Annotated in this window: 52 protein-coding genes and 1 pseudogene; 27 read left to right on the forward strand and 26 right to left on the reverse strand. The window is 68.1% G+C overall.

Annotated features, from left to right (window positions below; genetic code table 11):
• Window positions 1–314, forward strand: a pseudogene (locus V3B25_RS06215) (ferredoxin--NADP reductase); the annotation flags it as partial.
• 150 nt (window positions 315–464) lie between these two features.
• Here V3B25_RS06215 and V3B25_RS06220 read toward each other — a convergent pair.
• From V3B25_RS06220 to V3B25_RS06230, 3 genes are all read right to left on the reverse strand, one after another.
• Complete coding sequence (locus V3B25_RS06220; RefSeq protein ID WP_329810322.1) at window positions 465–1,640, reverse strand: lytic polysaccharide monooxygenase; 1,176 nt, start codon at window positions 1,638–1,640, stop codon at window positions 465–467.
• A gap of 178 nt (window positions 1,641–1,818) precedes the next feature.
• Window positions 1,819–2,991, reverse strand: coding sequence for a lytic polysaccharide monooxygenase (locus V3B25_RS06225; RefSeq protein ID WP_329810323.1), 1,173 nt, complete (start codon window positions 2,989–2,991; stop codon window positions 1,819–1,821).
• A 233-nt stretch (window positions 2,992–3,224) separates the two neighbouring features.
• Window positions 3,225–3,710 (reverse strand): DUF1203 domain-containing protein, encoded by a 486-nt coding sequence (locus V3B25_RS06230; RefSeq protein WP_329810324.1) that lies wholly within the window; start codon window positions 3,708–3,710, stop codon window positions 3,225–3,227.
• Between the two features lie 153 nt (window positions 3,711–3,863).
• On the opposite strand from V3B25_RS06230, the gene V3B25_RS06235 reads away from it, so the two are divergent.
• The 4 genes from V3B25_RS06235 (at window position 3,864) to V3B25_RS06250 (ending at window position 8,585) form a co-directional block, all read left to right on the forward strand.
• On the forward strand, window positions 3,864–5,066 hold the full coding sequence (locus V3B25_RS06235; RefSeq protein ID WP_049424145.1) for a GGDEF domain-containing protein: 1,203 nt from the start codon (window positions 3,864–3,866) through the stop codon (window positions 5,064–5,066).
• Window positions 5,067–5,134: 68 nt separating this feature from the next.
• A complete protein-coding gene (locus tag V3B25_RS06240; protein WP_164080909.1) occupies window positions 5,135–6,661 on the forward strand; it encodes an alpha/beta fold hydrolase in 1,527 nt (508 codons plus the stop codon).
• A complete protein-coding gene (locus V3B25_RS06245) occupies window positions 6,658–7,404 on the forward strand; it encodes an ATP-binding cassette domain-containing protein (RefSeq protein WP_012512433.1) in 747 nt (248 codons plus the stop codon). Before V3B25_RS06240 ends, V3B25_RS06245 begins: the two co-directional genes overlap by 4 nt.
• The gene (locus V3B25_RS06250) at window positions 7,401–8,585 is read left to right on the forward strand and encodes an ABC transporter permease (RefSeq protein ID WP_049424141.1); all 1,185 of its coding nucleotides are present in this window, start codon (window positions 7,401–7,403) and stop codon (window positions 8,583–8,585) included. The genes V3B25_RS06245 and V3B25_RS06250 overlap by 4 nt, the downstream gene beginning before the upstream one ends.
• A gap of 71 nt (window positions 8,586–8,656) precedes the next feature.
• Here V3B25_RS06250 and V3B25_RS06255 read toward each other — a convergent pair whose 3' ends face one another.
• Together V3B25_RS06255 and V3B25_RS06260 are read right to left on the reverse strand one after the other, a co-directional pair.
• Entirely contained in the window at window positions 8,657–9,082 is a 426-nt protein-coding gene (locus V3B25_RS06255) for a hypothetical protein (protein WP_049424139.1), read from the reverse strand.
• A gap of 67 nt (window positions 9,083–9,149) precedes the next feature.
• Window positions 9,150–9,935, reverse strand: a complete 786-nt coding sequence (locus V3B25_RS06260) for a helix-turn-helix transcriptional regulator (protein ID WP_049424137.1) — start codon at window positions 9,933–9,935, stop codon at window positions 9,150–9,152.
• A gap of 77 nt (window positions 9,936–10,012) precedes the next feature.
• Between V3B25_RS06260 and V3B25_RS06265 the strand changes: the two genes are divergently transcribed.
• Window positions 10,013–10,267 (forward strand): hypothetical protein, encoded by a 255-nt coding sequence (locus V3B25_RS06265; RefSeq protein ID WP_049424135.1) that lies wholly within the window; start codon window positions 10,013–10,015, stop codon window positions 10,265–10,267.
• An 84-nt stretch (window positions 10,268–10,351) separates the two neighbouring features.
• Here the strand turns inward: V3B25_RS06265 and V3B25_RS06270 are convergent, their stop codons facing one another.
• On the reverse strand, window positions 10,352–11,353 hold the full coding sequence (locus V3B25_RS06270) for an energy transducer TonB (RefSeq protein ID WP_049424132.1): 1,002 nt from the start codon (window positions 11,351–11,353) through the stop codon (window positions 10,352–10,354).
• A gap of 201 nt (window positions 11,354–11,554) precedes the next feature.
• Window positions 11,555–12,184 carry a TIGR00645 family protein gene (locus V3B25_RS06275; RefSeq protein WP_032129129.1) on the reverse strand — a complete coding sequence of 210 codons (630 nt, stop codon included), beginning with the start codon at window positions 12,182–12,184 and terminating at the stop codon, window positions 11,555–11,557.
• A gap of 110 nt (window positions 12,185–12,294) precedes the next feature.
• Here V3B25_RS06275 and V3B25_RS06280 point away from each other — a divergent pair, with 110 nt between their 5' ends.
• From V3B25_RS06280 to V3B25_RS06295, 4 genes are all read left to right on the forward strand, one after another.
• Window positions 12,295–12,984, forward strand: coding sequence for a glutathione binding-like protein (locus V3B25_RS06280; RefSeq protein ID WP_049424130.1), 690 nt, complete (start codon window positions 12,295–12,297; stop codon window positions 12,982–12,984).
• A gap of 144 nt (window positions 12,985–13,128) precedes the next feature.
• Complete coding sequence (locus V3B25_RS06285) at window positions 13,129–15,354, forward strand: S9 family peptidase (RefSeq protein WP_032129127.1); 2,226 nt, start codon at window positions 13,129–13,131, stop codon at window positions 15,352–15,354.
• A gap of 25 nt (window positions 15,355–15,379) precedes the next feature.
• Window positions 15,380–15,895, forward strand: coding sequence for a cytochrome c oxidase assembly factor Coa1 family protein (locus tag V3B25_RS06290; RefSeq protein ID WP_329810325.1), 516 nt, complete (start codon window positions 15,380–15,382; stop codon window positions 15,893–15,895).
• 67 nt (window positions 15,896–15,962) lie between these two features.
• Window positions 15,963–17,762: a DUF885 domain-containing protein gene (locus tag V3B25_RS06295; protein WP_201117615.1), complete on the forward strand. Its 1,800-nt coding sequence runs from the start codon at window positions 15,963–15,965 to the stop codon at window positions 17,760–17,762.
• Between the two features lie 189 nt (window positions 17,763–17,951).
• Here V3B25_RS06295 and V3B25_RS06300 read toward each other — a convergent pair whose 3' ends face one another.
• Window positions 17,952–18,416, reverse strand: coding sequence for a hypothetical protein (locus tag V3B25_RS06300; RefSeq protein ID WP_014038879.1), 465 nt, complete (start codon window positions 18,414–18,416; stop codon window positions 17,952–17,954).
• A gap of 184 nt (window positions 18,417–18,600) precedes the next feature.
• On the opposite strand from V3B25_RS06300, the gene V3B25_RS06305 reads away from it, so the two are divergent.
• The 4 genes from V3B25_RS06305 to V3B25_RS06320 all read left to right on the forward strand — a co-directional run bounded on the left by V3B25_RS06305 (window position 18,601) and on the right by V3B25_RS06320 (window position 21,200).
• The gene (locus V3B25_RS06305) at window positions 18,601–18,849 is read left to right on the forward strand and encodes a hypothetical protein (protein WP_006475755.1); all 249 of its coding nucleotides are present in this window, start codon (window positions 18,601–18,603) and stop codon (window positions 18,847–18,849) included.
• A gap of 122 nt (window positions 18,850–18,971) precedes the next feature.
• On the forward strand, window positions 18,972–19,889 hold the full coding sequence (locus tag V3B25_RS06310) for a bestrophin family ion channel (RefSeq protein ID WP_049424123.1): 918 nt from the start codon (window positions 18,972–18,974) through the stop codon (window positions 19,887–19,889).
• A 19-nt stretch (window positions 19,890–19,908) separates the two neighbouring features.
• Window positions 19,909–20,898, forward strand: coding sequence for a porphobilinogen synthase (hemB, locus tag V3B25_RS06315; RefSeq protein ID WP_032129123.1), 990 nt, complete (start codon window positions 19,909–19,911; stop codon window positions 20,896–20,898).
• Window positions 20,899–20,930: 32 nt separating this feature from the next.
• Complete coding sequence (locus tag V3B25_RS06320; protein WP_049424121.1) at window positions 20,931–21,200, forward strand: SHOCT domain-containing protein; 270 nt, start codon at window positions 20,931–20,933, stop codon at window positions 21,198–21,200.
• 150 nt (window positions 21,201–21,350) lie between these two features.
• On the opposite strand, the gene V3B25_RS06325 is transcribed toward V3B25_RS06320, so the two are convergent.
• Window positions 21,351–22,223 carry a PD40 domain-containing protein gene (locus tag V3B25_RS06325; RefSeq protein WP_201117611.1) on the reverse strand — a complete coding sequence of 291 codons (873 nt, stop codon included), beginning with the start codon at window positions 22,221–22,223 and terminating at the stop codon, window positions 21,351–21,353.
• A gap of 48 nt (window positions 22,224–22,271) precedes the next feature.
• Here V3B25_RS06325 and aroE point away from each other — a divergent pair, with 48 nt between their 5' ends.
• The 3 genes from aroE to dinG all read left to right on the forward strand — a co-directional run bounded on the left by aroE (window position 22,272) and on the right by dinG (window position 25,732).
• Window positions 22,272–23,117 carry a shikimate dehydrogenase gene (aroE, locus tag V3B25_RS06330; protein WP_201117609.1) on the forward strand — a complete coding sequence of 282 codons (846 nt, stop codon included), beginning with the start codon at window positions 22,272–22,274 and terminating at the stop codon, window positions 23,115–23,117.
• Window positions 23,118–23,120: 3 nt separating this feature from the next.
• Window positions 23,121–23,474, forward strand: coding sequence for a hypothetical protein (locus V3B25_RS06335; protein ID WP_154353515.1), 354 nt, complete (start codon window positions 23,121–23,123; stop codon window positions 23,472–23,474).
• Between the two features lie 182 nt (window positions 23,475–23,656).
• Window positions 23,657–25,732, forward strand: coding sequence for an ATP-dependent DNA helicase DinG (gene dinG, locus V3B25_RS06340; RefSeq protein WP_329810375.1), 2,076 nt, complete (start codon window positions 23,657–23,659; stop codon window positions 25,730–25,732).
• A gap of 57 nt (window positions 25,733–25,789) precedes the next feature.
• On the opposite strand, the gene V3B25_RS06345 is transcribed toward dinG, so the two are convergent.
• Both V3B25_RS06345 and ilvD read right to left on the reverse strand, forming a co-directional pair.
• Window positions 25,790–26,401 carry a hypothetical protein gene (locus tag V3B25_RS06345; protein ID WP_329810326.1) on the reverse strand — a complete coding sequence of 204 codons (612 nt, stop codon included), beginning with the start codon at window positions 26,399–26,401 and terminating at the stop codon, window positions 25,790–25,792.
• Between the two features lie 138 nt (window positions 26,402–26,539).
• The gene (ilvD, locus tag V3B25_RS06350; RefSeq protein WP_329810327.1) at window positions 26,540–28,378 is read right to left on the reverse strand and encodes a dihydroxy-acid dehydratase; all 1,839 of its coding nucleotides are present in this window, start codon (window positions 28,376–28,378) and stop codon (window positions 26,540–26,542) included.
• Window positions 28,379–28,838: 460 nt separating this feature from the next.
• On the opposite strand from ilvD, the gene V3B25_RS06355 reads away from it, so the two are divergent.
• Both V3B25_RS06355 and V3B25_RS06360 read left to right on the forward strand, forming a co-directional pair.
• Window positions 28,839–29,411: a DUF1190 domain-containing protein gene (locus V3B25_RS06355; protein WP_014038869.1), complete on the forward strand. Its 573-nt coding sequence runs from the start codon at window positions 28,839–28,841 to the stop codon at window positions 29,409–29,411.
• Window positions 29,412–29,418: 7 nt separating this feature from the next.
• The gene (locus V3B25_RS06360; RefSeq protein ID WP_329810328.1) at window positions 29,419–30,597 is read left to right on the forward strand and encodes a glutathionylspermidine synthase family protein; all 1,179 of its coding nucleotides are present in this window, start codon (window positions 29,419–29,421) and stop codon (window positions 30,595–30,597) included.
• A gap of 207 nt (window positions 30,598–30,804) precedes the next feature.
• Here V3B25_RS06360 and V3B25_RS06365 read toward each other — a convergent pair whose 3' ends face one another.
• The 9 genes from V3B25_RS06365 to V3B25_RS06405 form a co-directional block, all read right to left on the reverse strand.
• Window positions 30,805–32,103, reverse strand: coding sequence for a DUF58 domain-containing protein (locus V3B25_RS06365; RefSeq protein ID WP_049461683.1), 1,299 nt, complete (start codon window positions 32,101–32,103; stop codon window positions 30,805–30,807).
• Entirely contained in the window at window positions 32,100–33,086 is a 987-nt protein-coding gene (locus V3B25_RS06370; RefSeq protein ID WP_005411535.1) for a MoxR family ATPase, read from the reverse strand. Before V3B25_RS06370 ends, V3B25_RS06365 begins: the two co-directional genes overlap by 4 nt.
• On the reverse strand, window positions 33,083–34,267 hold the full coding sequence (locus V3B25_RS06375; protein ID WP_201117603.1) for a DUF4350 domain-containing protein: 1,185 nt from the start codon (window positions 34,265–34,267) through the stop codon (window positions 33,083–33,085). Before V3B25_RS06375 ends, V3B25_RS06370 begins: the two co-directional genes overlap by 4 nt.
• Entirely contained in the window at window positions 34,264–35,880 is a 1,617-nt protein-coding gene (locus tag V3B25_RS06380) for a DUF4129 domain-containing protein (protein ID WP_329810329.1), read from the reverse strand. The genes V3B25_RS06375 and V3B25_RS06380 overlap by 4 nt, the downstream gene beginning before the upstream one ends.
• A complete protein-coding gene (locus V3B25_RS06385) occupies window positions 35,870–36,862 on the reverse strand; it encodes a stage II sporulation protein M (RefSeq protein WP_329810330.1) in 993 nt (330 codons plus the stop codon). Before V3B25_RS06385 ends, V3B25_RS06380 begins: the two co-directional genes overlap by 11 nt.
• Window positions 36,859–37,548: an RDD family protein gene (locus V3B25_RS06390; RefSeq protein WP_049400866.1), complete on the reverse strand. Its 690-nt coding sequence runs from the start codon at window positions 37,546–37,548 to the stop codon at window positions 36,859–36,861. Before V3B25_RS06390 ends, V3B25_RS06385 begins: the two co-directional genes overlap by 4 nt.
• Before the next feature lie 123 nt (window positions 37,549–37,671).
• Window positions 37,672–38,202 carry a gamma carbonic anhydrase family protein gene (locus V3B25_RS06395; protein WP_032129113.1) on the reverse strand — a complete coding sequence of 177 codons (531 nt, stop codon included), beginning with the start codon at window positions 38,200–38,202 and terminating at the stop codon, window positions 37,672–37,674.
• A gap of 253 nt (window positions 38,203–38,455) precedes the next feature.
• The gene (gene mnmG / locus V3B25_RS06400) at window positions 38,456–40,345 is read right to left on the reverse strand and encodes a tRNA uridine-5-carboxymethylaminomethyl(34) synthesis enzyme MnmG (protein WP_329810331.1); all 1,890 of its coding nucleotides are present in this window, start codon (window positions 40,343–40,345) and stop codon (window positions 38,456–38,458) included.
• Between the two features lie 550 nt (window positions 40,346–40,895).
• Window positions 40,896–41,381 (reverse strand): hypothetical protein, encoded by a 486-nt coding sequence (locus tag V3B25_RS06405; RefSeq protein ID WP_019337023.1) that lies wholly within the window; start codon window positions 41,379–41,381, stop codon window positions 40,896–40,898.
• A gap of 159 nt (window positions 41,382–41,540) precedes the next feature.
• Between V3B25_RS06405 and V3B25_RS06410 the strand changes: the two genes are divergently transcribed.
• Both V3B25_RS06410 and V3B25_RS06415 read left to right on the forward strand, forming a co-directional pair.
• A complete protein-coding gene (locus V3B25_RS06410) occupies window positions 41,541–42,503 on the forward strand; it encodes a pyridoxal-phosphate dependent enzyme (protein ID WP_049400864.1) in 963 nt (320 codons plus the stop codon).
• A complete protein-coding gene (locus V3B25_RS06415) occupies window positions 42,488–43,132 on the forward strand; it encodes a YdcF family protein (protein ID WP_032127185.1) in 645 nt (214 codons plus the stop codon). The genes V3B25_RS06410 and V3B25_RS06415 overlap by 16 nt, the downstream gene beginning before the upstream one ends.
• Before the next feature lie 153 nt (window positions 43,133–43,285).
• Here the strand turns inward: V3B25_RS06415 and bioC are convergent, their stop codons facing one another.
• The 5 genes from bioC to bioB form a co-directional block, all read right to left on the reverse strand.
• Complete coding sequence (gene bioC, locus V3B25_RS06420) at window positions 43,286–44,170, reverse strand: malonyl-ACP O-methyltransferase BioC (protein WP_164080493.1); 885 nt, start codon at window positions 44,168–44,170, stop codon at window positions 43,286–43,288.
• A 12-nt stretch (window positions 44,171–44,182) separates the two neighbouring features.
• Entirely contained in the window at window positions 44,183–44,962 is a 780-nt protein-coding gene (locus V3B25_RS06425; protein WP_197615679.1) for an SDR family oxidoreductase, read from the reverse strand.
• 29 nt (window positions 44,963–44,991) lie between these two features.
• Window positions 44,992–45,771: a pimeloyl-ACP methyl ester esterase BioH gene (bioH, locus tag V3B25_RS06430; RefSeq protein WP_329810332.1), complete on the reverse strand. Its 780-nt coding sequence runs from the start codon at window positions 45,769–45,771 to the stop codon at window positions 44,992–44,994.
• Window positions 45,772–45,789: 18 nt separating this feature from the next.
• On the reverse strand, window positions 45,790–47,013 hold the full coding sequence (bioF, locus tag V3B25_RS06435; RefSeq protein WP_100474476.1) for an 8-amino-7-oxononanoate synthase: 1,224 nt from the start codon (window positions 47,011–47,013) through the stop codon (window positions 45,790–45,792).
• A gap of 67 nt (window positions 47,014–47,080) precedes the next feature.
• Entirely contained in the window at window positions 47,081–48,124 is a 1,044-nt protein-coding gene (gene bioB / locus V3B25_RS06440) for a biotin synthase BioB (protein ID WP_329810333.1), read from the reverse strand.
• A 160-nt stretch (window positions 48,125–48,284) separates the two neighbouring features.
• On the opposite strand from bioB, the gene V3B25_RS06445 reads away from it, so the two are divergent.
• The 6 genes from V3B25_RS06445 (at window position 48,285) to V3B25_RS06470 (ending at window position 52,965) form a co-directional block, all read left to right on the forward strand.
• Entirely contained in the window at window positions 48,285–48,854 is a 570-nt protein-coding gene (locus V3B25_RS06445; protein WP_329810334.1) for a DUF3658 domain-containing protein, read from the forward strand.
• 238 nt (window positions 48,855–49,092) lie between these two features.
• Window positions 49,093–50,436 (forward strand): chloride channel protein, encoded by a 1,344-nt coding sequence (locus V3B25_RS06450; RefSeq protein ID WP_329810335.1) that lies wholly within the window; start codon window positions 49,093–49,095, stop codon window positions 50,434–50,436.
• A complete protein-coding gene (locus V3B25_RS06455) occupies window positions 50,433–51,095 on the forward strand; it encodes a hypothetical protein (protein ID WP_329810336.1) in 663 nt (220 codons plus the stop codon). Before V3B25_RS06450 ends, V3B25_RS06455 begins: the two co-directional genes overlap by 4 nt.
• 97 nt (window positions 51,096–51,192) lie before the next feature.
• Window positions 51,193–51,888, forward strand: a complete 696-nt coding sequence (locus V3B25_RS06460) for a ComF family protein (RefSeq protein ID WP_032127079.1) — start codon at window positions 51,193–51,195, stop codon at window positions 51,886–51,888.
• A gap of 58 nt (window positions 51,889–51,946) precedes the next feature.
• Window positions 51,947–52,498, forward strand: coding sequence for an HdeD family acid-resistance protein (locus V3B25_RS06465; protein WP_329810337.1), 552 nt, complete (start codon window positions 51,947–51,949; stop codon window positions 52,496–52,498).
• Window positions 52,495–52,965, forward strand: a complete 471-nt coding sequence (locus tag V3B25_RS06470) for a hypothetical protein (RefSeq protein ID WP_049422588.1) — start codon at window positions 52,495–52,497, stop codon at window positions 52,963–52,965. Before V3B25_RS06465 ends, V3B25_RS06470 begins: the two co-directional genes overlap by 4 nt.
• Window positions 52,966–53,016: 51 nt before the next feature.
• Here the strand turns inward: V3B25_RS06470 and V3B25_RS06475 are convergent, their stop codons facing one another.
• Complete coding sequence (locus V3B25_RS06475) at window positions 53,017–54,795, reverse strand: MFS transporter (protein ID WP_049422599.1); 1,779 nt, start codon at window positions 54,793–54,795, stop codon at window positions 53,017–53,019.
• Window positions 54,796–54,912 lie beyond the last annotated feature (117 nt).

The following is a 54,912-nucleotide window of genomic DNA, read 5'->3' on the forward strand; positions in this document are numbered from 1 at the left end:
AGATCGTGCTGCTGCAGGGCGCGCGCAGCCCGGGCGAGCTGCTGTATAGCGAAGATTTCTACAGCTTCGCCGAAAAACACCCGAACTTCCGCTATGTTCCATGCCTGTCGCGCGAACTGCCGGCTGATCCGCAACTGGACGTGCAGCACGGCTACGTCCAGCAGGCGCTGGCCGGCTTCACCCCGGACCCGGCCACCGACATTGCCTACCTGTGCGGCAACCCGGACATGGTCGACGCCTGTGCCGAACTGCTGAAGGCCGCTGGCCTGGGCAACCCGCAGATCCGCCGCGAGAAGTACGTCAGCAGCAAGTAAGTCCGGGTAGCGCCGGCCGCGGGCCGGCAACCGCGTGGACCCTGGTAGTGCCGGCCGCTGGCCGGCAACCGCGTGGACCCTGGTAGTGCCGGCCGCTGGCCGGCAACCCCATGAAACGGAGGCGGCATCACGCCGCCCCGGTGTCCAGCCTCAGTACGCGATCCAGGCGTCGCGCCACGCATAGCCGGTGCCCGGACGATAGGCATCGGCGTTGATGTTGCACCAGGCGCCTTCCGGGAACGGGCGGCAGGCGTACAGCTTGCCGTCGGTGCCCTTCACCACGGTCTCGCCCGGCTTGTAGCTGCCGAGGCCGGCCGGGTACACGAAGTCGAAGTCGCCGCCCGGCGGATCGACCGGATCGATCGGGCCCGGACCCGGCACCTGGGTTTCCAGCTGGAAGCGGTTGCCCGGCTTCAGGTACACGCGGTTGTCGGTAGCCGAGGCGACCGGTGTGATCACGCCGTTCTTCATCACGCCCACGCGGGCGTGCTGTGCGCTGGCGTTGACCTTGCGGGCCAGGGCCAGCGGCCACTGCGTCGGGCTGGTCTGGCCGGTCGCCAGCTTGGTTTCCAGACGCTCCAGGTCATTGCCGTTGGCGTTGAACACGCGCAGGGTCACGGTGCTGTCCACCTCCAGCGCGCCATTGGCGGTTACTGCACCGGCATCCTGCCACTGCGGCGGCGGAACCACGCCACCGCCACCTTCGAAGCGCACGTCCATGCAGGTATAGAACGCTTCCTGCGAATCCGAGCGCTGCCAGGTGTTGTAGATGATGTGCTGGCCACTGCGCTTGGGCAGCGGGCAGTCCAGCTTGTAGACGCCGCCTTCGGACAGCGGCACGTTGCCCAGGGTGCAGAATTCCTGCAGGTCGGCCCAGCGCAGCGGGCTGCCCGGCTGCCAGCCATCGCGGGTGACATAGAACTTCCACTCGCGGGTGGCGTGCGGCGCCGGTGCCCGGAATTCGAAGGTGTAGCGGCCGCGCGAATCGGCGCGGACCGGGGTGGTCGGCCAGTCGCTGCGGTTCAGGTCGAGCCCGCGGTACTTGGGGATGCTGGCGCTGCACAGCTCGCCGTCACGCACCAGATCGCGGTGGTTGCCATTGGCGTTGCCGTGGGCGATCGCGCTCCAGTCATAGAACGGCTGCGCGCCACCGATGGCCTTGGCCGCGGCACAGGCCGGGTTGGTCGGGTTCTCCGGATTGCCCTCGTGGCACTGCTTCACGCGGCTGAGCGGCTTGGTCATGGTGCCGTGTGCGAAGGCGCTGCCGGACAGGGCCAGGCCGGCAACGACGGACAGAGCGAGGACTGCCCGGTGGGACAGGTGCATGCAGGAACTCCTTTGCGAAGTGTGGGAAACCTCGCGCAGTCTTCACATGCAGGGCCGTCGGCAACATCGGACAAGTTTGAAATCGATGGCGGCTGTGTTCGATCTGCAACACGGTGCTCACTGTGCAGCCATCCGGGCGAAAGGCGGTGCACTGTGCACCGCCTCCCGCATCACTGCCTCAGTACGCGATCCACGCATCGCGCCATGCTGCACCCACGCCCGGCCGGTAGGCTTCGGCGTTGACGTTGCACCATGCACCTTCCGGGAACGGGCGGCAGGCATAAAGCTTGCCGTCGCCGCCCTTCACCACGGTCTGGCCCGGCACGTAGCTGCCGATACCGGCGGGATACACGTGGTCAAAATCACCGCCCGGTGATGGCGTGCCGGGGTCGGGCACCTGGGTATCGAGCTGGAAGCGGTTGCCATCCTTCAGGTACACGCGGTTGGCGGTGGCCGAGGCCGTCGGTGTGATCACGCCATTGCTGAGCACGCCCACGCTTGCGTGCTGGGCGCTGGTATTGACCTTGCGGGCCAGCGCCAACGGCCACTGCGCGGCCGCAGTCTGGCCACTGGCCAGGGTCGCTTCCACGCGTTCGACGTCATTGCCGTTGGCGTTGAACACGCGCAACGCCAGGGTGGTGCCGACCGGCAGCTCGCCGCGCGCGGTGACCGGGCCGGCATCCTGCCACTGCGCTGCGGGCGGAGTGCTGCCACCGCCTCCTTCAAAGCGCACGTCCATGCAGGTGTAGAACGCTTCGGTCGAATCCGAGCGCTGCCAGGTGTTGTAGATCACATGCTGGCCGCTGCGCTGTGGCAGCGTGCACTGCAGCTTGTAGGTGCCATCGGCCGACAGCGGCGTGTTGCCCAGCGTGCAGAACTCCTGCAGATCGGCCCAACGCAGCGGGCTGCCCGGTTGCCAGCCGTCGCGGGTGACGAAGAAGCGCCAGTCACGCGTGGCGTGCGGCGCGGTTGCCTTGAACACGAAGGTGAACTTGCCGTTGGCGTCTGGCTGGATCGGTGTGGTCTGCCAGTCGCTGCGGTTTACATCCAGCCCACGGAAGGTCGGGTTGTTGCCGCTGCACAGCTTGCCGTCGGGCACCACGGCCTGGTGGTTGCCGTTGGCATTGGCCTGGTTGATGCCATTCCAGTCGTAGAACGCCTGCGAACCGCCTACCGCTTTCGCGGCGGCGCAGGCCGGGTTGGTCGGGTTCTCCGGATTGCCCTGGAAACAGGCATAAACGCGGCTGACCGGCGTGGTCATGGTGCCGTGGGCGAATGCGTTGCCGGCCAGGCACAGGCCCGCAGCGGCGAACGAGGTGGCCAGCAACAGCGGTGTGGATCGGAATGACATGGCGCTTCCTTGTGGTCGTCGAAAGAGAACGGTGACCGCAGGAGCTGCGCTGCACGGCGGGCTTTCGGCGGCACCACGGCGAGTATCGAGTCGCGATGCAGGCTGAGGAACCACGGAAGCGCCGATCCGTGACTGTGGGTGTGAAGCCCTTCCCGCAGGCTTCACGCGGGACTGAACGGATGCGCTGGTGATCACGTGTTCGGCGTGGCATCGATCACGTCGTGGAGATCCTGCTACGTCGACGCCATACCCACTCGATCCGCCTGGCATGAGAAGCAACCGTGGGCCGCGTTGTGCAGTTGCACGAAGGCCACGGCAGGGTCGGCAAACAGCGCGTCCAGCCGGGCGGCAACATCAGTGCCCGCGCTGATCTCTGCGGCCAGCATCAATGCAGCCTGGTCATAGGCGCGCAACGAGATCGTACGGCGCTGTACATAGGCGGGCACCTCACCCGGCGGCATCACGCAGCGCGTTACGCCACGCTGCACGAAGATCGGGCCCGAGGCGTGATAGGGCGAGTGCAGCGGCAGGTGCACATGGGACAACAGCAGCAGCTCGCTGCCGCTGGGCGGATCGCTCAGGCTGATCCGGCAGGGATGGCCTCCTGTTTCGCCGGCCCAGCGACGCTGGATGCCCAGCGCAGCCAGCGCGGTGTCACTCTTCTCGAACAGGTGCTGGAAGGGGCGGTGGTCGAGGCCACCGAGGTACCACGCATGCATGGGCGTCTCCTTGGTTTTCCCGGATTCTGCGCACGCACCGGCCGTCATGCTCGCCGTTTTCAGACCCGGCATCGCCATCGGGCCAGGCAGTGCCACGGGGATCGCACCACAAGGCGCTAAGATGCGCGCGCCGCCCCGGCCGACGAGCGCCGCATGTCCCTGGATTTCCCCACCATCACCGTGCTTGGCTTCCTGCTCTGCATCGGCATCGCCGTGGGGTTCTCGCTGCTGCTGGTCGTGCTGCGCGGGCAACCGGTGCTGCGCCAGTGGACCGCCAGCCTGTGGCTGCTGACCCTGGGCGTGACCCTGCTGGCGCTGCGCCCCTACCTGCCGTTGGCGCCGGCCATACTGGCCGGGAATGCGGCGATGGCCGGTTGCGCGGTGCTGATGCTGCGCGGCGTGGCGCTGCATCTGGAACAGCCGCTGCCGCTGTGGCGGCCGTTGTTGATGGCAGCCGCGTTCATGGCCTGCATCTTCGCCTTCCTGGTGCTCTGGCCGGACCTGGGCGTGCGCCTGCAGGTGTTCAGTGTGTTCACGCTGCTGGTCGATGGCTGGATCGCATGGCTGCTGCTGCGGCATGCCCCCGTGCAGCAGCGCACCAGCTGCCGTCTGGCGGCGGCGGTGTTCCTGGCCGAGGCGGCACTGTACGCGGTGCGCCTGTTCCTGCCGGTGGCGCCCGATGCCGGTGAGGACATCATGCGCACCGGCACGCCGATGTTCGTCACCTACATTGCCGGGGTGATGCTGGAGCTGGCGCGATGTTTCGCGATGGTGCTGCTGCTGGTCGAGCGCATGCTGGTCGATCTGCGGCGTGCGGCACGCACCGATGGCCTGACCGGGCTGCTCAACCGCAGCGCGGTGCTGGCCGATGGCCAGGCGCAGTTGCAGCGGCTGCGTCGGCAGGGCCGGCCACTGGCCCTGCTGCTGGTCGACGTCGATCACTTCAAGCAGATCAACGACCGCTGGGGCCACCTGGCCGGTGACCAGGTACTGCGTCACTTCGCTGCGCTGCTGCAGCACGGTTTGCAGGGCCACGACACGCTGCTGGGCCGCTACGGTGGCGAGGAGTTCGTGCTGGTGCTGGCCGGCAGCACACAGGGTGAAGCGATGGCGTGGGCCGCCGCGATCCGTACCGCTCTGCAGCAGAAGCCGGCGCGGCTGGGCACCGGGCCGGTGACGGTCACCGCCAGCATCGGCCTGGCCATGGACGACGGCCATGGCGACCTGTCCACGCTGCTGGCAGCGGCGGATGCGGCGCTGTACCGGGCCAAGGCCGCAGGCCGCGACCGCCTGGCCTGCGCCACGCCCGCGGAGATTTCGCGTCTGCCCATCGCCGACGACGCCGTGCCCGTGTAAGTTGAGTCACATCTTCCGCGGCAGCCCGTCGTGGTTGCCAGGAACGTCCTCCAGGGGAAACGAGCACGATGCAAAGACACCACCTCGCGTTGGCCGCGGCGTTGGCCAGCCTGATGCTTGCCGGTTGCAGCCAGTCACCATCACCCGGCGCCGAAAGCGCCAGCGATGCACCCAGCCGCCGTTTCGGCACGATCGACTTCCAGCCCTGCACGTTGTCCACCGAAGGCGCCAGCGCCAACGTGGAAGCGCAGTGCGCCACCCTGCAGGTGCCGGAGGACCGGGCCCAGCCCGATGGCCGACGCATTGGCCTGCGCATCGCCTGGCTGGAATCGGGCAGCAGCGGCTCCAGCCAGCCCGACCCGGTGTTCTTCCTGGCCGGTGGTCCCGGCCAGGCGGCCAGCGAAGTGGCGGTCATCGTCGATACCGCGCTGCGCCAGGTGCGCAAGCAGCGCGACATCTTCCTTGTCGACCAGCGGGGTACCGGTGGCTCCAACCCGCTCAGCTGCCTCGGCGCGGACGGCAAGGACCTGCAGATGGACGAGGACGCCGCTCCCACCGAGGCGTCGCTGCGCGACTACGCGCAGCGCTGCGCGGCCTCGCTGCAGGGGCGTGCCGATGCCCGCTTCTACACGACCACCGAAGCCATCGCCGACCTGGATGCGGTACGCCAGGCCTTGGGCGTGGACCGGATCAACCTGGTCGGCGGCTCATACGGTACCCGCGTGGCCCAGCGCTATGCCGGTGCCTATCCGCAGCACACCCGCAGCATCGTCATCGATGGCGTAGTGCCCAATGAACTGGTGGTGGGCGGCGACTTCGCCACGACGTTCGAGGATGCGATCGCCCTGCAGTCGGCGCAGTGCCGCAAGGATGCCGCCTGCAGCAAACGCTTCCCGACCGACACCCGCGCGCAGCTGCGCAGCGTGGTCGAGACCCTGCGCCGTGCGCCGGTCTCGGTGGAGTATCGCGACCCCGGCACCAACCAGACCCGGCAGGATGTGCTGAGTCCGGACAGCGTGATCGGCCTGGCGTTCGCCTTCTCCTATGTGCCGCAGTATTCCTCGCTGCTGCCGCTGGTGCTCGATGAAGCCGCGCATGGCCGCTATGCACCGCTGGCGTCGCTGGCACGCGGTGCGAGCCGCAGCATGGATTTCCAGATCAACCGAGGCATGCAGTGGTCGGTGATCTGCAGCGAGGATGCGCCGCGTTACAAGGCGCCGGCCGAGGACCCGGAGCGACTGTTCGGCAACGACGTGGCCAGTGCCTTCTTCGCGGCCTGCCCGGTATGGCCGCACCAGCCGGCGCCAGCGGCCAATGCCGTGCCGCTGCGCAGCGACGTACCGGCGCTGCTGCTGTCCGGTGAACTCGACCCGGTGACGCCACCACGCTATGCCGAACAGGTCCTCAAGGGCCTGCCCAATGGCCGCGCGCTGGTCGCCCGCGGCCAGGGCCACGGCACGCTGAGTGCCGGCTGCATGCCGCGCCTGCTCGGCCAGTTCATCGACAAGACCGATGCCAAGGCGCTGGATGCCGGCTGCCTGGACACGCTGAGCTACGTGCCGGCGTTCACCTCGTTCAACGGATGGGAACCATGATCGTCGCCGACAACCTGCACAAGGCTTTCGACACCCGCACCGGCCGCATCCAGGCGGTCTCCAACGTCGGCTTCCGCGCCGAGGACGGCCGCATCACCGGTCTGCTGGGCCCCAATGGTGCCGGCAAGACCACTACCATGCGCATGCTGTACACGCTGATGACCCCGGACCAGGGCAGCATCAGCGTCGATGGTGTCGATGCCGCACGCAATCCGGTGGAAGTACGCCGCCACCTTGGCGTGCTGCCCGATGCGCGTGGCGTCTACAAGCGCCTGACCGCGCGCGAGAACATCGCCTACTTCGGCGAGCTGCATGGCCTGTCGGCCGAGCGCATCCGCGAACGCATCGAAGTGCTGTCGCATGCCCTGGACATGGGTGACATCCTCGACCGCCAGACCGATGGCTTCTCGCAGGGCCAGCGCACCAAGACCGCGATCGCCCGCGCGCTGGTGCACGACCCGCGCAACGTCATTCTGGATGAGCCGACCAACGGCCTGGACGTGATGACCACGCGCGCACTGCGCCGCTTCCTGCTGGGCCTGCGCGAAGAGGGCCGCTGCGTGATCCTGTCCAGCCACATCATGCAGGAGGTGGCCGCGCTGTGCGATCACATCGTGATCATCGCCAAGGGCACGGTGATGGCTGCCGGCAGCGCCGATGAACTGCGTGCGCAAGCCGGCGAATCCAACCTGGAAGACGCGTTCGTGAAACTGATCGGCAGCGAAGAGGGCCTGCACGCATGAGCATGATGTCGACCCTGATGACGGTGATGCGCAAGGAACTGCGCGACCTTTCCCGTGATCGCCGCACGCTGCTGCTGACCCTGCTGTTCGGGCCGCTGCTGTACCCGGTGCTGCTGCTGGGCATGGGCAAGCTGGCCGAGAGCCGGGTACGCACCCAGATCGAACAACCGCTGCAGATTCCGACCATCGGTGCGGACAACGCCCCCAATCTGGTGCGTTTCCTCGCCGCGCAGGGGCTGAACACCGCACCGGCGCCGAAGGACCTGGCCGAGGCCATCCGCAGCCAGGACATCGACGTGGCGCTGCGCATCAGCGATGACTTCGGCCAGGACTGGGCCGATGGCAAGCCGGCGCTGGTGGAGGTGATCAAGGACAGTACCCGCCGTGCCGCTGAAGTGCCCAGTGCGCGTCTGGAGGCGGCGCTGGCGACCTACAACGGCCAGGTGGGCGCGCTGCGATTGATGGCGCGTGGCATCGACGCTCAGGTGGCGCGGCCGCTGGACGTGGCACGCCAGGACCTGGCCAGTGCCGAAGCCAAGCGCGGCATGATCCTGTCGATGCTGCTGCCGGTGCTGCTCACGCTGACCTCGTTCATCGGCGGCGCCTATCTGGTGATGGATGCCACCGCCGGCGAGCGCGAGCGGCAGTCACTGGAACCGCTGCTGGCCACGCCCGGCTCGCGCAGCGCGATCGTCAGCGGCAAGATCGCGGCTGCCTGCGTGGTCGGGTTCGTATCGCTGCTGCTGACCCTGGTGGCGTTCAAGGTGAGCGCACAGATCGCGCCCGGCAACATCGGCCGCCAGTTCAACATGAACGTCGCCTCGATGCTGCAGATGCTGCTGGTGATGTTGCCGATGCTGATGATCGGCACCTCGCTGCTGACCTTCCTGTCGGCCGCGGCCAAGAGCATGAAGGAAGCGCAGAGCCACATGACCTGGCTGATGCTGTTGCCGATGATGCCCGGCTACGCGCTGGTGGCCTATCCGCTGAAGAGCGAGCTGTGGCAGTACGCCGTGCCGTTCCTGTCGCAGAACCAGATGCTGTTGAAGGTGATCCGCCACGAGACCATCACGCCGTCGGTCTGGGCCATCTATCTCGGTGCCAGCCTCGGCCTGGCCGCACTGCTGTGGTTCGCCGCCGTGCGCCGTTACCACAACGAGCGCCTGGCGATCTCGGGCTGACTGCCACTGGTAGTGCCGGGCCGTGCCCGGCGGATATGAAACGAGGCCCGGTCATTCCGGGCCTCTCTTTTTCAGGCCTGTGCTGCCTGCCAAGCAGCGAAGCGTTGAGCGATCACCGGTGCCAGTCGGTCGAAGTTCTCCCAGGTATCGGCGACGTGGTACAGCGACGGGAGATCATCCGCGAGCAGCTCGATGTAATCGTCGGGGTACAGGCAATCATCGGCCTGGTAGTACCCCAGCGTGAATGCGTTCGCCTCGTCGTTGATCATCTCGTCAACGAACTTGCCATCGCACACCAGAAGGAACTGACCCGGTGTCATCGTGCGCCGGGTCAAGGCTTCCAGCTCGTCCTGCATGTCATCAGCCAGTTCCTCGTCCGCCATGCCCTGCAACAACAGCCAGGCCAGGTACATGCCAATGTGGGTGGCACCGGCTTCAGCCGGAAGATCCGCGGGGAAGTCACCGTCGGAATGCCAGCTGGCGTCGTCATACTTCATGCGTCTTCCTTTTGAGATCAATCCGCAGTTTAGGTCGCGAGGAAAGACAGCGGGAGCGTTGAATACGTCAACCGCCGGCATACCGCGCAGGCGTCACCCCCATCTCGCGCTTGAACACGGCGATGAAGGCACTGGGTGTGTCGTAGCCCATCGACAGCGCGACGCTGATCACCGGCTCTCCCGCCAGCAGGCGTGGTAGTGCCAGCAGCACCCGCAGGCGTTGCCGCCATTGGCTCAGCGTCATGTGGGTCTCGGCCAGCCAATGGCGCGCCAGGCTGCGGCTGGACAGTCCAATCGCGGCCGCCCAGTCCTCGACGCTGCGAAGATCGTCTGGTGAACGTGTAAGTGCGGCAGCGATCCGTCGCAGGCGACGGTCGCGCGGTTGTGGCAGGGCAAGCGGCAGAGGCGTGCTGGCGGCAATCTCATCGGCGATCACACCGGCCAGTCGTGCCTGTGTGGCATCAAGCGGAACATGCGGCCACTGCAGCGCCCGAATCACCGCGGCCTGCAGCAGGGGCACCGGCTGGAAGATGCGAGGGGCTGCAGGCAGGTCGGTGCAGGCCTGCGCGCTGAAGTACAGGCTCCAGCCGTCGAACGCACTGGTACTGGCCAGTGCGTGGGGCAGCGAAGGTGGTATCCAGGCGACATGACCCGCCGGCAGCAGCCAGTGCAGGTCGCCCACCTCGATCCGCAGCAGGCCCTGATGTGCACCCAGCAGCTGCCCGCGGGCGTGCTGGTGGCGTGCCGTGCGGCGCGGACCCGGCAGGCGCAGCTGCGCCCCCAGCAATGCAGGCCCGTCGGCGGCATTGGCCAGCGCCGGGTCAATCAATGCGGTGGTTGTCTGATCTGCCATATCAATTGGCAGTTATACGGCAGAAACGTCGCGTCCGGGCTCCGACACTGGAGCCCACTTCAACGGAGCGCTTCCCCATGCAGCCACAGGACATTCTTCCGGACCATCAGAACGAGGTGCAGGTAAATGGCCTCACCGTGCGCAAGGGCAGCGTCGGTGCCTTCCTGGCCAGCGTCCGTGCCTGGCAGGATCCCACCGGCGATGATGCCACCCGCGCCACTGCCGAAGCCGACCTGCGTGCGTTGCTGCCCGGCCTGCATGCGCTGGGCCTGTTCCAGGTGCTGGCTGCGCGCGATCCGGCGTTGCAGCGCCTGATTGATGGCGTTGCCTGAAACGGACAAGGCCCGGACGGACCGGGCCTTGGCGTCATGGAGGTGGCAGAAACGACTTAATCCCCTCCGTCCCCTTTTTTGCGGTCAGCCGCCCGGTGCGAATACCAGGGTGCGGCGGGTGGTGACCGGCGCGTTGACCGGCTCGAAGCGCCAGCGCTTGACCGCGTTCAGGGCTTCGCGGTCGAAGGTCCGTCCCGACGTCGCGCGCAGCACGCGGGCGCTGACCACTGAGCCGTCGGTACCGACGGTGATCTCCACCAGCACTTCGCCCGACGTTCCCGAACGCAGTGCCTCGGCCGGATAGCGCGGCGCCGGCGTGCTGACCGGGCGGAGGGTGGGAGCTGCCGCGGCGGCTGCCTGGCGTGCGGCGCTGGCCTGTTGGGCGGCGGCCTGCTGCTGTTTCTGTTCGGCATCGCGACGGGCCGCGGCCTGGCGCTCCGCCTCCTGGCGCTCGTTGTCGCGGCGTGCGGCATCCTGCTGCGCGGCAATCTGCTTGGCCGCATCGGCTTCCTTGGCGCGCTGCTCGGTCAGGCGCTGCTGTTCGGCCTGCTGCTTGGTCCGGTCTTCGGCGTCCTTCCTGGCCTTCTCGGCTTCGGTCTCGCTGCGCTTGGCCGCATTTTCCACGCCCTTGGCCAGGCCTTCCTTCAGGCGCGGCAGGGCGGGAGCGGAGGCGTCCACCTTCTCGATCAGTGCCACCAGGCGCTGCGCCTCGGTGTAGTCCTCGCGGCCCAGGTGCTGCTCGGCGGCGATCAGGGTGTAGGGCAGCAGGTCGGTCAGCGCGCTCTTCACCGACGCGTCGTCCGGTGTCTTGTCGCGCAGGGCGAGGTAGTACTCGATGGCGTTGTCGCCGGCCGGCGCGTACATGCGGTTCTCGCGCAGTGCCTGGCTGGCCGATTCACGCAGCTGTTCGGTGCCCATGGACTGCACCTTGGCGGCGACCACCGGTGCGGCCGGTGCAGCGGTGGCGGGTGCGGCGGCCGGGGCCGGTGCTGCAGATTCTTCCTTTCCCGAGCAGGCGGCCAGCGCCAGTGCCAAAGCAACCGGCAGCCACCGGCGCGCGGCGGTGATCGTTGAGACGTGCGACATCCTGCTCCCCTCTAGAAGACGACGTGACGTAAATCGTTGATACGCATGGCCGGGACCTGTGGTCCGGGCGCGGAACGATGACGTTTCCCGACGCCACCGCCGGCAACGGCGAGGGTGCAATCTAGCATCCCGGCCACCGCCGCGTACAAGGGGGAGGGGCTGGGATGGGGCAGCGGCGAAGGACCGCTGCCGGTTGCCGCATCAGTGGTCGTGCGACTTGCTGTGGCTGTTGGACATCAGCTTGTCGGTCCAGGCAATACCGATCGCCGACAGGATGAACACGCAGTGGATGATGGTCTGCCACAGCACGCCTTCCTGGGTCATGGTCGTGCAGGTATCGACACCAGCGTTGTAGAAGCTGGTCGAAGCCGACGACACTGCTGCTGCCCATTGTTCCGGCTTGCACAGCGGCAGTCCCTTCAGCGCGCTGGTGGCGATGAAAGTCTTCAGCAGGTGGATCGAGGAGATGCCGATGATCGCCATTGCCAGCTTCACCTTCAGCACGCTGGCGTTGACGTGGCTCAGCCATTCCGGCTGGTCCGGGTGGCCTTCCAGGCGCAGGCGCGAGACGAAGGTCTCGTAGCCACCGACGATCACCATCACCAGCAGGTTGGAGATCATCACCACGTCGATCAGGCCCAGCACGATCAGCATGATCTGCTGTTCGCCCATCGAGACCGAGTGGGACAGCAGGTGCCACAGTTCCTTGCCGAACAGGAACACGTAGACGCACTGGGCAAGGATCAGGCCCAGGTACAGCGGCAGCTGCAGCCAGCGCGAGGCGAAGATCAGCGAGGACAACGGGGACAGGGGGCGAGGACTGTGGCTCATGCAGGACAGTGCGTTTCGGGGGAGCCGCGAGGTTACCGGCCTGCCGTGACGGTGCCAACCCAACTCTCGCACTAGACTTCAGGTTCCTTTCCGCACCCCGAGCCGCCGCCATGATCGACCTGTATTACTGGCCCACCCCGAACGGCCACAAAGTGACCCTGCTGTTGGAAGAAGCCGGCCTGGAGTACCGCATCCATCCGGTCAACATCGGCTCGGGCGACCAGTTCAAGCCGGAATTCCTTGCGATCTCGCCCAACAACAAGATGCCTGCGATTGTCGACCACGCCCCGGCCGATGGCGGCGCCCCGCAGAGCGTGTTCGAGTCCGGCGCGATCCTGCTGTATCTGGCCGAGAAGACCGGCCAGTTCCTGCCCAGCGACCCGCGCGGCCGCGTCACCACCCTGGAGTGGCTGTTCTGGCAGATGGCCGGCCTGGGTCCGATGAGCGGCCAGATGGGCCACTTCAATGTGTATGCGCCGGAGAAGATCCCGTATGCGATCGAGCGCTACGACAACGAAGTGCGCCGCCTGCACGGGGTGATGGACAAGCGACTGGCCCAGCACGCCTTCCTGGCTGGCGACGCGTACACCATTGCCGACATGGCCAGCTACCCGTGGATCGGTGCCTACGACAAGCTGCCAGTGGATTTCGCCGCGTTCCCGAACCTCAAGCGCTGGCACGAAGTGATTGCTGCACGCCCGGCCACCCAGCGCGCCTATGCCCTGCGCCAGCAGGTGAACCCCAACGCCGGCAAGCCGCTCAGCGACGAAGAGCGCAAGCACCTGTTCGGCCAGCGTTGACCCGGAACGGTGGGTGCCGACCGTTGGTCGGCATGCCTCATGGGCAGAAGGTCATGCTGCCTTCCCGCACCGGCTTGGTTAGGATGGAGGCTGACCGCCCCGCGTCCATCGCGGTGGCGGACCTGCCGTTTGCCGGGATCCTCCATGCGCCACCTGTTCGCTTCGCTCGCCCTCATGCTCGCCACCAGTACCGCCGCCCACGCCGAAAAGCTGACCCTGGAAGCCATCACCGGCCCGCTGCCGCTGTCCGGCCCGACCCTGATGAAGCCGAAGGTCGCCCCCGATGGTTCGCAGGTCAGCTTCCTGCGCGGCAAGGACAGCGACCGCAACCAGCTGGACCTGTGGACCTATGACATTGGCAGCGGCCAGACCCGCCTGCTGGTGGATTCCAAGGTGGTGCTGCCCGGCACCGAGACCCTCAGCGATGAGGAAAAGGCCCGCCGCGAGCGCCAGCGCATCGCCGCGATGACCGGTATCGTCGATTACCAGTGGTCGCCGGACGCGCAGCGCCTGCTGTTCCCGTTGGGCGGTGAGCTGTACCTGTACGACCTCAAGCAGCAGGGCCAAGCCGCAGTGCGCCAGCTGACCCACGGTGAAGGATTCGCCACCGACGCCAAGCTGTCGCCCAAGGGCGGTTTCGTCAGCTTCATCCGCGGCCGCAACCTGTGGGTGATCGACCTGGCCAGCGGCAAGCAGCTGCAGCTCACCCGCGACGGCAGCACCACCATCGGCAACGGCGTGGCCGAGTTCGTCGCCGACGAGGAAATGGACCGCCACACCGGCTACTGGTGGGCGCCGGATGATTCGGCCATCGCCTTCGCGCGCATCGATGAAGCACCGGTGCCGGTGCAGAAGCGCTACGAGGTCTACGCCGACCGCACCGACGTGATCGAGCAGCGTTACCCGGCCGCGGGCGACGCCAACGTGCGCGTGCAGCTGGGCGTGATCGCACCGGCCGCCGATGCGCAGCCGCGCTGGGTCGACCTGGGCAAGGAACAGGACATCTATCTGGCTCGTGTCGATTGGCGCGATGCGCAGCACCTGAGCTTCCAGCGCCAGTCGCGCGACCAGAAGCAGCTGGACCTGGTGGAAGTGGCGCTCGATTCCAACCGTCAGCGCGTGCTCGCCCACGAGACCAGCCCGACCTGGGTGCCGCTGCACAACAGCCTGCGTTTCCTCGATGACGGCAGCGTGCTGTGGTCGTCCGAGCGCACCGGTTTCCAGCATCTGTACCGTATCGACAGCAAGGGCAAGGCCACCGCGTTGACCCACGGCAACTGGCCGGTGGACGAACTGCTGGCGGTCGATGAGAAGGCTGGCAAGGCCTACTTCCGCGCCGGCATCGAGACCTCGCGCGAAAGCCAGATCTACGCGGTGTCGCTGCAGGGCGGTGAGCCGCAGCGCCTGTCGAAGGCACCGGGCATGCACAGCGCCAGCTTCGCCCGCAATGCCAGCGTCTATGTCGACAGCTGGTCCAACAGCACCACGCCGCCGCAGATCGAACTGTTCCGCGCCAATGGCGAGAAGATCGCCACCCTGCTCGAGAACGATCTGGCGGACCCGAAGCATCCGTATGCGCGTTACCGCGATGCACAGCGCCCGATCGAGTTCGGCACGCTGACCGCGGCCGACGGCAAGACCCCGCTCAACTACAGCCTGATCAAGCCGGCCGGCTTCGATCCGTCCAAGCGTTACCCGGTGGCGGTGTACGTCTACGGTGGCCCGGCCAGCCAGACCGTCACCGACAGCTGGCCCGGTCGTGGCGACCACCTGTTCAACCAGTACCTGGCCCAGCAGGGCTACGTGGTGTTCTCGCTGGACAACCGCGGCACCCCGCGCCGTGGCCGTGACTTCGGTGGCGCGTTGTACGGCAAGCAGGGCACGGTGGAAGTGACCGACCAGCTGCGCGGCGTGACCTGGCTGAAGCAGCAATCGTGGGTGGACCCGGCGCGCATCGGCGTGCAGGGCTGGTCCAACGGTGGCTACATGACCCTGATGCTGCTGGCCAAGGCCTCGAATCAGTACGCCTGTGGCGTGGCCGGTGCGCCGGTGACCGACTGGGGCCTGTACGACAGCCACTACACCGAACGCTACATGGACCTGCCGGCGCGCAACGAAGCGGGTTACCGCGAAGCGCGCGTGCTGACCCATATCGACGGCCTGCGCTCGCCGCTGCTGCTGATCCACGGCATGGCCGACGACAACGTCTTGTTCACCAATTCCACCAGCCTGATGAGCGCGTTGCAGAAGCGTGCACAGCCGTTCGAGCTGATGACCTACCCGGGTGCCAAGCATGGCCTGTCCGGCGCCGATGCCCTGCATCGCTACCGCGTGGCCGAAGCCTTCCTGGGACGTTGCCTGAAGCCCTGATCCACAGCCGGGAAGGAGCCCGCCGATGACCCTGCCACCACCGATTCCCGCCCATCGACAGACGTCCGCCGGTTGGTGGTGCCGTCATTGGCGCTGGGCGATGCCGTTGACGGTGGTGCTGGTGCTGGGCGGCGCCGGTGGCGTGGTGACCTGGAGCGTGCTGCGCTGGAGCGAGGCGGCACGCGAGAGCCCGCCGATGCGCGAAGCGTTGCGCCGCGCGGGCTGCAGCATCGAACTGGTGGAAGCCTTTGGCGAGCCGCTGCATATCGAATCGATGCCGCTGGGCAGCATGCAGACCGCGATGAACGGCCAGCGCGACGTCGGCCTGACCGTTGCGCTGGAAGGACCGCATGCGCACGGCCGGCTGTTCGTGCAGGGTACCCGCAGTGACGACGTGTGGGACTACCCGGTGATGTACGTGCTGGGCGAGAACAAGCAGACGTTCGACCTGACCGCACTGGATGACGTTGAAGCCGCGCAGGAATGCGAACTGCAGGCCTGCCGCGAGCGCGGCGAGTGCCCGCTGACCGCGGCGTTGTGACCTCCGGCCGATTGTCGCCGCCGCGCTGAGCGCGTAGGGTGCGGGCAACCCTGTCCTGGAGTGCACCATGAAGCCGATCGCGTTGGCCGTTGCCCTGGCCCTGACCGCTGCCCCGTTGCTGTCCGCACCGCCGGCGCTGGCTGCACCCGCCGCCAAGGCCGCTACCCCGGCCAGCCCGGCCTGGGTGGCCCGCAGCAACGCACTGGCGCAGATCCTGCTCGATGCGCAGGGCCCGTTCCAGCCGGAAGAAACCGGCTTCTTCGGCGTGCCCGGCTACGATGACAAGGTGGCTGACCTCGGCCCGGACAACGGCAAGCGCTACCGCGCCGCGATGGCCAAGGCACGCGACGAACTGAAGGCGAAGCTGGCCGCCGAGCAGGATCCCAATGTCCGCCAGGACCTGGAGATCATGATCCACGCGGCCAACCAGAACATCGAAGGCAGCGAGCTCAACGAGAAGTACCTGCTGCCGTGGAGCGATGCGCCGCAGACGGTGTTCAGCGGCCTCAACCTGCTGCTGTCCGACCAGGTGCCCGCTGAGCGTCGGGCCAAGGCGATCAACCGCCTCAAGGCCTATGCCGGCCTGCAACCGGGCGGCACCGCGTTCACCACGCTGGCCCGCCAGCGCTACGAGGAACGGCTGAAGGACGGCAGCCTGCTGCAGCCGACGAAGATCGAAGTGCAGCAGTCGCTGGACAACGTCGAGACCTACATCACCGGCATCGAGTCGCTGCTGAAGAAGTACCAGATCGCCGGCGCCGACGAAGCGATGAAGGCCCTGGCCGGGCAGATGAAGGACTACGCCAGCTGGACGCGCTCGACCGTGCTGCCGAAGGCGCGCACCGACGCACGCCTGCCGGCGCCGTTGTACGCCTACCAGCTCAAGCAGGTCGGCATCGACATCGACCCGAAGCTGCTGATGCAGCGCGCGCAGCTGGAATTCATGGAAACCCGTTCGGCGATGCAGCAGCTGGCACCGCTGGTGGTGAAGGACAAGGGCCTGAAGGTGGCCGATCCGAGCGACCCGGTGGCGGTGATCCGCGCGCTGAAGGCCGACAAGATCGCCGACGATCATCTGGAAGGCCACTACCGCAAGGTGATCGATGCGATCGATCCGCTGATCCGCGAGCACGCCATCGTCGATGTGCCCAAGCGCGCCATGCAGATGCGCCTGGGTTCGGCCGCCGAGAGCGCGGCCAGCCCGGCACCGCATTTCCTGCCGGCGCCGCTGGTCAACAACACCGGGCAGCAGGGCACCTTCGTGCTGCCGCTGGGCAACCCGGCCGCGGGCCCGGGCGCGCAGTACGATGATTTCAACTTCGGCGCGGCGGCGTGGACGCTGAGCGCGCATGAAGGCCGCCCCGGCCACGAGCTGCAGTTCACCGCCATGGTCGAGCGTGGCGTCTCGCTGGCACGCACCATGTTCGCGTTCAATTCGGTGAACGTGGAGGGCTGGGCGTTGTATGCCGAGGCCGAGATGGTGCCGTACGAGCCGCTGGACGGGCAGATGATCGCCCTGCAGTTCCGCCTGCTGCGCGCCGCGCGCGCGATGCTGGACCCGATGCTCAACCTTGGCCTGACCGATCGTGCCAACGGCGAGCGCGTGCTGATCGAGCAGGTCGGCCTGTCCAAGGCGATGGCCACCCAGGAACTGGACCGCTACATGGTGCGCATGCCGGGCCAGGCCGGCAGCTACTTCTACGGCTACACCCGCATCCTGGAACTGCGCATGCAGACCGAGCTGGCACTGGGTGCGAAGTTTGATCGCCTGGCGTTCAACAACTTCCTGCTCGACCAGGGCCTGCTGCCGCCGGACCAGCTGGCCGATGCGGTGAACAAGGTGTTCGTGCCGAAGTACAAGCGCTGAGCATCACCGGTAGTGCCGGCCACTGGTCGGCGCCGCGGGTTTCGTGCCAACCAAGGTTGGCACCTACCAGAGCGATGCGTCGGTTATTGCAGGGGTAGTGCCGGCCGCTGGCCGGCATTTCCCTTGGGCAGAGAGGATTCCTGAGGTTGCCGGCCAGCGGCCGGCACGACCGGCGGTGACCCTCGCGGGTCACCGCTGCGGTTGCGGCGTAATCACTTGTGTCGGCAACCGCGCGGGCGGTGCCGGATTCGGCACCCAGATCGCGACGCCGGCGGCGCGCTTCTGCGTGGTCGGAATACCGATGCCGACGCCGCCACCGACGTGCGAGCCGAACGTGCCGGCGCCGACCGACATGCCCACCGGCGAGCCACTGCTGCCCACGCCCATCAACACCACGCCATTGGCGCCGAGCGCGGCGGCCTCACGCTTCAGGCGTGCCACGGCGGCATCGGTCTGGCCCTGGGTGCCGAAGCCGACGGCGGACGCCGATTCCAGCTGGGCGATTTCCTGGGAACCGGCCGGTGGCGTCGAATAGATCTGCACCAGCGCCGGATCGATCGGTGCGCGGGCGCGGCCCAGCATCACCTTGGAGGTACTGGCACAGCCAGCGGCGACCAGCAGGATGGCCGCCAACGCGGCCCAACGGATGTTCATGGCACGACCCCTGTAGGACTGGTTGCGATCATCGGCGGGCCACTCTGAATCGGCGCCAACACCCGGGCCAGGGCACGCACGGCAGCACGCTAGCACGGCGGGGGTGACAGCCCCGCCAATGGCAGTAGGCGGCGGCAGCGGGAACGTCTATGGTTGGGGCAGGAACCAACTGCGGGAGAGCGGCATGGGTGTGATCAGTCTGTTGTGGGGCGTACTGGCGCTGTTGTGGATGATCCTGGCGCTGATTCCACTGCTGGGCTGGGGCAACTGGTTCCTGATCCCGTTCGCTGCGGTGGGCGCGGTCATCGCCGCGCTCGGCATCCTGTTCACCCACCCGAGCAAGCGTGGCCGGGCCTGGGCCGGGCTGGTGCTGAACGGCATCGTGGTGGTGGTGGGCATCCTCCGGCTCGGCCTGGGTGGCGGCGTGATCTGAGCCCGCACCCGGGTGCGACAGGGCGTCGCAGGCGCACGGTCCATGGCCGGGCAGGGGCGTACAATGAATGCCTGCGCGAGCCCCCCGCGTGCCTGTGAATCCGCGCCCGGCGCGGCTGCCCCATGATCATCCGACCCCGTCCCCACGGCTGGCAACTGCTCTACATCCTGCGCGGCTCGATCGTCAAAGCGATCGCGCCCAAGGTGCTGGCCATCCTGATCCTGTCCATTGCCGTGGCCGCAGTGGTGGAACTGGCGCCACCGACCGGCATCGAGCGTGTCTCGGTCACGCCGTTCACCCTGCTTGGCCTGGTGCTGTCGATCTTCCTCAGCTTCCGCAACAGCGCCTGCTATGACCGGTGGTGGGAAGGCCGCAAGCTGTGGGGTCAGCTGGTCTACGAATCGCGCTCGCTGGCCCGCCAGGTCAACCTGCTGCTGGCCGATGACGCGGGCCGCCGTCGCCGCATCGCCTACCTCACCACCGCCTTCGCCCATGCCCTGGCCGGTCGCCTGCGCGGGCGTATCGTGGCGCTGATGGCCCTGCCATGGCTGGACAAGCGCCAGCGCGAACAGCTCGGCCAGCGCGAGAACGTGCCCGACGCGCTGTTGTCGATGATCGCCGCCGAGCTGGCCCAGGCCCTGCGTGCCGGTGACCTCGACCCGATCCTCTACGCCCAGCTGGAGGACCGTCTGCACGCGATGTCGTCGATCCAGGCCGGCTGCGAGCGCATCCTCACCACGCCGCTGCCGTTCGCCTACACCCTGCTGCTGCACCGTTGCGCGTGGATGTTCTGCGTGCTGCTGCCGTTCGGCCTGGCCAGTTCGCTGGGTTGGGGCACGCCGGTGCTGTCGGCGGTGCTGGCCTATGCCTTCTTCGGTCTGGACCAGCTGGGCGAAGAAATGGAAGACCCGTTCGGCCTGGAGCCGAACGACCTGCCGCTGGACGCGCTGGTGCGCACGATCGAGATCGACCAGCTCGACGCGCTCGGCGAACGCCCATTGCCCGAACCCCTGCTGCCGCAGGGCTACCTGTTGCAATAGCCACTCCTCGGAGCCTGCCATGTCCCACCCGCTTTACCGCCCGCGCCGCATGCGCCATGACGAGTTCTCGCGCCGCCTGATGCGCGAGAACACGCTGACCACCGACGACCTGATCTACCCGGTGTTCGTGCACGAACTGGCTGGCCGCACCGCGGTGCCGTCGATGCCGGGCGTGGAGCGGCTGTCGATCGAAGAACTGCTGAAGGTGGCCGAAGAGGCGCTGGAGCTGGGCATTCCGGTGATCGACCTGTTCCCGGTGATCGACCCGTCGCTGAAGTCGCTGGATGCATCGGCGGCGTGGGCCGAGGACGGCCTGGCGCAGCGTGCGATCCGCGCGCTGAAGTCGCGCTTCCCGGAACTGGGGGTGATGACCGACGTGGCGCTGGACCCGTACACCACCCACGGCCAGGACGGCATCATCGACGACAAGGGCTATGTGCTGAACGACATCACTGTCGAGGCGCTGGTCAAGCAGTCGGTATCGCACGCCGAGGCCGGTGTGGACATCGTCTCGCCGTCGGACATGATGGACGGCCGCATCGGCGCGATCCGTCGTGCGCTGGATGCCGACAACCACATCAACGTGCGCATCATGGCCTACTCGGCCAAGTACGCCTCGGCGTTCTACGGTCCGTTCCGCGATGCGGTGGGCAGCGCCGCCAGCCTCGGCAAGGCCGACAAGAAGACCTACCAGATGGACCCTGCCAACGGCGACGAGGCCCTGCGCGAGATCGCGCTGGACCTGGAAGAGGGCGCCGACATGGTGATGGTCAAGCCGGGCATGCCGTACCTGGACCTGGTGCGCCGGGTGAAGGAAAAATTCGGCGTGCCGACCTTCGCCTACCAGGTGAGTGGCGAGTACGCGATGATGAAGGCCGCCTTCGCCAACGGCTGGCTGGACGAACGCGCCTGCGTGCTGGAGTCGCTGCTGGGCTTCAAGCGGGCCGGCGCCGATGGCGTGCTGACCTATTTCGCGCCGCAGGTGGCGCGATGGCTGCGCGAGCGCTGACAATAGCGCTACGATAGACGGAGGATTACGCGATGGGACCCGAACTGGGATGGATGCAATGGCTGATCTGGGGCATCGGTACGCTGGTGTTCGGCGCCATCATCGTCGGTGTCTTCATCGCGGCCTGGCGGGCCGGCAAGCGCCCGCCGGAGCAGCTCTCCGCCGCCCGCCATGTCGCCCGTGAGCAGGCCCTGCCGGACAGCGTGCAGGCTGAACTGGCCGCGTTGAACCAGCGCAAGGACAACGGCCAGCTGAGCGAAGTGGAGTACGAGCAGTTGCGCGCCAAGGTGTTGTCGCGCTGACGGGCGGGTGCCAACCTTGGTTGGCACTTTCCCGCATGCCAACCAAGGTTGGCATCTACCAAGCGGCCATCCACGCACGGCGTGGATCTACCGCACGCATCTGGCGCCTCCATCGCCCTGGTAGCCGCCAACCTTGGTTGGCGTTTGCCGTCACCGTGCGCCCGGCACGCATCCCGCAACCGCCGCCACCTTCGGCACGGCCAACCGGTACACATCCACGCCACCGGCACGCGGTGCCTTCGCCGCACTGCTGGCGACCATCATCTCGCCGGGCTTGGCGTTGTCGATCACCGGCGCGCCGGTCCAGCCGCTGGCCTGGTTGAACGACAGCCCCAATGGCTGCAGCGCCGCACCGGTCCACGCACAGCCGCTGCTCCACACCTGCGTGGTCGTGCCGTTGCCGCGGCTGAACACCACGGCGCCGTCATGCCCCAGCCAGTCGCCGTCGGTCTCGTCGTCGGCGCTGTTCAACGCGCTCAGTGCGCTGGCCGGGCCACGCAGTCCCTGCGCATCCAGCGTCGCCACGAACAGGTCCCAGCCGGCGCCACGGCCCTGCTGGCGGGCAAACAACAGCTGCCTGCCATCCGCGCTCAGGGCCGGCCCGCGCTCTTCCCGGCGGCCCGCGTCGCCCGCCAGCAGCTGCGCGGTACCCAGTTGGCCATCGGTGGCGAGAGCGGCCTGATACAGCGCCAGCTTGCCCTCGCGGCCGGCCGCGAACAGCAGCCAGCGGCCGTCGCGGCTGAAGTAGGGATCACGGACCTCACCGGCCACGCCTACCGGCAAGGCCTGCGCCTGCTGCCAGCGGCCGTCCACCACGCGCGCCTCCCACAGGCCCCAACCGGCCTCGCCGCGGCGGGCGAAAACGATGCGCTGGCCATCGGCGCTGATCGTGGCGCGGCCCTCGTCGGCACGGGTCGAGACCACGCCCATGCCTTCGATGCCGTACTCGTTCAACGCCATCGCCACGGGGGCAGAGAGTAGACTGGCGGCAAGCACCAGCAGGGGCGGGGTGATGCGCATCATCCGGGTCCGTGCACGAAAGAGCATCAGTCTAGCCAGCTTGAGGATTCCATGACCGACCGTTACGCCGTCTTCGGACACCCCGTTGCCCACTCGAAGTCGCCGCAGATCCAGGCGACGTTCGGTCGCCAGGAAGGCATCGCGGTGGATTACCGCGCGATCGACCTGGCCCCGGATGCGTTCCTGGCCGGCCTGGAAGCCTTCGCCGCCGACGGCGGTGTCGGTGCCAACGTCACCTCGCCGCACAAGGAAGCCGCGTTCTCGGTGTGCACCACGCTGACCGCACGTGCGCGCCGCGCCGGCTCGGTCAACACGCTGCTGCGCAAGGGCGATCGCTGGCACGGTGACACCACCGACGGCATCGGCCTGGTGCGCGACCTGACCGACCGCCACGGCCTGGACCTGCGTGGTCGCCGCATGCTGCTGATCGGCGCCGGTGGCTCCGCGCGCAGCGTCGCTCCGGCCTTCCTCGATGCTGGAATCACCGAACTGGTGGTGGTCAACCGCACGCCGGAACGCGCCGATGAACTGATCGACGCGATGGGCGAGCCGGGCCGCGCGATCAGCCGCTACTGGGAAGACCTGCGCGAGCTGGGCGACTTCGAACTGATCGTCAATGCCACCTCGGCCGGCCGCGACCGCGACGTTGAGTTCAAGCTGCCGCTGTCGCTGGTCAACTCGATGACCACCGCCGTCGACCTGAACTACGGCGAGGCCGCCATCGCCTTCCTGGCCTGGGCGCGTTCGGCGAACTGCCGCAATACCGTGGATGGCCTGGGCATGCTGGTCGAGCAGGCCGCCGAGAGCTTCCTGCAGTGGCACGGTGTGCGTCCGCAGACCGACGAGGTCTACCAGACGCTGCGGCAGGGCTCGGCCGTGCTGGCCGGCGAGGACTGATCGATGGACAACACGACCCTGATGGTGACGGTGCTGAGCATCGTGGGCGTGCGCCTGCCGGTGCTGATCGCACTGTGCGTGGGCCTGGTCTGGGTGGTCGGCGCACCGCGCGATGCCACCCGCACCGGCGCCCTGGTCGGCCTGGTGCTGTTGCTGCTGTCCAGCCTCGGCGGCATGGCGGCGGGCATCCTGCCGATGTGGATGGTCCGCAGTGGTGATTTCAGTGCCGTGTCGAGCCTGAGCGTCATCCTCGGCGTGCTGCATTTCGCGCTGGCGATGATCGAGGCCATCGGTGTGGTCCTGCTGGTCTGGGCCCTCGTGCGCCTGCTGCGATTGCGCGGCAACGCAGCGCAATGACACGCCGGTGACGGCCTCGGGCCGTCACCTGTCCTGCCTGGTGTGTTCATCCAGCCACCGGGCGTCGCCGCCGCCCCGTTCAGGCAGCCAGCGGCGGCGGAGGTGGCCGGCCATGCGACAATGACCGGCCTGATCCAGCCACGGTAGTTCCCGGCGTGACCGAAACCGTCGCCGCTCCGCGTATGCTTGATGACGCCTTGAAGGACGCGATCCGCAAGGCGTACACGACGCTGCAGGCCAATACCCCCGGCTTCTCCACCCGCCGCTCGCAGAGCCAGATGATCGGCGTGGTGTCGCGCGCGCTGTCGAAAAGCGGTGGCGTCGGCGTGATCGAGGCGCCCACCGGCGTCGGCAAGAGCCTGGGCTACCTCACCGCAGGCGTGCCGATCGCGCTGGCCAGCAAGAAGAAGCTGGTGATCAGCACCGGCACCGTGGCGCTGCAGTCACAGCTGGTCGAGCGCGATATCCCGAATTTCCTCAAGGCCACCGGCCTGGAAGCGACCGTGGCGCTGGCCAAGGGCCGTACCCGCTACCTGTGCACGCGCAACGCCGCCGAGGCGCAGGGCGAGGGCTCGCAGGGCGGCATGTTCGAGGATGACGCGCCGCTGTTTGACCGGCCGCTGGCGCCGATCGAGATGGACATCGCCAAGCGCCTGACCGATGCCTTCACCGGCGGCAGCTGGGATGGCGACATCGACAACGCGCCGGAGACCATCAGCCCCGGCCTGCGCAGCCGCATCACCACGCCGGCCTCGGGCTGCGCCGGGCGCCGCTGTGCCTATTCGGCGCAGTGCGCGGTGCTGCGTTCGCGCAACACGGTGCGCGATGCACAGATCGTGGTCACCAACCACGCGCTGCTGTTGTCGGCACTGTCGATCGGTGACAGCGACAACGGCCAGCCATTGATCGCGCCGCCGTCGGACATGCTGCTGGTGCTGGACGAAGGCCATCACATCGGCAACGTGGCGATCGACCAGGGTGCGGCCAGCCTCGCGCTGGATGAGATGGCCAAGCGTACCGGCCGCCTGCAGATCCTGATCGCCGGTGCCTACCGTGCGGTCGACAAGGATCGGTTGGGCAACCTGCTGCCGAACGAAGCGATCGAGGTGGCCAGCAACGTCGCCAAGCAGCTGCGCGCGTTCCGTGACCACATCGAGCGGGTGTGGATGCCGGCACCGGCCGACGAAGAGCCGATGTGGCGCGCGGCCAATGGCCGCCTGCCCGAGGCCTGGCGCGAGCCGATCGAAGCGCTGGCCGACGACACCCGCAGCCTCTACAACTGGGCGCATGCCGCCACCGCGCAGGTGGCCAAGGGCAAGCCGGACGATGCCGCGCGTGAGCGCCTGCAGCGCAACCTGGGCATGGCGCTGGAGATGATCGAGCAGCAGTACAACCTGTGGCAGGCCTGGCGTCGCGAGGACAAGGACGGCGCGCCGCCGATGGCGCGCTGGGTCACCGCCACCCGCGACGGCGACCTCGTGCTGCATGGCTCACCGGTGTCGGCCGCGCACGTGCTGCGCAAGCTGCTGTGGGATGAAGTGGACTCGGTGGTGATGACCTCGGCGACGCTGACCGGCGGTGGCGACTTCCAGTCGCTGGCGATCGACAACGGCATTCCGGAAGAGGCCGAGATGGTCTCGCTGTCGTCGCCGTTCGACCTGCCCAACCAGGCCGAGCTGATCGTGCCGAAGTTCCCGGTCACCCCGGACGACCGCGAAGGGCACCCGCGCGAAGTGGCGCGCTACCTGGACACCGAACTGGACTGGGCCAAGGGCTCGATGGTGCTGTTCACCTCGCGCTGGAAGATGGAGAAGGTAGCCGGGCTGATGTCGGCCGCGCGCCGCAAGCAGGTGCTGGTGCAGGGCGAGATGTCCAAGACCCGGCTGATCGACGAGCACCTGCGCCGCGTGGCGGCAGGCGAAGGCTCGGTGCTGTTCGGGCTGAATTCGTTCGGCGAAGGCCTCGACCTGCCCGGTGAGGCCTGCACCACGGTGGTAATCACCCAGGTGCCGTTCGCGGTGCCGACCGACCCGCAGACCGCCACGCTCAGCGAGTGGTTCGAGGGGCGCGGGCTGAATGCCTTCAACCTGATCGCGATTCCGCATGCGCTGCGCACGCTGACCCAGTTCGCCGGCCGCCTGATCCGCACCTCCACCGACACCGGCCGCGTGGTCATTCTTGATTCGCGGCTGCTGACCCGCCGCTACGGCAAGCGCATCATCGACGCGCTGCCGCCGTTCAAGCGCGTGATCGGCTGACACGGGGTCGGATCCCTTCCGAAGGAAAGGCTCTGACCCCACCACGCACTCTGTCGCTCAACCGCCTTCCGGATTCCGGCAGGCCTGGTTGCCCATCGCAGTGTGGTAATCGCGATCAAAGCAGCGCAGGAAGCCATCGAGCACGTCCAGGTTGGGCGGCCATGGCACATCCACCTTCTGCCCGCCGGCGGTGGTGAAGTGATAGCGCCCATCCTTCAGCGCCCCGGCGATCTGCTCCGGCGTGGGAATCGCAATCAGTGCTGCACGCGCCCTTTCCAGCGCTGCACGGTCGCGCTGCAGGAAGGCGATGGTGCCGTCCACGTAGGCGTTCCAGTAACCGGGGTCGGTGCCGGTGGGCTTGTAGGTGCGCCGCATCAGCGCCACCGCCTGCGGGTACTGGCCCGCCTCGGCACGCATCTGGCCTTCATGCCACAGGATCATGGTGTTGCCCGCAGCCTTGGGCAACGCAGCATAGGCGGCGAGCAGATCAGCGGCTTCACGGTGGCAGCCGCGGTCGGCCAGCGTGCGCCAGCCACCTTCCAGGTCCTGATCGAACGCATCCGGTTCCATCGCCAGCATCGCTGCACGGTCGTAGCGGCAGTCCGGTGCTTTTGGCGGCTCTGCTGACATGCCCATGGCAGCGGCCAGCGCAAAGGAAAGCAACATCATCGCAACCTCCGTGTTGGTGACTTCCTGGGCCACCATAACGGATCAGGATGGGGAGTGCCGGCCGCTGGCCGGCAGCCTCATCGATGTGGGCTGTCACGGTACGTATGCCGGCCAGCGGCCGGCACGACCGTATGGCGGTCAATCGCCCAGCAGGGCGGTGTTGCGCACGGCGCCCTTGTCGGCGCTGGTGGCCAGCAGCGCGTAGGCCTTCAGCGCGCTGGTGACCTTGCGCGGGCGCGGTGCACGCGGTTTCCAGCCCCGGGCATCGGCGTCGGCGCGGCGCTGGGCCAGCGTGGCCTCATCCAGCAGCAGGTCGATGCGGCGGGCCGGGATGTCGATGCGGATGCGGTCGCCGTCCTCGACCAGGCCGATCGTTCCGCCGCTGGCCGCCTCGGGTGATACATGGCCGATCGACAGGCCCGAGGTGCCGCCGGAGAAGCGGCCATCGGTGAGCAGCGCACATTGCTTGCCCAGCCCCTTCGATTTCAGGTAGCTGGTCGGGTACAGCATTTCCTGCATGCCGGGGCCGCCCTTCGGGCCTTCGTAGCGGATCACCACCACCTCGCCCGGCTGCACTTCGTCGGCGAGGATGCCGGCAACGGCGGCGTCCTGGCTCTCGTAGACGCGCGCGGGGCCTTGGAACACATGGATCGATTCGTCCACGCCGGCGGTCTTCACCACGCAGCCATCGACGGCCAGGTTGCCGCGCAGCACGGCGAGGCCGCCTTCCAGTGAGTACGCGTGCTGCAGCGAACGGATGCAGCCTTCGGCGCGGTCCACGTCCAGGGTCGGCCAGCGCGTGGCCTGGCTGAAGGCCTCCTGGGTGGGGATGCCGGCCGGGCCGGCCTTGAAGAAGGTATGCAGGGTGTCGTTGTCACTACGCACCACGTCCCAGCGTTCCAGCGCGTCGGCCAGGCTGGCGCTGTGCACGGTCGGCACCGTGGTATCGAGCAGGCCCGCGCGGTCCAGCTCACCGAGGATGCCGAACACGCCGCCGGCGCGGTGCACGTCTTCGATGTGGTACTTGGGCGTGTTCGGTGCCACCTTGCACAGCTGCGGGACACGCCGCGACAGCGCATCGATGTGGGTCAGGTCGAAGTCGACCTCCGCTTCCTGCGCGGCGGCCAGCAGGTGCAGGATGGTGTTGGTGGAACCGCCCATGGCGATGTCCAGGGTCATCGCATTGGCGAAGGCGGCCTGGGTGGCGATGCCGCGCGGCAGCGCGCTCGGGTCTTCGCCGCCATACCAGCGGTGGCAGAGTTCCACGATCAGGCGCCCGGCGCGGCGGAACAGCGCTTCGCGGTCGGCGTGGGTGGCCAGCGTGGTGCCGTTGCCGGGCAGCGACAGGCCCAGCGCTTCGGTCAGGCAGTTCATCGAGTTGGCGGTGAACATGCCCGAGCAGGAACCGCAGGTAGGGCAGGCGCTGCGCTCGAACGCCGCGACCTTTTCGTCGGAAGCGCTGTCATCGGCGGCCACCACCATCGCGTCGACCAGGTCCAGCTTGTGCTCGGACAGCCTGGTCTTGCCCGCTTCCATCGGCCCGCCGGAGACGAACACCACCGGGATGTTGAGGCGCAGCGCGGCCATCAGCATGCCGGGGGTGATCTTGTCGCAGTTGCTGATGCACACCAGCGCGTCGGCGCAGTGCGCATTGACCATGTATTCCACGGCGTCGGCGATGATCTCGCGGCTGGGCAGCGAATACAGCATGCCGTCGTGGCCCATCGCGATGCCGTCGTCCACGGCGATGGTGTTGAATTCCTTGGCGACGCCGCCGACCTGTTCGATCTCGCGCGCGACCAGCTGGCCGAGGTCCTTCAGGTGCACGTGGCCGGGCACGAACTGGGTGAAGGAGTTGGCGATGGCGATGATCGGCTTGTGGAAGTCGCCGTCCTTCATGCCGGTGGCACGCCACAGGGCGCGGGCGCCGGCCATGTTGCGGCCGGCAGTGGATGTGCGGGAGCGGTATTCAGGCATGGCTGGCGGAACGGGCGGGCCGTACAACGTGGGGGTCGCCCGATCATGGCCAATTTTTTCGGTTGCTGCTGCAACCACCGGGTAGGATTCGGCAGGGCTGCGCCCTGCACCTGCCGAAGCAAGTGCTAATGCAACGGCCGAAGCAACGGCAACAGCTGGCCTATCCGTGGGATGGCGGGGTGGGTCCGGTTGCGGGGGACGGCGCAAGTACGTCCATGTAGCCTCGGTCGCGCCATCCATGGCGCTCACGCCCCCGCAACCGGACCCACCCCGCCTTCGACACTTTCCCAATGCTGTTGGTGGGTGTCGACCTTGGTCGACACGATGTATCCACGCCATGCGTGGATGATGGGGAACGACGAAAATGAAAGTCCGTTCATCTTTCGGACTTTGCCGATTCCGGTTGCTGGTCCGGATTTGGCATCATTGGGGCATTGATCCGTCGACAGGGCATGAGGCCATGAAACGTTCCCGCACCACCGCGCTGCTGCTGATGAGCGCTGCGCCGCTGCTGTTCACCGCCTGCCAGAAGGAGCCGGAGGTGAAGGTGCAGGAAGGCCTGTACACCTCGGTGGAGGCCTGCACCGAGGCCACCGGCGATCCGTCGTCGTGCCGCAATGCCTTCGCCGAAGCGCAGAAGCAGGCCGCCGATGCTGCGCCGAAGTACGCCAGCAAGGAAGCCTGCGAGAAGGACTACAAGCCGGAACAGTGCGTGCAGCAGCACACCTCGGCCGGTACCTCGTTCATCGGCCCGATGATGATGGGCTTCTTCATGTCGCAGATGCTGAGCAACCGCGGCGGCCTCGCTCCGCAGGCGCCGGCGGCGTCGCCGGCTTACCAGGACAAGAGCGCCGGTTGGGCGCGTCCGGCTCCGGGCGGCAGCGGTGGCCTGAACACCGCCAGCGGCATCGGCGCCGGCAAGGCGGGCCTGGCCCCGGTCACCAGCGAGCCGAACCGTGCGGTCACCGCCAGCCGTGGTGGCTTCGGCAACACCAGCGCGCGCCGCAGCACCAGCGGCAGCTACGGCGGCTGATCGACCCATGCAGCGTATCCGGATTGCCGAGCGTGCCCAGTGGCGGGCACGCGCGGAAGAGGCGGGTTTCCGCTTCCACACCATCGATGGCCAGCCGTATTGGGATGAAAGTGCGTACTACGCCTTCACCCTGCGCCAGATCGAGCAGGACATCGAAGACCCCAGCGCCGAGCTGCACCAGATGGCGCTGGACCTGGTCGGTGATGTCATCGCCAGCGAACGCCTGATGGACCAGCTGGCGATTCCGTCGCATTACCGCGACTGGATCGCCGACAGCTGGCGCCAGCGCCAGCCGCATCTGTACGGTCGCCTGGACCTGGCCTACGACGGTACCGGCCCGGCCAAGCTGTACGAACTGAACTACGACACGCCGACCTCGCTGTTCGAGGCCAGCTTCTTCCAGTGGCAGTGGCTGGAGGACCAGCGCAACGCCGGTCGCCTGCCGCAGCATGCCGACCAGTTCAACGCGATCCACGAAGCGCTGGTCGAACGCTTCGGCGAACTGGCCACGCAGCTGCCGCCGCCGCTGTATTTCAGCGCCGTGGGCAGTTCGGAAGAAGACCGCGGCACCGTCGACTACCTGCGCGACTGTGCGTCGCAGGCCGGCCTGCATGGCCAGGCGATCGCCGTCGAGGATATTGGCCTGTCCGAGGACGGCCGCTTCACCGCGCTGGATGATTCGGTGATCGGCACGCTGTTCAAGCTGTATCCGCTGGAAGACCTGATGGCCGAAGAGTTCGGCCGCGCGCTGCCCGGTTCGGGCGTGCAGCTGCTGGAGCCGGCGTGGAAGGCGGTGCTGAGCAACAAGGGCATCCTGCCGCTGCTGTGGCAGTGCAACGTGGGCCATCCGAACCTGCTGGAAGCGCATTTCGATGACGGCAGCACGCTGGCGTCGGGCTGGGTGCGCAAGCCGCTGTTCTCGCGCGAAGGCGCGAACATCGAGATGCACCTGGCCGATGGCAGCACCCAGCGCAGCGACGGTCCCTACGATGGCCCGGCGATCATCCAGCGTGCGCATCCGCTGACCCGCTTCGAAGGCGGCTACCCGCTGATCGGCAGCTGGGTGGTGGGTGACCACGCCTGCGGCATCGGCATCCGCGAGGACGACAGCGCGATCACCCGCGACAGTGCGCGCTTCGTGCCGCACGCGATCGTTGATGAGGCACCGACGCGGATCTACGTCTGATGACGGTGCGGCGCCCCCGGGCCGGCGTGGGCAACCGACGCCGGTCGTAGAACAACCGCTGTGGGTAGTGGCCGACCTTGGTCGGCGCCGTTGATTCCGTGCCAACCAAGGTTGGCACCTACCAGAGCGGTGCGTCGGTTGTTGCAGGGGTAGTGCCGGCCGCTGGCCGGCAACCGTTGTTGGCACCCACCAGATCGATCGCTGGTATCAGAGCAGCCCTTCGCGCTTCACCGCCAGGTAGCGTTCCACCAGCGCACCGGGCAGGGCATCGGCGGTCACGTCCAGCACCATCACCTTCTCGCTGCGCAGCGCCTCATGCGCCTTCGCGCGCTGCTGCAGATACAGCGCCGCTGCACCGGCCTGGGTGGCGTCTTCCAGTGTCTGCACTTCGCTGTCCAGCACGCCGTCCAGCTCACGCTCGCGCAGGCTGGCCACGCATACCAGGTGGCGCTGCTGCAGCAGGCGCACCGCCGCCAGCAGGTCTTCGATGTCTTCGTCGCGCACGTTGCTGACCAGCATCACCAGCGCACGCCGGCGCTGGCGCAGCGACACTTCGGTGGCGGCGGCCAGGTAGTCGGTGGCCACCGCGCGTGGCTGCAGGTCGTAGCTGGCGCGCAGCAGGTGCTCGACGGTGCCCATGCCGCGCTGCGGCGCCACCCAACGGCGCTCGCCACCGGTGGCGAACAGGCCGGCGGCGTCGCCCTGGCGCAGCGCCAGGTAGGCCACCACCAGCGAGGCGTTCAAGGCATGGTCGAAGTGCGAGAGCCCGCCTTCGCTGGCCAGCATGCGCCGACCGCTGTCGAGCATCAGCAGCAGCTGCTGGTTCTTCTCGTCCTGGTATTCGCGCGAGATCAGCTTGCGCGCACGCGCGGTGGCCTTCCAGTCGAGCTGGCGCAGGCTGTCGCCGATGCGGTACTCGCGCATCTGGTGGAAGTCGGTGCCTTCGCCGCGGCGGCGCTTCACGTGTGCACCGACCAGCCGCGAGGCTTGGTCGGCACTGAACAGGGCAAAGCGGGTGAGCGGCACGAAGTTCGGATAGACCCGCACGTCCAGTGCGGGCGGCAGCGTGCGTTGCTGCCACCACAGCCGCCACGGTGAACGCATGCGCAGGTGCACGCCTTCGAAGCGGAAATGCCCACGCTGCAGCGGCTGCAGGTGGTAGTGGAGGGTGGAAGCACTGCCCGCCTGCAGGCGCACGCGCTGCGGCAGTGATTCCAGCGGCCAGCCGCCGGGGACCAGGTCGAACACCTGCACCGTCATCGGTGCGTCCGCCTGCAGCCGCAGTGCAGCCTCGCGGCGCACGCCCAGTGCCAGCGCTTCGGGCAGTTCGCGCTGCACCTGCGGCGACGGACGCCGCCACTGGCGCCACAGATCCATCAGCGCCGGCACGGCAATCGCCAGCGCCGCCAGCGCCCAGCTCCAGCGCGGCAGCAGACCGCCCAGCACCAGACCGCCCAGGGCAGCCCAGGCCAGCAGCAGTGCCAGCAGCAGCGGGGCCGGCCTCATCGGCGCGGCGCTTCCACCTTGGCCAGCAGCGCGCCCAGCACGTCGTCGGCGTCCTGGCCTTCGATCTGCAGTTCCGGGGCCAGCGCGATGCGGTGGCGCAGCGCCGGGCGTGCGATGTCGCGCACATCATCCGGAGTGACGAAATCACGACCGGCCAGCACCGCCTGCGCGCGCGAGGCACGCACCAGCGCGATGCTGCCACGCGGGCCAGCGCCGACCGCGATACCCGGCCACTGCCTTGTGGCCGCCACAATCCGCACCGCGTAGTCGATCACTTCGTCGTCGACGGTGATCGCCGCAGTGGCGCGCTGCAGTTCCAGCAGCTCACCAGCACCGAGCACGCGTGGCACCTGGCTCAGGTCGAAATCGCTGGCGGCGCGGCCGCTGGTGATCGCGGTCACCATGCGCTTCTCGTCCTCCAGCTGCGGGTAGTCGATCAGCACCTTCAGCAGGAAGCGGTCCAGCTGTGCTTCCGGCAGCGGGTAGGTGCCTTCCTGCTCCAGCGGGTTCTGCGTGGCCAGCGCCATGAACGGCGGCGCCAGGGTGAAGGCCTTGCCTTCGATGGTCACCTGGCCTTCCTGCATCACTTCCAGCAGCGCCGACTGGGTCTTGGCGGGTGCACGGTTGATCTCGTCGGCCAGCAGCAGGTTGGTGAACACCGGGCCGCGGCGGATCTTGAAGCTCTCGCTCTTCGGGTCGTACACCGCGTGGCCGCTGACGTCGCTGGGCATCAGGTCGGGGGTGAACTGTACACGCCCGTAATCCAGCTCCAGGGCCTGTGCCAGTGCGCGCACCAGCAGGGTCTTGCCCAGCCCGGGCACGCCCTCAATCAGCACGTGACCACCGGCAAGCAGCGCCACCAGGATCTGGTCCAGCACATCGGCCTGGCCGATGAAGGCGTGGCCGACGGCATCGCGGATGGCATCGACGCGTTCGATCAGGCGGGCGTTGGCGGCCGCCGGCAGCTCGGGGACTTCGGTCATAGCAGGGATCTCATCTGGAGCAGCAAGCGGATGCGCTCGCGCAGGGCGGAGGAATCGTGCGGCGGTGGGGGCGTGAGCGCGCTGGCGACGCGGCCCTGCGGCCACTTCAGCAGCTCGGCGATGGCCTGATCGCGCGGCGCACCATCCAGTGCGGCGGCAATCGGTGCGCGCAGGCGCAGGCGGTGCAGGAACAGGGCGAGCACCGCCTCGTACAGGCGTATGCCGTGACCGAAGCGCAGCAGCAGTTCGCCACTGGCGCGCACGTGCTCCAGCAGTGAACGACGTTCCAGCACCGGCGACGGCAGCAGGCTACCGAAGCGCTGCGAGCGGCTCCACAGCCAGCCCAGCAAGGCCAGCAGCAACGGCACCCACAACGGCCAGCCCTGATAGAACATGCGCGACCACAGCGACGGCGGGCGGCTGGCATAGACCAGCCAGACCGCACCCTTGCCATAGTTCGGATCGAGCAGGTAGCGGGTCAGGTCGCGATGCGACGCGTCGTGCAGGCCGTCGCTGGCCCCGCTACCTGCCGACGCCAGGCGCGCTGCCGGTGAGTCCACTTCGCTGCGCATGAACTCCATGTCGGCCAGCACGCTCACTCTGCCCTGGCCGTGGCGCAGGCGCGCGAACACCAGGTCGCGATCAGTGCCCCAGCGGCGTTCGGCCTGCGCACTGGCGGCAAAGCCCAAGGTGAAGCGGCGGCCACCACAGAATTCGACGTGGCCCGGATCGTCGTCGACATGGAAGGCCTGGCAGTCGCTGCGCTGGAACAGGCTGTCTACGCCCAGCCGGTCCAGCAGGGGGCCCTGTGTGCTGCCGGCATCGTCCTCGGCCGGCGGCGGCGTACGTACCAGCAGGTGGCCACCACCGTCGACCCAGTCCAGCAGTGCGCTGGCGACGGGCGGCGGCAGTTCGCTGCTGTCCTGCAGCAGCACCACCGTGTCGTGGCGCCCCAGCGTCATCTGCTGCAACTCCAGCCGCGGTCGCGAATGCACGTCGATGCCATCGGCGCGCAGGGCCTGACCCAGCACGTACAGCGGGTTGTAGGCGGCCTCGCCCTGTGGCGGCAGCCGGATCGTCTCGGTTACCCGTTCGTGCGTGCGCAGGTAGAGGATGGTCAGCGGCACACCGAGCAGCACCAGCAAGCCCAGCAGCAGCGACCAGAACAGGCGCGGACTCATGCCTGCCATCCGTACTGCTGGCGCAGGGTATCGGCCAATGCATCGAAATCGGCGCGGCTGGGCAGGCGGCCACCGTAGGCGGCGTACTGCCACATGCGCACGATGCGCGCGAACAGGTCACGGTCGCTGGCCTGGGGCATGCGTCGCGATGCGCGCAGGCATTGCGCTTCGGTGGCACCGGGTGGAAGCGCGATACCGCTGCGCTCGCCCACCGTGCGCACGCTGGCGCGGTACAGCAGGGCCAGCGCCTGCCGCGGCCGGCCCTGGTCCCAGAGCAGGCCGGCCTGGGTGGCCACGTCCGGCGGCAGCACCACCGGCAACTCCACCTGCTCCTCCAGCACCTTCGGTGCAGCGTCGGCCTTGCGCCGGCCACTGCCACGCAGCCACGGCAGCCACAGCCGCGCGGTCAGCAGCAGCACCAGCAGCAGGATGCCGAGCAGGCCCCACAAGCCCCATTCGGCCAGCCGTGCCAGCCAGGCGATGCCGTCCTTGCGCGCCTTGCGTTCACCTTTGCTGTTGGTGTCACGCTGCAGCTGCTTGTCTTCCTTCTTTTTTTCCTCGGCCTGCTCGATCGGCTTCCAGCGGGTCACCTGGCGGGTCGGGCGCTGCAGCGGGTCTTCATAGGCGCGGTTCACTGCCTGACGGAAACCGGCGGTGTCCACCGGCGCTGTACCGAAGATCATTGCCGGCGTATTGGCGGGGTCGTTGGCCGCGGTGGCCGGTTCTTCCGCACTGTCTTCGTCCTCTTCGGCATCGCCTGCCTGCTCCGCGACCGTCTGCGCGTCCTGCGCATGCACCGGTGCGGACACCAGCGGCAGTGCCAGCCACAGCAGCAGCGCCAGCGTCGATGCTGCCGGCAGCAGCCGCTCGCGCAGGCGGCGCAGGGCGATTTCGACGTCCCAGGCTTCCATCTGCGTTCGACGGTTCAGGTACAGGCCAAAGCCCGCACCGACGAAGAACGGGCCGATCAGCACCGAGGCCAGCCAGCACGCCAGGTTGAAGCCCAGCCGTGCCCATGCCGGCGTGTCCTTGCCAATCATGTCCCACGCCGCACGCCACGATTCGGACATCAGCTCCAGTGGCATGAACATGAACACCGCACCGATCGCGCCGGATACCAACACGGCTTCGAACGCCAGGCAGGTCACCGTCAGTACCAGTGCCGCGCCCACTGCGCCGGCTGCCACCGCACGACGGCGTGGGCCGCGTTGGCCCGGTGTGTTGCCTTCCAGCAGGTTCACCGGCAGGCACAGGCTGCGCAGCACGCTGAAGCGACGCCAGCCCAGGTAGCCCCAGAAACCGGTGTTGCCCCAGTGGCGCTGCGCGCGCAGCGCGGCCAGCGTGCCGACCGGCTCACCGAAAATGCCGCGCGACAGCACGTACAGCGGCGCGCGTTCGAACATCGGCTTGCACCACCACATCGCCAGCCAGGCCCAGCCGAAGGCATCCAGCCACCAGCCGAGCGCGTTGAAGATCACGAACAGCGGTGCACTGGCCAGCAGCCAGCTGCCCCATACCGCGCGCGCGTGGCGGCGTGACAGGGCGGTGCCCAGCTCCATTGCTTCCCAGCCACTGCGCGCGCGCAGCACCACGTCCAGGTGGTCAATGCGCATTGCCGCCTCCGCGTCCGCCGCGCCACAGCCACAGCAGCACGCCGGCCCACAACACGCCGGCCACGCTGAACTTGCCCCAAGCCGGTACTTCGGCAATCGACGACCAGAACGCTTCGATGAAAGCGGCCACCAGCAGCATGAACGCCACCCCCAGGCACAGTCGGGCACCGATGCGGCCGCCATCGACCAGTGCATCCAGGCGGCTGCGCCGGCCGGGAGCCAGCAGCTTCATGCCCAGCTGCAGGCCGGCACCGCCAGCGATCACGATCGCGGTCAGCTCGAACGCGCCGTGGCCGACCACGAAGCGCCAGAACGGGTCGCCATGGCCGATGTGCTGCAGGTGGCCGGCCACCGAACCGATGATCACGCCGTTGAACAGCAGCACCAGCAGCGTGCCCAGCCCGGCCAGCAGTCCGCTGGCGAAGGTGCGCAGGGCGATGCTGATGTTGTTCATGATGTAGTGGCCGAACATCATCCAGTCGGTGCCGCTGTCACGCCCCAGGCGCTCGGCGGCGGGATCGTACATGCGCTCCATCTCGGCGATCTGGCGGTTGTCCATCAGCATGTGGATCAGGTCCGGATAGACCTGCACCAGCACGAAGCAGGCCACCGCCGGCAGCGCGAACATCGCCAGCGCCACCCACATGCTGCGCGCCTGGCTGCGCACCAGCAGCGGGAAATCGGCCACCAGGAACTCCAGGGCACCCCGCCAGCGCGTCGGCGGCGTGCGGTACAGCACGCTGTGGCCCTGCTGCATGAGCTGCTGCAGGCGCTGCACCAGCTGCGGGCTGTAGCCGCGTTCGCGGGCCAGCGCCAGTTGCTGGCACAGCCGCCGGTAGCGCTGCGGGAAGGTGGTGTCGTCCAGTGCCAGGCCGCTGGCCTTGCGGCGCGTGCGGCGTGAGGCACCAGCACGCAGCAGCAGCCACTGCTCCAGGTCCTGCCATTCCTGCTGGTAGCGGGCGACGAACTGTTCCTGCTTCATCGCCGCCCCAGCAGCCAGTTGGCCATCGCATACAGGCGCAGCACCCCGACCTGGCCATGGGTGCCGGTCAGTGGCTCGGCAATACCGGCCAGCTCCTGCTGGCGCGCCGCCGACAACCGTGGCGCGCGCTCGGCGAAGGCCATCAACGCAGCCTGTTCCTCTGGTCGCAGCGGCTGCGGCGGGGCCAGCACGCTGTCGATGGTCGGCGGCGGTGGCAGGTACAGCGCGGGTGCGTGCACCACCACGGTGCCCGCCACCAGGTCGCCAAGGCGGCGGCCATGCGGATCGAACAGGCTGCTGATCAGGCCCAGCGCATAGCCGAACGGCAGCATGTCCACCGTGCGCAGCAGGTTGCGGGTGATCGCCGCCATCCAGCCTACCGGCGCGCCATCGCGGGACAGCACGCGCAGCCCCAGCGCACGCTTGCCCAGCGTGCGCCCCCACAACGCTTCGCAGACGATCGGGTAGGCCCAGTAGACCAGGAACATCAGCACCAGGTAGAGGCCGGAGCCGAACTTGTCCAGCAGCGCCAGCGGAATGGACACCAGCACCAGTGCCGCGATGCGCACGCCAAGATCGACCAGCCAGGCCATCGCCCGCGGTACCGGGCCGGCGGCAGGCAACTGCAGCGGCACACCCTCCGGCGTCACCACCTCGCGGTAGGTATCGAGCATCGGTGCGGCCATCAGCGCGATGGCCTTCGTTGTGGGCGCCGGAGTCCTCTCCGGCGGGCAGCCACAGGCATGGGGGTCTCGACAGGTCCTGGTCGGGCCAAGACTTTAGCAGAGCCGCATGGCAGCGTCGGGGGCTCAGCCCCGGTATTCGTCCTTCAGCCGCACGTAGTGGTCGGCCGAGTAATGCAGCGCCTCGATCTCCTTGTCACTGAGCGTGCGTGCCGGTCGTGCAGGGTTGCCGACCCACAGCTCGCCTTCGCCCACCACCTTGCCGGGGCCGATCACCGCACCGGCGCCGACGAAGCCATGGCGCTCCACGCGGGCGCCATCGAGGATGCAGGCGCCCATGCCGATCAGGCTGTAATCGCCGATCGTGCAGGCATGGATGATGCAGCCGTGGCCGACGGTCACGCCTTCGCCGATCAGGGTCGGGTAGCCGGCCTTGTTGTACGGGCTGTGGTGGCTGACGTGGATGATGGTGCCGTCCTGCACGTTGGTGCGTGCACCGATACGCACATGGTTGACGTCGCCGCGGATGACCGTGCCCGGCCATACCGACACGTCATCGGCCAGCTCCACGTCGCCGATGATGGTGCAGGCCGGATCGATGTACACGCGTTCGCCGAGGACGGGCATCTTGTCGCGGAAGGGGCGCAGCGGGTTCATCGAAGTCTCCGGAAATCAGGGCGTTCACGACGATGATACCTGCGTGGTCTGCACGCCGCGCGCACCGCAGGGTAGTGCCGGCCGCTGGCCGGCAACCTCAAGGTCATGTCTGGAGTTCTGCGGTTGCCGGCCAGCGGCCGGCACTACCCGCTACAGTTCGTAGCTGTAGCCGATGCTGTATGCGGAACAGCGGATCGGGCGCAGCATTGCAGTGGATCCACGCCATGCGTGGATGGCATCCACCGCGCTCGTGTTATGCCACGCGTCCCCGGCGTGCGCGCTCCAGGTGCACCAGCAGCAGCGAGATCGCTGCCGGGGTCATGCCCGGAATGCGCTGTGCCTGGCCGATGGTCTGCGGGCGTACGCGCTCCAGCTTCTGCAGCGCTTCGGCCGACAGCCCGCGCACGGTCGTGTAGTCGAAGGCTTCAGCGATCGGCGTGGCTTCATGCCGCTGCTGGCGCTCGATCTCCTCGCGCTGGCGGTCCAGGTAGCCGGCGTACTTCACGCCGATCTCCACCTGCTCGGCGACCTTGCCATCGGCCGCCGCCGGGCCCAGCGAGGGCACCTGCATCAGCTTGGCGTAATCCAGCTCGGGGCGCTTGATCAGGTCCAGCACATTGGTCTCGCGACTGACCGCCACGCCCAGTGTCTCGTTCACTTCGCGGCCCAGTGCATTGGCCGGGGTTGCCCACAGCGCACCCAGGCGTGCGCGCTCGGCAGCGACGGCGGCCTGCTTGGTCTCGAACGCGCTCCAGCGGCGATCATCCACCAGGCCCATTTCGCGGCCGGTCGGGGTCAGGCGCTGGTCGGCATTGTCCTCGCGCAGCTGCAGGCGGTACTCGGCGCGGCTGGTGAACATGCGGTACGGCTCGTTGGTGCCGTGGGTGATCAGGTCATCCACCAGCACCCCCAGGTACGCTTCGTCGCGGCGCGGGCACCAGCCGTCCAGCCCGCGCACCTGGCGCGCAGCGTTGAGGCCGGCCAGCAGGCCCTGTGCGGCGGCTTCTTCATAGCCGGTGGTGCCGTTGATCTGGCCAGCGAAGAACAGGCCGTTGACCAGCTTGGTTTCCAGCGAGGCCTTCAGCCCGCGCGGGTCGAAGAAGTCGTACTCGATCGCGTAGCCGGGGCGGGTGATGTGTGCGTTCTCGAAGCCACGGATGCTGCGCACCATCTCCAGCTGCACGTCGAACGGCAGCGAGGTGGAGATGCCGTTGGGGTAGATCTCGACGATGCCCAGGCCTTCGGGTTCGACGAAGATCTGGTGGCTGGCCTTCTCGGCGAAGCGCACCACCTTGTCCTCGATGGACGGGCAGTAGCGCGGGCCGATGCCTTCGATCTGGCCGCTGTACAGCGGCGAGCGGTGCAGCGCGTCGCGGATGATCTGGTGGGTCTGTTCGGTGGTGTGGGTGATCCAGCAGCTGACCTGCTGCGGATGCTCGTCCACCGAGCCGAGGAAGGACATCACCGGCCGCGGCGAATCGCCGGGCTGCTCGTCCATCACGCTGTAGTCCAGCGAGCGGCCATCGATGCGCGGCGGTGTGCCGGTCTTCAGGCGGTCCACCTGGAACGGGCGCTCGCGCAGCCGCGCGGCCAGCGTGGTGGCCGGCGGGTCGCCCATGCGGCCGGCGGCGTACTGGGTCGGGCCGACATGGATCTTGCCGGCCAGGAAGGTGCCGGCGGTCAGCACCACCGCTTCGGCGTCGAAACGCAGGCCGGTCTGGGTGATGACCCCGCGCACGGCGTCGCCTTCGATGACCAGGTCATCGACGGCGGCCTGGAACACGGTCAGGTTGGCCTGGCCTTCGACGATGGCGCGGATCGCCATGCGGTACAGGTTGCGGTCGGCCTGGCAGCGGGTGGCGCGCACGGCCGGGCCCTTGGAGGCATTGAGCGTGCGCCACTGGATGCCGGCGCGGTCGGCGGCATGCGCCATCGCACCGCCCAGCGCGTCGATCTCCTTGACCAGGTGGCCCTTGCCGATGCCGCCGATGGCCGGGTTGCAGCTCATCGCGCCCACCGTTTCGATGTTGTGGGTCAGCAGCAGGGTGCGCACGCCGGTGCGGGCCGCGGCCAGCGCGGCTTCGGTGCCGGCGTGGCCACCGCCGATGACGATGACGTCGTAACGATGGAAGGACGGGTTCATGGGGGGCTGTTCAGCTGGGGGCGGGCGCGGACCGGGGGCGGCGCCGGGGTGGCGATTTTAGCGCCATTCGGGGCCGGGACGTCGGTGCCGGCCGGCCGGCGTCGAAATCAGCCCTAAAGTTGGCAGGATTTTTGCAGATAACCCAATAGCACCCACCGTGGCTGGCGCCGTAGGCGCCCGTGACCGGAATTGGAACAGGGGCCGGTACAGGCGCACGGTGGGGGAGCAGAGGGCCGGCAGTCGGGGGACTGTCCGGCCCTGTTTTTTTGTGGCTGTCGGGAAGGCGCCATCCACGCATGGCGTGGAGCTACTGACGCTGGGGCCCGCGCCGGTTGGCGACCCAACAAAACAAACGGCCCCGCATTGCGGGGCCGTTTGTCTTCAGAGGTGCCGACATCCGACAGGGCCGGAACAGGGGGGATCCAGATGTTCCTGTCGGATATCGACGTAGAGCTTTTTGCGGCGGCCCGTGTCGTTTTTGTCACTTTGTGACGCGGGCCGTCACTGTCCGCGTAGATTGCGGCTTAGACCGTGTGAAATGCAAGACGGTTCAGCGCTCAACTGTGCGCTGCGTCGCACGATCCATGTTGCGCCAGGGGGAACCGTTCATCCTCGGCGCACTCGGTGCCGGTGCCGGACGGGCCTGCGGCGGGGGCGCCGACGGCTGGGCATTCGATTGCGGCGGGCGGCGCATGGAGTCCATGTTCCGCCACGGCGAACCCCCGTTGTACGACGGTCGCGACGGCGGCGGCGGACGGTGCTCGCCGCCATTGCCCGGACGCGGCGGCGGGCGGTGGTTGTGCGGCGGGCGGTAGATCGGGCGCGAGTAATACGGGTTGCCGTAGCCGCCGTAGTAGCCGCCATAGCCACCGTAGTAGGGGCCGTAGTTGTAGGGATAGCCGGCCGGGTAGCGGTATTCCACCGACGGCGCACCGTGGTAGTAGCTGCCGCTGCGGCCGCCGCCGACATAGTCGTAGGTGGTGCAGCCGGTCAGGGCCAGCAACAGGCCACCGGCAAGCATCAGGCGCATTTTCATGGTGGGTCCCCCCAGAGGACGGGTGTGCAGTCAGCTTCGGGCGCCAGCGTTGAATCGGCCCTTAATTCCGCCGGCCAGGATGAATGGAGGCGTAGGGCTGCATGCTGGCATGACCTGTGTCCCGGTCGCCAGCGCGGGGGCATACGTTAATCTTGCGTCATGAGCGATTCACTGTTGCCCCGCGCCGACGACGTCCTGCTTGCTGCCGCGAGGATCGCCCCGCATGCCAGCGTGACCCCGGTGCTGCGCTCGCACACGCTCGATGCGCTGGCCGGGGCACAGCTGGCGTTCAAGGCCGAGCACCTGCAGCGTGGTGGTGCGTTCAAGTTCCGCGGTGCCTGCAACGCGGTGTGGTCGCTGGAGGCTGATTCCGCCAGTGCCGGCGTGGTCACCCACTCCTCCGGCAATCACGGCGCCGCCCTGGCGCTGGCCGCACGTACCCGGGGCATTCCCTGTCACGTGGTGGTGCCGGAAGGTGCGGTGGCGGCCAAGCTGGCCAATATTGCGCGCCATGGCGCCACGCTCTGGCACTGCCCGCCGACCATTGCCGACCGTGAGGCCACCTGCGCCAAGGTGCAGGCCGACACCGGTGCGACCCTGGTGCATCCTTATACGAATCCGGCGGTGATGGCCGGGCAGGGCACCGCCGCCCTGGAACTGCTGCACAGCGACGGCCCGTTCGACGTGCTGGTGGTACCGGTGGGCGGCGGCGGCCTCGCCAGCGGCACTGCGCTGGCCCTGCAGCACGCCAGCCCGCAGACCCGTCTGGTGCTGGCCGAGCCGGCCGGTGCCGACGATACCGCGCGCTCGCTGGCCGCTGGCGAGCGCCAGGACGCGTTCACCCCGGACACGATCTGTGATGGCCTGCGTACCCTGATCGGCGCGCCCAATTTCGAACTGCTGCGCGCGGCCGGTGCCGAGGTGATCGTGGTCGATGACGCGGCGACGATGGCCGCGATGCGCCTGCTGTGGGAGGTGCTCAAGCAGGTGGTCGAGCCGTCCTCGGCCACCGTGCTGGCTGCGGTGCTGGCGCAGCCGCAACGTTTCGCCGGACTGCGCGTGGGCCTGGTGCTGTCCGGTGGCAACGTCGACCTGCCAGCGCTGCGCTGGGGCGCGCCGTGAGCCGCGACCGGCAGCGGCCTCGCACCGGCCTGCTGGGCTGGCTGTGGCGGCTGTTTGTCCTGCTGGTGATCTGGCTGCTGGGCGTGACTGCCTGGATCGTCTGGGTCGGCGAGCGTGACCAGGCCGCCAAGGCCGACGCCATCATCGTGCTGGGTGCGGCCGCCTATGACGCCAAACCGTCACCGGTGTTCGAAGAGCGTATCCGGCATGGGCTGGACCTGTACGAGGCCCAGTACGCGCCGCTGCTGATCTTCACCGGCGGCTACGGTGGCACCGGTGCGCGTTTTTCCGAATCGCAGGTGGCGCGGCGTTATGCGCTGAAACATGGCGTGCCGGACGATGCGATCCTGATCGAAACCGCCTCGCGCAATACCGTGCAGAACCTGGTTGAAGCCAAGCGGCTGATGGACCAGCGCGACCTGCACCGGGTGATCATCGTCAGCGATCCGCTGCACATGGCGCGCGCGCTGCGCCTGAGCAAGGCGCTGGGCATCGATGCGCTGGCCTCGTCCACGCCCAGCACGCGCTTCCGCAGCTTCCACACCAGCTGGCGCTTCCTGGTGCAGGAAATCTATTTCTTCCACCGCGACCTGGTGCGCCCGCCGCTGAGTTCGCCGGCCAATACCTGAGCAGCGGCCTGCTTTGGGTGAGTGCCAACCAAGGTTGGCACCTACCAGAGCGATTCGCGTGCGGAGTGGAATGCAGTAGTGCCGGCCGCTGGCCGGCAGATGCCCAGCATGGAATCATGAAGTTGCACGCCCGCGGCCGGCACTACCGGACGATCAGCTCTGCTTGCGCCGGATCGGAATTGCCGACACCGGCACCGAGGCCACGTCATGCCCGCCTTCGCGGATCGGTGCGCCCGGGTCCGGTGCCCAGGCGTGCGCATAGATCACTTCCCAGCTGCTGGGCAGCTTGCCGTCGGCACGACGCATCGGTTCATACGCCGCTGCCGCAGCGGCGAAACGGCCACGCCCGGTCAGCGTGTGGCGACGGTCGACGCGGGCATTGGTCGCGCCCATCGCGCGCAGTTCGCGCATCAGTGACGGCAGGTCGTCGTAGGTCAGGGTGAACAGGTCGCGGTCCAGCACCGGGTCGCGGAAGCCGGCCATCATCAGCGCATCGCCGAACTGGGCGATCTGCGCGAAGCGGCTCACGTGCGGGCGGTCATCGGCGGCGGCGAATGCCTCGTTGAGTTCGATCAGGGTTTCCGGGCCGAAGGTGGAACACACCAGCAGGCCGCCCGGCTTGAGTACGCGACGGAACCCGGCAAACACCGCCGGCAGGTCGTCCACCCACTGCAGGCACAGGTTGCTGAAGATCACGTCCACGCTGTTGTCGGCCAGCGGCAGCGCGGCGGCATCACCGCACAGGCGCTGGAACGGCTTCCACCAGCCGGCCTGGCGCTTGGCCTGGTCCAGCATCGGCAGCGCCACGTCCAGCGCGATCACCTGCGCCTTCGGCCAGCGCTTCTTCATCAACGCGCTGGCATGGCCGGTGCCGGCACCAATGTCCAGCACCACCTCGGGCTTGCGTGCCTCCAGGTAGTCCAGCGATTCGATCAGCCGCGACTGCACTTCGCGCTGCAGGGCGGCGGCGGCGTCGTAGCTGTTGGCGGCACGGGCGAACGCGCGGCGGACGTGGCGGGCATCGAAGTGGGACGGCATTGCGAAAGTCTCTTAGAACGTACCGGGGTAGGCGCCGCCGTCGATCAGCAGGTTCTGCCCGGTGAGGTAACCGGCCTGTGCACTGCACAGGAAGGCGCAGGCGGCGCCGAATTCGTCGGGTGTGCCGAAGCGGCCGGCGGGGATCTGCTGGCGGCGGCGTTCGGCCACTTCGTCGGCGTCGCCGTCCTTGCCCGCACTGTGGGCGAAGTTGGCGCGCAGGCGGTCGGTGTCGAACTGGCCGGGCAGCAGGTTGTTGATGGTGACGTTGTGGGCCACGGTGCGGCGCGACAGGCCGGCGACGAAACCGGTCAGGCCACTGCGCGCGCCGTTGGACAGCGCCAGGATATCGATCGGGGCTTTCACCGCCGACGAGGTGATGTTGACGATGCGGCCGAAGCCGCGCTCGATCATCGCGTCGACGGTGGCGCGGATCAGCGCGATCGGCGCCAGCATGTTGGCGTCCAGCGCGGCAATCCAGTCGTCACGCTCGAAATTGCGGAAATCACCGGGCGGCGGGCCACCGGCGTTGTTGACCAGGATGTCCACCTGCGGGCATGCGGCCAGCGCCGCGACGCGGCCGGCTTCGGTGGTGACGTCGGCGGCGACCGCGCGCACCTCGGCGGCACCGGCCAGCGCGCGCAGCTCCTCGGCAGCCTGCTGAAGCGCCGTTTCGCCACGAGCGACGATCACCACGTTGACGCCCTCGCGCACCAGCGCACGCGCGCAGCCCAGGCCCAACCCCTTGCTTGCGCCGCAGACCAGTGCCCAGCGGCCATTGATACCCAGATCCATGTGTCAGTCCTGCGGAATTCGGAAGGCGCTCATTGTCCGCCATCGGCCGGTGACAGGCCGGCAACGAAGTGTTGCAACGCGGTGGCCACCTCATCGGCATGGCCGAGGAAGGGCGCGTGGCCGCCATGGGCGATGGTCAGCGCCTGTCCGCCCGGGGCCAGCGCTGCAGCGGCCTGCATCGCTGCTGGCGAAACCAGCCGGTCGCGTTGGCCGGCGATCCACAGGCTGGGCTTACCCAGCGTCGGCAGCGCGCCACGCAGGTCGGTGCTTTCCAGCAGCCGCAGGCCTTCCAGCAGCGCGCGTTCGGTGGGCGCACCGCGCTCGACCAGGCGCTGGCGCAGGGTGCGCAGCTCTTCGCGCGCGTGCGCCGAGCCCATCACGTCCAGGGCGAGGAAGCGTTCCAGGGTGCCGGCGAAATCGGTGGCCAGCTCACGCCCGAACTGCTCGAACACGGCCGGTTCCACCGCGTGCGGCCAATCTTCGCCACGTACGAAGCGCGGTGTGGCGGCGATCATCGCCAGCCCGCGCACCTTTGGCAGCGTCGCGGCAGCATGCAGCGCGAACAGGCCGCCCAGCGACCAGCCGCACCACACCGCCGGCGGCGTGGCCGCAGCAATGGCATTGACCACGAACGGCAGGCGCAGCGGCGTGGTGTCCTCGCGGCTGTGACCGTGGCCCGGCAGATCAACCAGATGCAGGGTGAAGCGATCGGCCAGGCGTTGTACCAGCGGCGCGAACACACCGCCCTGCAGGGCCCAGCCATGGATCAGTACCAGGTCCGGCCCCTGGCCGGTGACGTCGATATGCATGGGAAAACGGCAACAGGCTCAGGCAAAGACAGGCAGCGGCGGCGGCGCGGCCTCACGCGCGGCCAGCTCGACGCGATCGCGCGCGCTGGCGATGGCTTCGACCAAGCCACGCACCTGCTCGGGGGTGTGCAACGCGGACAGGGTGACGCGCAGGCGCGCCTTGCCATCGGGAACCGTGGGCGGGCGGATTGCTCCGACCAGCCAACCGGCCTGTTCCAATGCTTTGGACATCGCGACGGCGCGCTGGTCGTCGCCACACAGCAGCGGCTGGATCGGCGTTTCCGAGGCCATCAGGTCCAGGCCATGGCGGCGGGCTTCGCCGCGGAACAGCGCGATCAGATCGGTCAGTTTCGAACGCCGCCAGTTGTCACGGCGTGCCAGGCGTACCGCTTCGAGCGCTGCGGCGGCCAGCGGTGGCGGCATCGCCGTGGTGTAGATGTACGGGCGCGCCGTTTCGGCCAGGTGCTCGACCAGGTCATCGCGGCCCAGCACCAGCGCGCCGGAACCGCCCAGCGCCTTGCCAAGGGTGACCAGCTGCAGCGGCACATCGTCCACGCCCAGTCCCGCAGCCGCGACCGTGCCACGGCCATCGCCCACCACGCCCACGCCATGCGCATCATCCACATAGAACAGCGCCTGCTGCAGGCGTGCCACAAGCGACAATGCACGCAGCGGTGCGATGTCGCCATCCATGCTGAAGACACCATCGGTGGCCAGCATCGCCGCACCATCTGGTGCGTGCTTGAGCTGGCGCATCGCACCTTCCGCATCCAGATGCGGATAACGGCGCAGGCGCGCACCGGCCAGCCGCGTCGCATCGAGCAGGCTGGCGTGGTTGAGCTTGTCCTGCACGCACACGTCGTTCTCTTCGCTCAGCAGCGCCTGCTGCACGGCCAGGTTGGCGGCGAAGCCGCTGCCGAACAGCAGCGCGCGCGGGTAGCCCAGCCATTCCGCCACTTCGCGCTCCAGCGCGTCATGCAGGGCGTGGTGGCCGCAGACCAGATGCGAGGCACCGGCGCCGGTGCCTTCGCGCGCGGCCGCATCCTGCAGCGCGTTGACCACGCTGAACTGCTGGGCCAGGCCCAGGTAATCATTGCTGCAGAAGCCGGTCAGCCACTGGCCGTCCACTTCCAGGCGGATGCCATCACGACGGGTGACCGAGCGCCGCGTGCGGCGACGACCTTGGGCATCGCGCAGGGCGCGTTGGGCGTGGAGGCGGGCGGTCAGGTCGGGGCGGGCCATGGCGGCTGAATGCGGCGACGGGGCGGCTAGGGTAGCGCGTTGCCGCGACGCCTGCTTGTGCCCCGTCTCAGGCCGCGTGAGCGCAGCCACAGCCGGGGGTATCGGCGCTGATATCGGCGTGCACGGTGCCGCCGTGGTCGTGGCCCTCGGCATCCACCTGCACGGCCATCGGCTGCAGGCCCAGGCGTGCGAACAGGGCCAGGTCGCGCTCGCGCTCCGGGTTGCCGGTGGTCAGCAGCGTGTCGCCGTAGAAGATCGAGTTGGCACCGGCCAGGAAACACAGCGCCTGCAGTTCGTCGCTCATCGCTTCACGCCCGGCCGACAGTCGCACCATCGAGCGCGGCATGGCAATGCGTGCCACCGCAATCATGCGCACGAACTCGAACGGGTCCAGCTCGGCGCTGCCGTGCAGCGGCGTGCCCGCCACCTGCACCAGCTTGTTGATCGGCACCGAATCGGGATGTGCCGGCAGCGTGGCCAGCGCCAGCAGCAGGCCGACGCGCTGCGCGCGTGTCTCGCCCATGCCGACGATGCCGCCGCAGCAGGTCTTCAGGCCGGCATCGCGCACGTGCTCCAGCGTGTCCAGGCGGTCCTGGTACTGGCGCGTGTGGATGATCGAATCGTAGTAGTCCGGCGCGGTGTCGAGGTTGTGGTTGTAGTAGTCCAGTCCGGCGTCCTTCAGCGCACGCGCCTGCTCGCCACTGAGCATGCCCAGCGTGGCGCAGGTCTCCAGGCCCAGTGCCTTCACCCCGGCGATCATTGCCGCCACCTTCGGAATGTCGCGGTCCTTCGGCGAACGCCATGCGGCACCCATGCAGAAACGCGAGGCACCGGCGGCCTTGGCCTGGCGTGCCTTGGCCAGCACTGCGTCGGTCTCCATCAGCTTCTGCGCGTTCACTCCGGTGCTGTAGCGCTGCGCCTGCGGGCAGTACGCGCAGTCTTCCGGGCAGCCGCCGGTCTTCACCGACAGCAGCGTGGAGACCTGCACCTGCGATGGGTCGAAATGCTCGCGGTGGACCGCTGCGGCGCGGAACAGCAGCTCGGGGAACGGCAGATCGAACAGTGCCTGCAGTTCGTCGTGTTGCCAGTCGTGGCGGATGGCAGCAGCCATGGCGGGACCTTGGGTACGAGTGGAGCGAGGGCGGCAGTGTGGGTGGGTTGGTGAGCACTGTCAACTCAATTGCTTCTAATTTGGTTTACATTGATCGGCCGCCATGAACGGGCGCTACGGTGTAAGTTCATTGCTGCATACGGACGCGCGAGCACGTGCCATGAACAGCTACCAGTCCTACCCGATCCGTCGCGACGCGGTGCTGTGCAGCCTGGCCGAACTTCCTGACGGCGGCCTGCGCGTGGTGATGGATGATCTGCGTCAGGCCGATGCGAAGGGGCAGTGGAAGAATCACGCCTTCGTGACCTTCAAGGACTACCCGGCAGGGGAGCTCGATCCGGCGATGCTGCCGAAGGAGGAACTTGAAGCATTCGGTCACTATGTCTTGGTTCGCTTGTTGGCCATCAATGGCTGCCTGCGCGATACGGACGAACGCTCCGACAACGATGCCCATCTCACTGACCAGGAGCGGCAGAACATCGCCGCGCTGACCGACGAGGACATCGCCTGGATCGACGCGCAACTGCTTTCCCATTGCGATGGGCAGTTCCGAAAAATCGCCTTCATCGTGGGCAACGCGATGTCGCTGGACCCGCAGCGCCGCGCCGGCATTGCCGATGTCTTCTACGCCCAGCGCGTGCGCAAACTGGTCGCGCGCGGCGTACTGGAAGCGCAGGGCGACCTGACCCGCATGCGCCATGGCGAGGTACGCATCCGGCAGCAGCCCTGACCGGTGATGCGAGCGATGATGGGATGGCACATCTGCCGCTCCATCTGGAGTGGCTGCGGCAGCCCAACGTGCGCAGCGTGGAAAAGCGCCGGTGGCGGGAGCGCCTGCCCGTTTAGCGGTGTGCGCACGGGGCTGGTTGCCGGAACGGCCCGTGTCCGGGCATTTCACCGCATCCTGCAAGGCCTTCAGCCACAGTAACCGCTGTCCGCCCGTTTCCGCTCCGTCCACACTGCCCCGCATGACCGGTCTCCATCGCCTTCGCGGCCGCATCACCGCGCTGGTTCTCAGCGAGGCCTGGCGCCGCCGTGCCGCGCTCTGGGGCGGCGCCGTGGCCGTGGCACTGGTGGCCATCCTGTTTGCCAAGGCCAGCGACGCGGCGTTTCACCTGTTCCAGCGCATCACCTCGCACTCGCCGTGGTGGGCCCTGCTGCTGACGCCGGGCATCTTCGCGCTGCTGGCCTGGCTGACCTCCGGCGTGCTGAAACCCACGCGGGGCAGTGGTATTCCGCAGGTCATCGCTGCGTTGGACAAGCCGGATGAGTCGTTCCGCAGGACCAATCTTTCGCCTGCGGTCTCGGCGGGCAAGCTGCTGCTGACCTCGTTGTCGCTGCTGGGCGGCGCGTCGGTCGGGCGCGAGGGCCCGACGGTGCATGTGGGTGCCAGCCTGATGTACCTGTTCGGCCGCTGGTTCGGCTTCAAGGACCCGCGCGAGCTCTCGCACTTCCTGCTGGCGGGCGGCGCGGCGGGCATCGCGGCGGCGTTCAACACGCCACTGGCCGGCATCGTCTTCGCCATCGAAGAGCTCAGCGGCCGCTTCGAACATCGTTTCTCAGGCACCTTGCTGACCGCGGTGATCGTCGGCGGCGTGGTATCGCTCGGACTGCTGGGCAATTACACCTACTTCGGCCATGTAAGCGCGCGGCTGCCGCTGGGCCAGGGCTGGCTGGCGATCCTGCTGTGCGGCGTGGTGGCGGGCTTGCTGGGAGGCCTGTTCGCGCGTGCGGTGCTGGCCAGTGCGGCGGGCCGCCCGCGCTGGCTGGGCCAGCTGCGCCAGCGGCATCCGGTTCTGTTGGCCGCAGGCTGCGGCCTGGTGGTGGTACTGCTCGCCCTGGTCTTCGGTGAAGGCGCGTTCGGCACCGGCTACGAGCAGGCGCGCAGTCTGGTGCAGGGGCAGGCGATGGTCGGTCACGAGTTCGGGTTGATGAAGCTGCTGGCGAATCTGGCGTCCTACGTGGCGGGCATCCCCGGTGGCCTGTTCTCGCCGGCGCTGGCCGTCGGTGCCGGCCTTGGGCACAACCTCGCGGTGCTGATGCCGGGTGTGGATCCGCGTGCGTTCGTGCTGTTGGGCATGTGCGCCTATCTGACCGGCGTCACCCAGGCACCACTGACTTCGGCGGTGATCTCGCTGGAGCTGACCGACAGTGGTGATCTGCTGCTGCCGATCCTGGCCACGGTGCTGATCGCGCGGGGCGTGTCCGGGCTGGTGTGCCGCGTGCCGATCTACCGTGGTCTGGCGGAGGTGTTGATGATGCCCGCCGTCGTGCCACACTCGCCTTCCAGCGGAAAGGATTTCACGAAGTGAGTTACACCATCGCCCCTGAACAGGTCATCGATTACCCGCCCGAGCGCTTGCGCGAGTTCCATGGCAGCGTGGTCGAGTACATCGACAACCGGGTGTTCATGCTGGATCCGGGGCAACTGGTCGGCGAACCTGCCGCGCAGGCCTACCGGGAGATCGCAGCCGGGATGTTCACCGCGCTGGGCTGGCAGGGAGATGGCCGCATCGAGCTGTTGTGGCTGCCCGCCTTCGTTTTCCCGCTGTCCGAGCACATGGCGGATGTCGGTGTTGGCGTCTGGCATGTCAAGCAGGACGAAGACGGCATCTCCTACCTGTTGTCGCCGGTGCCGATGCCGTTCGAGGCACTGCACAACACGCCACACTGGAAGGAGGTCCGCCAGGCGGCACACCGCAGGCGCGGTGCACTGGGCCGAGCGGTGGATGAAGTCCTGCACTATGTATGGGATCCAATAGGCATCCAGGCCAATCCGGACTGCCGTGGCGAGTACGCCGCCTACGCAGATCGCATCGAGTCCCAGCTGCTGCGCGGTGCAGGCGAACAGGAACTGTGTGCGGCCCTTGCCGGCATGGCGCGCAATGAGATGGGCGTCAATCCGGATGAGCGCAGGACCCAGCGCGCCGCCGCCGCCCTGGTGGCCTGGCAGGCATCCCTGCGTGACTGACCCGATGAGACGGCCGACAGCACTGCGTCCGCTTTCCTGACCGTCCGGTGTGGTTGCCGGTGATGGTTCCGGCATCGCTGCGCGGGCAGGTTGGGGTATGCCTCTTGCCTACCTCCCTCTACCGGCGGATTGGCCCGCAGTGCTGCTTCGCGTTCTGCTGCCACTGCGTTGCCTGGTCTGCAACGACCCGGGCCACGATGATCTTGACCTGTGCCGCGCCTGCCTTGCCGAGCTGCCGTGGGCCGGCCGCGCCTGCCTGCGCTGTGCATTGCCGCTGCCCGACAACGCCCTGATCGTCTGCGGCAGCTGCCGCGAGGAAGCGCCACCGCAGGCCGCTACCCATGCCAGCCTGCTGTACCTGCCGCCGGTCGACCAGCTGCTGGTGCGCTACAAGTTCCACCAGGATCTCGCCGCCGGTCGCCTGCTGGCGCAGTTGATGCAGCGCGCACCGCCGCCGTGGTCATGCCTACCGCTGGTGCCGGTACCGCTGCACCGGCGCCGCCTGCGCCAGCGCGGCTACAACCAAGCCGCAGAACTGTGCCGCCTGCTGCCGATGCCGGTCTGGCAGGGGCTGTACCGGCGGCGGCATACCGCGCCGCAGTCTGAGCGTACGGCCGAACAGCGCAGGGAAAACCTGTTCGATGCGTTCGATGTACGTGGTCCGGTGCCGCCGCGACTGACCGTGGTGGACGATGTGATGACCACCGGCAGCACGGTGATGGAGGTTGCGGAGACGCTGCGGTGGGTGGGAGCGGACGAGGTGCGGGTATGGGTCTGCGCGCGGGCGCCGTGATCGCCCTCTTCATCACCAGGGGCTAGGATGAGCCCGGTTCCGGATCGAAGGAGTGGCCATGAATTCCCCCTTGTCTCCCCTGTTGTCGGCGGTTGGGCGCAGCTGGTGGATCCTGCTGCTGTACGGGCTCGTCGCACTGGGCTTCGGCATCGTCGCCATCGGCTGGCCGCTGTCTGCAGCCATGGCATTGGCATGGACGCTGGGTGTGATGGCCATCGTTGAAGGTGTCATCAGCCTGTTCGCACTGGTCAGCGGCGGCAGCGGTGCCTCGCGTGGCTGGCTGGCGCTGTATGCCATCGCCTCGCTGGGTTTCGGCATCCTGGCGGTGATCAATCCGCTGGCCACCGCCAGCGTGCTTGTGCTGTTCCTGGCAGCGTGGCTGCTGGTGGCCGGCATCTATCGCATCGTGTTCGCGATCCGCGTGCGCAAGCAGATCCAGGGCGAGTGGCTGCTGATCCTCAGTGGCGTGCTGGCGGTAGTGCTGGGCCTGCTGTTTGCGGCCAATCCGTATGCAGGCGTGGCGGTGACCACGCTGTGGATCGGTGTCGGCAGCCTGCTGTATGGGTTGCTGCAGGTGCTGGTGGCATTCAAGCTGCGGAAGCTGAAGTGAGGGCTGCGCTTCCCCTGTTGCTGGGCATGGCGTTGACCCTGACCGGATGCATGCCGGGCGCTACACCCGGTGCGTTGGCAGGTAAGGATCATGCGCCACGCCCCGGCGTGGACGTGCGCCTGAGTGCGGTCGATGCGGCGGGCAAAGGCACGCCGGCGCAGTGGCAGGGCGAGACCTTGGCCCTGCGCGAGCCGCCGATTGCCGGCAGTGCCGACATTGCCGATGTGCGCTATGTGCTGGATGAAGGCAAGCAGCCGGGCCTGCAGATCCGCTATCGGCCGGAGGCGCATCAGCGCATCCACGATGGCACCGCGGCACTGGTGGGCCAGCGTGCGGCGATCAGCGTGGATGGCCGCGTGCTGATGGTGGCGACGGTGCAGGGGCCGTTCGGCGAATCGATGATGCTGAGCGGCTTGTCCAGCGTTGCCGAAGCGCGGGAGCTGGCGAAGCACATCACTGGCGAATGACGGGCGCGCCATGAACCCGCGCTGCGCGCGGAGGTCGACCAAAGTCGACCGCTACCGGGCGAAGCGGGCCTCGATCTCTTCCAGCGACTTGCCCTTGGTCTCCGGCAGCCAGAACGCGGCCACCAGGAAGAACACGAAGGTGCAGGCCGCCCAGAACACGAACATGCTGGCGTAGCCATAGTGGCCCACCGTGGGCAGGAAGATCGCGGCGATAGTGGTGGACACGAACTGGTTGATCAGCAGCGCGATGCTCATGCCGTTGGAGCGGATGCGGTTCGGCATCAGCTCGGACAGCGCGAGCCACACGCAGACGCCGGGCCCGACCGCGAAGAACGCGACGAACACCAGGATGCAGGCGGCCACGGCCCAGCCGTGCGCCGGTGGCGGCACCGGGCCGATGCGCGCCTGCTCGATGCGCAGCGGTGCCTGCGCGGCCTTGGCCGGGTCGGCGAACGGATTCAGGTGCAGTTTGCGGAAGAACGCGCCGATCACGCTGTCCGGCTGCACGGTGCCGGCACGCTCGATGCGCAGCTCGCGGTCGGTCAGGTTGTCGCTGCGCAGGGCGCGCACATTGGTGAAGTCGCCGTAGGCATACGACACGGTCAGCTGCATCGGTCGGCCCTGGCTGTCGATGCCAGCGCCGAGGCGCTGCCATTGCGCATCATCCAGCACCAGCTGCAGGCCGTCGCCGCTGACTGCCGCCTGGAGCTGCGGCTGCACGTCGGTGCGGCCGCGTTCGGCCTGGAAGAACAGCGTGGCCGCGGCCAGCAGGGCCACGCAGATGCCGCCACTGCCGAGCATCAGCAGGAACTTGCGGCCCTTGCGGTCGACCAGCAGCAGCGCGACCACGGTCATCACCGCATTGAGCAGCTTGATCGCCACGTCGGCGCCGTTGGCTACCGAGCCGGACAGGCCGGCCTGGTTGAGAATGTTCACCGCGTAGGCCAGCACCGAGTTGATGCCGGTGGCCTGGGTGCAGGCCAGCACTACGCAGGCGAGCAGGAACGGCACCACGTAGCGGCGGCTGAGCAGCGGGTCGCGCTTGCCGCTGCCGCTGCTCGATTCCGGTGCCTGGATCTGTGCAAGCGTCGGCTCCACCTCCGAAGCGGGCAGCACGCGCTGCAGGCTGCGGCGCGCATCATCGATGCGGCCGCGACGCACCAGCCAGCGCGGCGATTCGGACAACCAGAAGATGCCGGCGCAGAACAGCAGGCCCGGCGCCAGGCAGGTCCAGAAGATGGTGCGCCAGGCATGGTCCTTCACCGCAAACAGCTCCTGCGCCTGCTGCGCGACCGGCAGTGAGCGCACGGCTTCGGCGGCGGCATCCACGGCGTGGGCGTGGTAGAGGCCGATCAGGGCAGCCAGCACCAGGCCAACGGTCAGCAGCAGCTGGAACATGGCCGCGCCGCGCCCGCGTCGCTCGGGGCTGAGCACTTCGGCCAGGTACAGCGGAATCACCACGCCGATCAGGCCGCCACTGATGCCCTGCAGCAGCCGGCCGAGCAGCAGGGGCGTGTAGCCGGACGCCAGTGCCATGATCGGGATCGAGGCAGTGAACAGCAGGCCGGCCAGCAGCATCGCACCGCGGCGGCCGATCAGGTCGGCGACCATGCCGGCGAACAGCGAGGACAACACACTGCCCAGCAGCACCGCAGCCACAACAAAACCGAGCTGCTGGCTGCTGAGTTGCCACGCGTGGCTGGCCGTTGCCTCCAGGTAGGGCAGGGCGCCGGCGATGATGCCGATGTCGATGCCGTACAGCAGGCCACCGAGGCCGCCGATGAAGAGCAGGTAGCGTACGGGCCAGCGCGGAGCGGTGCTTGCAGTCATCGGCATATCCCAGGAGGCGTTTCGGTGCGGATTGCCTTCGTAGAGTCGAGGGGGGGGGGGGGGGCCCCGCGCGCGGCGGCGCGGGCCCGCGCGACCACCGCAGGTACAAAGAGCGGG

Origin of the sequence: Stenotrophomonas sp. SMYL8 (genome assembly GCF_036320065.1) — a bacterium.
Lineage (GTDB): Bacteria > Pseudomonadota > Gammaproteobacteria > Xanthomonadales > Xanthomonadaceae > Stenotrophomonas > Stenotrophomonas maltophilia_A.

Coding starts and splice junctions, on each gene's coding strand:
- V3B25_RS06220 (WP_329810322.1), bottom strand. CDS start 1,640: ATGCACCTGTCCCACCGGGCAGTCCTCGCTCTGTCCGTCGTTGCCGGC.
- V3B25_RS06225 (WP_329810323.1), bottom strand. CDS start 2,991: ATGTCATTCCGATCCACACCGCTGTTGCTGGCCACCTCGTTCGCCGCT.
- V3B25_RS06230 (WP_329810324.1), bottom strand. CDS start 3,710: ATGCATGCGTGGTACCTCGGTGGCCTCGACCACCGCCCCTTCCAGCAC.
- V3B25_RS06235 (WP_049424145.1), top strand. CDS start 3,864: ATGTCCCTGGATTTCCCCACCATCACCGTGCTTGGCTTCCTGCTCTGC.
- V3B25_RS06240 (WP_164080909.1), top strand. CDS start 5,135: ATGCAAAGACACCACCTCGCGTTGGCCGCGGCGTTGGCCAGCCTGATG.
- V3B25_RS06245 (WP_012512433.1), top strand. CDS start 6,658: ATGATCGTCGCCGACAACCTGCACAAGGCTTTCGACACCCGCACCGGC.
- V3B25_RS06250 (WP_049424141.1), top strand. CDS start 7,401: ATGAGCATGATGTCGACCCTGATGACGGTGATGCGCAAGGAACTGCGC.
- V3B25_RS06255 (WP_049424139.1), bottom strand. CDS start 9,082: ATGAAGTATGACGACGCCAGCTGGCATTCCGACGGTGACTTCCCCGCG.
- V3B25_RS06260 (WP_049424137.1), bottom strand. CDS start 9,935: ATGGCAGATCAGACAACCACCGCATTGATTGACCCGGCGCTGGCCAAT.
- V3B25_RS06265 (WP_049424135.1), top strand. CDS start 10,013: ATGCAGCCACAGGACATTCTTCCGGACCATCAGAACGAGGTGCAGGTA.
- V3B25_RS06270 (WP_049424132.1), bottom strand. CDS start 11,353: ATGTCGCACGTCTCAACGATCACCGCCGCGCGCCGGTGGCTGCCGGTT.
- V3B25_RS06275 (WP_032129129.1), bottom strand. CDS start 12,184: ATGAGCCACAGTCCTCGCCCCCTGTCCCCGTTGTCCTCGCTGATCTTC.
- V3B25_RS06280 (WP_049424130.1), top strand. CDS start 12,295: ATGATCGACCTGTATTACTGGCCCACCCCGAACGGCCACAAAGTGACC.
- V3B25_RS06285 (WP_032129127.1), top strand. CDS start 13,129: ATGCGCCACCTGTTCGCTTCGCTCGCCCTCATGCTCGCCACCAGTACC.
- V3B25_RS06290 (WP_329810325.1), top strand. CDS start 15,380: ATGACCCTGCCACCACCGATTCCCGCCCATCGACAGACGTCCGCCGGT.
- V3B25_RS06295 (WP_201117615.1), top strand. CDS start 15,963: ATGAAGCCGATCGCGTTGGCCGTTGCCCTGGCCCTGACCGCTGCCCCG.
- V3B25_RS06300 (WP_014038879.1), bottom strand. CDS start 18,416: ATGAACATCCGTTGGGCCGCGTTGGCGGCCATCCTGCTGGTCGCCGCT.
- V3B25_RS06305 (WP_006475755.1), top strand. CDS start 18,601: ATGGGTGTGATCAGTCTGTTGTGGGGCGTACTGGCGCTGTTGTGGATG.
- V3B25_RS06310 (WP_049424123.1), top strand. CDS start 18,972: ATGATCATCCGACCCCGTCCCCACGGCTGGCAACTGCTCTACATCCTG.
- hemB (WP_032129123.1), top strand. CDS start 19,909: ATGTCCCACCCGCTTTACCGCCCGCGCCGCATGCGCCATGACGAGTTC.
- V3B25_RS06320 (WP_049424121.1), top strand. CDS start 20,931: ATGGGACCCGAACTGGGATGGATGCAATGGCTGATCTGGGGCATCGGT.
- V3B25_RS06325 (WP_201117611.1), bottom strand. CDS start 22,223: ATGATGCGCATCACCCCGCCCCTGCTGGTGCTTGCCGCCAGTCTACTC.
- aroE (WP_201117609.1), top strand. CDS start 22,272: ATGACCGACCGTTACGCCGTCTTCGGACACCCCGTTGCCCACTCGAAG.
- V3B25_RS06335 (WP_154353515.1), top strand. CDS start 23,121: ATGGACAACACGACCCTGATGGTGACGGTGCTGAGCATCGTGGGCGTG.
- dinG (WP_329810375.1), top strand. CDS start 23,657: ATGCTTGATGACGCCTTGAAGGACGCGATCCGCAAGGCGTACACGACG.
- V3B25_RS06345 (WP_329810326.1), bottom strand. CDS start 26,401: ATGATGTTGCTTTCCTTTGCGCTGGCCGCTGCCATGGGCATGTCAGCA.
- ilvD (WP_329810327.1), bottom strand. CDS start 28,378: ATGCCTGAATACCGCTCCCGCACATCCACTGCCGGCCGCAACATGGCC.
- V3B25_RS06355 (WP_014038869.1), top strand. CDS start 28,839: ATGAAACGTTCCCGCACCACCGCGCTGCTGCTGATGAGCGCTGCGCCG.
- V3B25_RS06360 (WP_329810328.1), top strand. CDS start 29,419: ATGCAGCGTATCCGGATTGCCGAGCGTGCCCAGTGGCGGGCACGCGCG.
- V3B25_RS06365 (WP_049461683.1), bottom strand. CDS start 32,103: ATGAGGCCGGCCCCGCTGCTGCTGGCACTGCTGCTGGCCTGGGCTGCC.
- V3B25_RS06370 (WP_005411535.1), bottom strand. CDS start 33,086: ATGACCGAAGTCCCCGAGCTGCCGGCGGCCGCCAACGCCCGCCTGATC.
- V3B25_RS06375 (WP_201117603.1), bottom strand. CDS start 34,267: ATGAGTCCGCGCCTGTTCTGGTCGCTGCTGCTGGGCTTGCTGGTGCTG.
- V3B25_RS06380 (WP_329810329.1), bottom strand. CDS start 35,880: ATGCGCATTGACCACCTGGACGTGGTGCTGCGCGCGCGCAGTGGCTGG.
- V3B25_RS06385 (WP_329810330.1), bottom strand. CDS start 36,862: ATGAAGCAGGAACAGTTCGTCGCCCGCTACCAGCAGGAATGGCAGGAC.
- V3B25_RS06390 (WP_049400866.1), bottom strand. CDS start 37,548: ATGGCCGCACCGATGCTCGATACCTACCGCGAGGTGGTGACGCCGGAG.
- V3B25_RS06395 (WP_032129113.1), bottom strand. CDS start 38,202: ATGAACCCGCTGCGCCCCTTCCGCGACAAGATGCCCGTCCTCGGCGAA.
- mnmG (WP_329810331.1), bottom strand. CDS start 40,345: ATGAACCCGTCCTTCCATCGTTACGACGTCATCGTCATCGGCGGTGGC.
- V3B25_RS06405 (WP_019337023.1), bottom strand. CDS start 41,381: ATGAAAATGCGCCTGATGCTTGCCGGTGGCCTGTTGCTGGCCCTGACC.
- V3B25_RS06410 (WP_049400864.1), top strand. CDS start 41,541: ATGAGCGATTCACTGTTGCCCCGCGCCGACGACGTCCTGCTTGCTGCC.
- bioC (WP_164080493.1), bottom strand. CDS start 44,170: ATGCCGTCCCACTTCGATGCCCGCCACGTCCGCCGCGCGTTCGCCCGT.
- V3B25_RS06425 (WP_197615679.1), bottom strand. CDS start 44,962: ATGGATCTGGGTATCAATGGCCGCTGGGCACTGGTCTGCGGCGCAAGC.
- bioH (WP_329810332.1), bottom strand. CDS start 45,771: ATGCATATCGACGTCACCGGCCAGGGGCCGGACCTGGTACTGATCCAT.
- bioF (WP_100474476.1), bottom strand. CDS start 47,013: ATGGCCCGCCCCGACCTGACCGCCCGCCTCCACGCCCAACGCGCCCTG.
- bioB (WP_329810333.1), bottom strand. CDS start 48,124: ATGGCTGCTGCCATCCGCCACGACTGGCAACACGACGAACTGCAGGCA.
- V3B25_RS06445 (WP_329810334.1), top strand. CDS start 48,285: ATGAACAGCTACCAGTCCTACCCGATCCGTCGCGACGCGGTGCTGTGC.
- V3B25_RS06450 (WP_329810335.1), top strand. CDS start 49,093: ATGACCGGTCTCCATCGCCTTCGCGGCCGCATCACCGCGCTGGTTCTC.
- V3B25_RS06460 (WP_032127079.1), top strand. CDS start 51,193: ATGCCTCTTGCCTACCTCCCTCTACCGGCGGATTGGCCCGCAGTGCTG.
- V3B25_RS06465 (WP_329810337.1), top strand. CDS start 51,947: ATGAATTCCCCCTTGTCTCCCCTGTTGTCGGCGGTTGGGCGCAGCTGG.
- V3B25_RS06475 (WP_049422599.1), bottom strand. CDS start 54,795: ATGACTGCAAGCACCGCTCCGCGCTGGCCCGTACGCTACCTGCTCTTC.